Origin of the sequence: Treponema socranskii subsp. socranskii VPI DR56BR1116 = ATCC 35536 (genome assembly GCF_000468115.1) — a bacterium.
Classification (GTDB): Bacteria; Spirochaetota; Spirochaetia; order Treponematales; family Treponemataceae; genus Treponema_D; species Treponema_D socranskii.
The window spans coordinates 1-57,671 of record NZ_AVQI01000084.1; the positions used below are offsets into that span (position 1 = coordinate 1).

Genomic DNA, 57,671 nt, shown 5'->3' on the forward strand with positions numbered 1-57,671 from the left:
AAACGCTATAATTATTTTTATGGTACACAACGCGGGTGCGGCCGACCTTGTCGGTGCGGAGCCGGAGCGGGTGCTGAAAGCCGTTTTCGGTTACGATTCTTTTCGGCCCTTTCAAAAAGAGATTATCGCGTCGGTGCTCGCCGGAAAGGATACGCTTGCCGTTATGCCGACCGGCGGCGGAAAATCGCTGTGCTGCCAAATTCCCGCGCTCATCTTCGACGGACTGACGATCGTCGTTTCTCCGCTCATCGCGCTCATGCAGGATCAAGTGTCCGCCCTTGCCGAAAACGGTGTCAGCGCCGTGTTTTTAAACAGCACGCTCGAATGGGACGACTATCGAAAAGCTTCGGACGATATCCGTTCGGGAAAGATAAAGCTCGTTTACGTTTCACCCGAAGGTCTTGCGACGGAGCGCTTAAAAGATTTGTTTTGTTCCGACGGCGTCAAAGTGAGCTGCGTTACGATCGACGAAGCGCACTGTATCAGCGAGTGGGGGCACGATTTTCGTCCCGACTATCTCGCACTCGCTTCCGTGCGAAATCTTTTTTCCGATGCCGTGTGCCTTGCGCTGACGGCGACCGCGACGGCTTCCGTGCGAGCCGATATTATTAAAAATCTCGGCATGAAACGATGTCGGATTTTTGTCGCGAGTTTTAACCGCGAAAATATTTTTCTCGAAGTGCAGCCCAAGCGGAACGCGCTCGGTCAAGTCGTACATTTTATTAAAAATCATCCTGATGAAAGCGGTATCGTCTATTGTTTTTCGAGGCGTGAAGTCGACGATCTTACGCGTTCTCTTTGCGATATGGGATTTTCCGCGCTGAATTATCACGCGGGTTTGAGCGACGCCGAGCGCGCATCGCATCAACAATCGTTTATCCGCGATAAAGCGCTCATCATGGTTGCAACCGTCGCATTCGGTATGGGAATCGATAAGCCGAATGTGCGTTTTGTCATCCATTATTCCGTTCCGAAATCCGTCGAACAATATTATCAGGAGATCGGCAGGGCGGGGCGCGACGGACTTCCTGCTCACGCGCTGCTCTTATACGGCGCGGAAGACGTACGGAAAATCCGCTGGTTTTTCGACGAGAGCGCCGACCGCAAAAAATCGGAACGGCTTTTGCAAAGCATGATTTCTTATGCTTCGTCAAAGACATGTCTCCGACGGTCTTTGCTTTCCTATTTCGGCGAAGAAAGCGTAAGTCAGGACGCTTTTTCATGCTGCAGCGTCTGCGCGGCAGGAGAGCTTCCTACGTCATCGATGTGCTTACGGGTTCTCGTGCCAAGCGCATTGCGGAAAACGGACACGATTCGATTTCGACGTGGGGTATCGGAAAAGACTTTCCGAAGAGCGGTTGGTTTGCGCTTGCCGAAGCGCTTGTCGATGCGGGCTATCTTCATAAATCCGAAGACTACCGCGTGCTCTCGCTCTCGCAAAAGGCAAAGCGCGCTTTGGCTTTGCGTGAAAAAATCGAACTGCCGCTTTCTCTCGGAGCTTTCGAAGAAGAAGATCGGCTTCCGGCAGTAAAATCCGCAGCATCGCCTTTCGGATCCGCTTCATTCGGCTTTCCGCGTAAAGCTGCAAAAAAATCGCTTCCGTCAAAAATCGTCGATCAAAGCGACGGAGATGCGCTCCGCATCGCGCGGGAACTCAAAGCGTGGCGCAAAAAAATCGCCGAAAAAGAAAACGTGCCGCCGTACGTCATATTCGGAGATCGGACGATTGCCGACATTGCGGCCAAAAAGCCGGCAAACGACGCGGAACTTTCTCATGTATACGGCATCGGTTCGGTAAAAGCCGACCGCTTCGGAAGCGCGATTATACGCATCGTGAAAAATGAGTAAAAATCGGCATATTTGTTTGACAACCGATGTTCTTCATGTTACAATTCTCACGGTTTATACTTACAAAAGTAAGTATAATCGGTTTGAAATGCAAATCTTCGAATCGGTAATTAAAAAATCAGGAGGCATTATGAAGAAGTTGGTGTCAATTGCACTTGTGTCCATCATAGCTTTTGCGGCGTTTGCAACAGGCGGGAGCGATGCGGCCGCATCCGGCAAAAAGAGTACGGTGCGAATCATGGTGTGGTCGTCGACGTACGATCAAAAACTCGCTCCGAACAATATCGAAGCGGATTTTGAGGAGAAATATCCTCAATACGATTTGGTCATCGACAAAATCGATTACAACGATCTCGATAAGCAGACGCTTTTATCGCATTCGACGGGCAACGATTACGATGTCATCATGGTCAATCACTCTTCGCTTTCTTCTTTTGTAAAAGGCGGTGTCGTCGCTCCGCTCGACAAATATTTAAAAGACGGTTCGATAGACCTTTCATATTTTTCCGAAAGAGCGGTCAACGCGAGCAGGTTCGGCGGTAAAATGTACGGTATACCCTTCGATCCCGACTGCCGTATCCTTGCATATAACGTAAAGATTCTTCGCGAACTCGGAATGCAGCCTCCGAAAAATACGGACGATATGCTGAAAATCGCAAAAGCGGGTTATAAAAAAGGATATTATGCGATGGCAGGCGGACTCAATCGCTCGACATTTTGCGTATACGATCTCGGCGGCTTTATGCTCAACTGGGGTATCCATGTGTACGAACAGGATAAAAACGGCAAATACGTCGCACGGCTCGGTACTCCCGAAGCCGTCGATTATATGAAGTGGGCGCAGCAAATGTATGCGTGTATGCCGCAGGACGGAAACCTCGACAACACCGTCGCACGGAGTATGTTCGCTCAAGGCAAAGTCGTCATGATGTGGTGGACGCCGTCTCAGATCGCGAGCGTCATTCCGAAATTTGCCGACAGAGCCGATCTCGATTTTGTTCAGATGCCGGTCGGTCCGACGGGATATCGTTCATCCGCTATGGGCGGTTATATGTGGGGTATCGGTTCCGGAGCGAAAAATCCCGACGGCGCATGGGCATTTTTACGTTATGCGCTGCAGCCTGAAGTACAGGGAAAAATCGCCCGCGGTCTTCCCGCCGATTCGCGCGCTTTCGACTATCCTCCGTTTAATAAGCCCGATTACGCCGTATTCCGTGAACAGCTCGTCAAAGCCGAATATCCGTGTCCTCTCACGTCCGTTTTGCCGAAAGTATTCGAAACGTGGAACAGACGGTACAGCGAATGCATGATGAAGCTCATCACTCCTGAAGAAGCGTGCAGACTCGGTCAGCAGGAAGTTCAGGCAGTGCTCGATACGATAAAATAATTATTAAAATTGTATGGGGTTCCGTCGAGTTTTGACGGAGCCCGCATTTAATTTCAAAGTCGGTGCCGGCTGATCCGTATTCGGATTGATCGGCATCTTTTATATAAGGATTACAAAAATGAAGCATAACCGGCTGCATAAAGTCGTGCCCTATGTGCTCGTCGGGCCGCCTCTGGTCATGATAGCGATCTTTCTTTTTTACCCGATGCTGCGGAACATCATCCTCAGTTTTTTTAATTACAATTTAAGCGAGATCGATCGCCCTTTTGTCGGATTGCAAAATTATTTTGCCATGCTGCACGACAGGCGTTTATGGAATGCGCTCGGAAGAACGGGCATTTGGACAGCCGTCAATTTATTGTTCGCCGTCTTTATCGGAGTGGGTTCCGCGTTTCTCATGTTCAGCGGTTTTAAGGGAAGCGGCGCACTGAAATCGTTTATTTTGATTCCGTGGATTTTGCCGTCCGTTGTAACGGGCTATATCTTTTCGCTTATGCTGAACGAAGATGCGGGAATCATCACGTGGATTCTCAAAGCGACCGGCGTCGTCGGACAGCATTTTTCGTTTTTCAGCAGCGGGCCCTTGTCGATGACTGCGGCCGTTACGGCGAATATTTGGCGCGCGTTTCCGTTTTTTACGCTGATGATTTACGCGAAGCTCTGTACGGTTCCGAACGATCAGTTGGATGCGGCGCAGCTTGAAGGCGTGCAGGGTATAAAATTGTTTCGGTACGTGCTGCTGCCTTTTGTGCGCAACATACTCATGTCGTGTATTTTTCTGTGTTTTATTTGGACGTTTAACGCGTACGATATTATGAAAGTTATGACAAACGGCGGACCGGCGGAAATGACGACAACGATGTCGCTGCTCATCCAGCGCGAAGCGTTTACGTATTTTTCGCTCAGCAACGCGGCTACGATGAGCGTGTATATGTTTTGCGTTATGCTGATCGTTGTCGGCATCGGCGCGTTCTTGCGACTCCTGACCGGAGGTAAAAATTATGACTGATTTAAAACGGCGTTCTCTTTTTACGATAGAGATTGTCTATCTGTTTGCGGCGATCTTGTTCGTCATCGTTTTGTTTCCGTTTTATTGGATTTTCGTTACGTCGTTTAAAGAAACGCTTGCCGTATATGAACTGCCGCCGCGTCTTATTCCGCGCTCATTCGATTTAACCAATTACCTCCGCTCGTTTACGCAGTACAATGTCGGTATGTATTTTATCAACAGTTTAAAAGCGACGACGGCGACGGTCGTTTTTACGACGTTTTTTGCAAGCTGTGCCGCCTTTGCTCTGACGCGTCTCAACTTCAAAGGCAAAAAAACGATACGGCGATTCCTCGGCGTAACGCAAATGTTTCCCGTCGTCGTACTGTTGGTACCGCTCTTTCTCCTGTGCAACAGATTTCATCTTTACAATACGCTTCCGTCGATCGTCATCCCATACGTTGCGCTGCAGCTTCCCGTTTCGATTATCCTGCAGTCGAGCTATTACAACGATGTTCCCGACGCGCTCGAAGAAGCGGCTCGTCTCGATGGCTGCAATACGTTTCAAATACTGGCGCACGTTTTTTTTCCGCTCGTTACGCCGGGTATTGTCGCGACAAGCGTGTATACGTTTATTCAAGTGTGGCAGGAGTTTCTCATCGCATCGTCGTTTATTACGAGCAGAAATAAATTTACGCTTACCGTCGGCTTGACGACGTTTCGCGGAGACGAAATGACGGACTGGGGTGCGCTCATGGCGACGAGCGTCATCATCGCAGTCCCTGCGTTGATTTTGTTTAATCTCGCACAGGATTTCTTTATCAATAAAGTCGTCGGAAGCGTCAAAGAATGATAGACGACGAAAAACTGCTCGACATCGCGATCGATTATTACATCAGAAAAAAAACGCAGGCGGAAATCGCTCGGGTGTATAATGTATCGCATGTGCAGATCGGAAACTACCTGAAAGAGGCGCAGCGGAAAGGCATCGTCACGATTTCGGTAAACCTTCCGGTAAGTAAAGACGAAACGGATAACCTCAACGAGCTTTTTAAAACGATTTTTCATATAAAAAATGTCGTGCTCGTACAGGGCAGCGACAATTCGGATAAAGCGCTCGAGCGCGTTGCGGAAAAAGCCGCTTCGTATATGCTCGAAACGCTGCCGAATAACGTATCGCGCATCGGCATCGGCTGGGGTAAAACGATGCACGATGTGACGCTTGTAAAAAATCGGGGAGAGCGGAAAACGAACTGGATGTATTACCCCGCGTGCCTGCTCGAAGCCGACGGCGATAATCCGTATTTCGATACGGTGCGTCTTACCCGTAACCTTGCGAAAAATTGGGGCGGGCAAGTCGACGGCGGCTTTATCGACCGTTTGCTTATCGAACGGAAATTTCCCGGCGGGCGGATCGCGTCGAAAGAAAATGACGCATGGCGGGCGCTTCACGTGCTTGTCGCGGGCTTGGGATGCGCGACGAGCCGCTTTCCTTCGCAGCGCGAGGGGATGTTTACGAGCGAAGTGTTCAAGGAAATCAACACGAAAAATATCGTCGGCGACATCCTTCACAATTATTACGATATCGACGGCAATATGTATACGATCGCAGACGATGAAATACTTATCCCCGTCGACGATATCCGACGCGTTCCATGGGTCGTCGCGGTCGCGTGCGGTTTTACAAAAGTGGAAAGCATCATCGGCGGACTGCGTACCGGCCTTATCGATACGCTCGTGACGGATATTCAGACGGCGCATCACGTCATCGATTATTTAAAATGACCGCCGGGGAGCGCGGGTACATACGGGAGGATGCAGCCGATGGAAAGGTTTCTCATCGTCGTCGCAGGAAAGGCGGGAAGCGGAAAGACGACACTTTCGAAAAAACTCGCCGCTTTGCTCGGTCTGCCGTACTTCGATTACGATACGTTCGTGCAGCCCTTTCTCGAAGCGATAGAACAAAAGTACGGCATCGGAGACGACGGCAGAAATCGATTTTATCGATCGTGGCGAAGCGCGAGCTACCGCACGCTGTGGGATGTCGTTTTGGAAAATATCCGGCTCGGACGGAGCGCCGTCATGTCGGCGCCGCTTTCCGAAGAACTGCGCGACGCGGACTGGCCCGAAAAACTCTTTGCAAAATCGGAAACGCCGTTTTCTCTTTTGTTGTGCTATATGGCGCCTCCGCCCGATATGCATTATACTATGGTCGCCCGGCGTGCGTCGAAGCGGGATTCCGACGTGCTCGGCGATCGAAAAAAATTCGATGCGCAGTATGCGGCGCAAAAGCCTGCATGGGATAAAAACTGCGTGCTCCTGCTCGATTCCGGCGACATCGATACGAATATGAAGCTCGTATTGCAGGCGATCGAAGAGAGAAATTTTAAAATCGGAGAGAGCTGATCCGTATTTCGATTTTTCGGCGTCTGCGAAAGTCATCCGACGCAAAACTGCAGTCGGCATTTTTTCAGCGAAAGCTGTAAAGATTATTTTGAATATATTTTTTTGGAGGTATATATGGCATTGGTAACGATGAAGTATGAAATGACGAAAGCGGAAAAAGGAAATTACGCCGTTCCCGCGTTTAACTTTTTTTCGTTTTCGAATCTCGTCGGCATCGCGCAGGGAGCGAAAAATAAAAACAGTCCCGTCATCGCGATGGCAACGGTAAACGGTATGAAGATCATGGGCGAAAAAGCGACGGTGAAGATGTGCGAAGGCGTTTCCGAAGATTACGGGATCAATATGATACTGCACCTCGATCACTGTCAGGATTACGACATGATTCGCCGCTGCGTCGACAACGGATTTACGTCTGTTATGATCGATGCATCTTCGAAAAGCTATCAGGAAAACGTCGACATCACTTCCCGCGTCGTTGAATACGCTTCAAAGTACGGCGTAACGGTTGAAGCGGAACTCGGCCACGTAGGCGGAAAAGAAGACGACATCTCGGTTGATGAAATGTCCGCGCTTTTTACGCAGCCGGAAGAAGCGGTCAAATTCGTCAACGCGACGCACGTCGATTGCCTCGCCGTCGCAGTCGGAACCGTACACGGTTTTTACAAAGCGACGCCCAAACTCGATTTTCCGCGTATCGCAAAGATTCACGAACTGCTTCCGAACGTTCCGCTCGTGCTGCACGGCGGGACGGGTGTGCCCTATGACGACTTCCGCGAATCGATCAAACGCGGCGTGCGCAAAATCAATATCGGCACGGAATTTAAAGTGCACGGCGTTTTCGACGTTGCAAAAAAAGGATTTGCGGAATCGCAGAGCGAAGATCCGCGCGCCGTTGCAAAGCCGGTTATCGCAAAGTGCGCGTCCATCGCGGAAGAATTGATCGACGTGATGGGCAGCGCAAATAAAGCAGGCTGAGGCGAGATTGCCGCTTCAGGTCTTACGAGTATGTCGTATTTTAATAATTTAGAGGATACAATACTATGAGCGAAAAAAATGTACTTGTCGTCTGTTTGAATCCGACGTTTGAGCTGACCGTCATACTCGATTCGTTTTATGAAAACGAAGTGAACCGCAGCGGCAATTATTTTACCTTTCCTTCGGGAAAGGGTGTAAACGTCGTGCGCGTGCTGACGCAGCTCGGCACCGAAGCGACCGCGTTGACGCATCTCGGCGGAAACAGAGCGCAGGAATTTATCGAGCTCTGCGATGCGGAGCATATCAAGCTTGCGTATTTTACGGCGGAAAGTCCCATCCGCACGTGCATCAATATCGTCAACAGTGAAAAAAAGACGAGCACGGAAATCGTGGAGGAGCCGCTGCCTGTAGAAGAGGGCGCAGGCGCGCACGCGTTCGATGTATTCGATTCGCTGCTTCCGAAAACCGACGCCCTCGTCATTACCGGCACTCGCGCCCGAGGTTACGAAGCCGATCTCTATCCGCGCATGGTGCAGCGCGCAAAAGAGAAGGGAAAACTCGTCGTGCTCGATATGCGCGGCGAAGACTTGCGCCTCTCGCTCGCTTCGCGTCCCGATGTCATCAAGCCGAATCTTTCCGAATTGATGGCAACGGTGGAAAACGGCCGTGTCGTTTTGGAAAACGAAAATTCCGATACGCTCCGTGAAACCGTTCGCTCGGTTACGAAAAAGATATTCGATGACTACGGGGCTAAGAGCGTTATAAGCCGAGGCAAATTCGATACGTGGGTGTACGACGGAAACGAGTTTTTCGCTCTTCCGAATAAAGACGTACCCGTCGTCAATACGATAGGCTGCGGAGATGCACTCACCGCGGGTATGACGCATCGCCTGCTTTCGGGCGATGCTCTGAAAGACGCCGTGAGCTTCGGTATGGAGTGCGCGCTGAAAAATGCGCAGTCGCTTCGGCACGGATTGCAGTGACGGCCGGACATAAAAATAGAGGCTCCGAACAGCAACGCCACCCGGAGCCTCTACCGTCCAACATAGTTGGACATCGGAGAGAGTTTATCAGCTTATTTACAAGCTTGCCTAAAATATACTATAGTGGCGGCGTAATGTCAAGTATTTTTTTAAATTTCTTTCGAAAAATTAAATTGATCGATATCGTCGTCTTTGCCGTCTTTGCTGCCGTCACGGTGTATGCGTTTTCGTTTGCGTACAGCGGCGGCGTTGAACGCAGGGAACTCGTCGTGCATACGCCTCGCGGTGTTTTTGCGTACGATATGTCGAAAGACAGAATTATCGATGTCGAAGGTGCTATCGGCATATCCCGCATCGAAATCTCCGGCGACACCGCGAGTTTTCTCGATTCACCGTGTCCGAATAAAACCTGCGTGCAGTCGATGCCGATACGTGAAACGGGCGAATGGTCTGCGTGCCTTCCGAACCAAGTGTTCCTCAGAATAGAAGGAGGCAGGGCAGGGGCGGTCGACGCGACGGTTCGGTAAGCGCAAAACGCCGCATTTGTTTTTAATAATCGGACACTTCAAAAAACTCGGTTGGATTTTAGAGGTTTTTATTTTTGCGTTTTTGCTTTTTATTTTCCATCCGGTTCGCGAATCAACTGAATGTTGCGTTTCGAACACACATAACAGTGTGCGGGGCGACCTTCCGGTTGCGTGACAAAACGGTCGGAAAAGTGCGCGATATACGTGTTTCCGCCGATTTACAAAACTCGGCGTTCGCTCTACAATATATGAGTCGATCGGCGAAAGCCGATTTTTCCGGCCGGTCGCTTATAGGAGATGTCGCATGAAACACGTTGGAAAAGGTATTGTCGTTTTTGCAATTTTTGCCGCACTCGGCGTTTTCGCTTCGTGCAAATCGACAAAGCGGGGCGGCGCCATTGCGGAATACCGCTACGGCATGACTGTCGGCGATAAAACCGGTTATACGTTTTACCGGTTTTACGGAAACGATACGTTTTCTCGGGGTGCGTACGGCAGGGACGGTTCGAAATCGGGAGAGATCGAAACGGAGCGGGGGACGTATTCGGGCGATCTGTCCGCCGACGGAGCACTGACGCTTACCGTTACGTCGACGTTTAATGCGCTCGGCGGCACGTGGCTCGGCGTATCCGCGCCGGAAGCTGAAAGCGGAAAAATTGTCGGCGATACGTTTGAATTCAACGGCATCCGCTACGTGCGCTCCGGCGGCAAAAGCGCCGGCGAGCGTTGATGTGATTGCGTGCCGGCACCGTATACGTTTCGAACGAATGTCTTTTCATATAGTTGACACAAACGCCTCGCTTCTATATACTTACAAAACGCGTTTGCCCTTGTAGCTCAGTCGGTAGAGCGCAACCATGGTAAGGTTGAGGTCTGCAGTTCGATTCTGCACGGGGGCTCGAACAGTCGAAATTGCTGTTTAAGTCAGAGGATATCATTATGGCGAGTAAAAAGAAAGGTGCTGTTGAAATCATTGCGCTGCAGTGTACGGAATGCAAACGGAAAAATTATACGACGATGAAAAACCGCAAGAATACGCAGGGAAAGCTTGAATTGAGCAAATACTGTCCGTTCGATCGGAAACACACCGTTCATAAGGAAACAAAAGTAAAATAGCGCGCAGCCGGTGAAACGCGGCTTTTCGTTTTGCGTTTAATCGGTGCGTTCTGTCCGTTTTCGTAAAATCATGTTTTACGAGTGCGGTTTTATATACTCGATGTTTGCCGTACCTGTGTGCAAACATCATTTTTTAGGCCAGTAGCTCAGCTGGTAGAGTTGCGGTCTCCAAAACCGCCTGTCGTGGGTTCGAATCCTGCCTGGCCTGTCATTTTTAGCGGGGGTACTATGTCAAAGGTTATTCAATTTTTTCGAGAAAGCAAAGCCGAACTTAAAAAAGTCGTTTGGCCGTCCCGTGACGACGTCGTCTCTTCCGTAATCGTAGTTATCATTTCGACGTTTATCGTCGCCGTCATACTCGGTTTGCTCGATTTGGGATTTACCGCTGCGTTCCGCGCGATTATGAAATAGGAAAGCGCTGCATGGCAAAGAATTGGTATATTCTGCATACCTATACGGGGTATGAGCAGAAGATCGAGCGGACGATCAGGCTGCTGCTCGAGTCGAAAGATATAGATCCCACGGTCGTTACCGATGTAAAAGTTCCCGTCGAAGAGATCATCGAAGTAAAAGACGGTAAACAACGTTCGCGCAAAAATAAATTTTTGCCGGGCTACATCATGCTTGAAATGGATTTGCCCGAACTCGATTGGAAAAAGACGTGTACGGCGATCCGCCGCATTCAGGGCGTGACGGGTTTTGTCGGTACGAATCCGAGCGATCGGCCGCGTCCTATTTCCGTTGACGAAGCGAAAAACCTGCTGCAAAAATCCGGCGCGATAAAGGGTGAAAAAACCGTGCGCGTCAAGCAGTCGTACGCCGTCGGCGACAAAGTGAAGATCATCGACGGTCCTTTTGCGACGTTCAGCGGGGACATCGACGAAGTGAATACGGAAAAAGACAGGCTTCGCGTTACGGTGCAGATTTTCGGCCGTGCGACGCCCGTCGAAGTCAGCCTCATGCAGGTTGAAAAGATCTAGATATAACAAAGTTCGGAATCAGGATCCGCGTCTGAAAAAGTGCGGACAAAATCTTTCCGCCGCACGTGCGGCAGGAGAGTATACCTGTTTTGGGAGAAGCGCCGGTCCGTCGGACATACGCGCTTCGCTAGGGATGCCGCATGCGGTATACCCGCACCAATTAAGGAGTTCATTATGGCTGGAAAAAAGGTTACGGCTGTCATTAAACTGCAGTGCCCTGCAGGAGCTGCGACGCCGGCGCCCCCGATCGGTCCCGCATTGGGCCCGCACGGAGTGAGCGCGCCGAAATTTGTCCAAGAATTCAACGACAGAACGAAAAAGATGGAAAAGGGACTCGTCATCCCCGTCGTTCTCACCGTCTATCAGGACAAATCCTACACGTTTATCTTAAAGACCCCGCCTGCCGCCGTCCTCATCAAAAAGGCGCTCAAGCTGGAAAAGGGTTCGGGAAATCCGCTTCGCGACAAAGTCGGAAAGCTTTCTCAAAAGGATCTCGAAGAGATCGCCAAGACGAAGATGCCCGACGTCAACGCGAACGATCTCGACGCGGCAAAAAAAATTATCGCCGGTACTGCACGCAGTATGGGCGTCGATGTGGAGGCATGATATGAAGCGTGGAAAAAAATATCGCGCGTCTGCAGCAAAATACGATCTTACGAAAAAATACCTCGTCGCCGACGCGTGCAAAATGGTGCAGGATATGAAATACGCCGCTTTCGATGAAACGGTCGAAGCGCATATTTCCCTCAAACTCGGTAAAAACGCAAGCGTCCGCGATACGCTCGTATTCCCGAATCAGTTTACCGCCGAAAAGAAAGTGCTCGTCTTTTGCAAAGACGACCGCGCAAAAGAAGCGCTCGACGCGGGTGCGACTTACGCCGGAGCGGACGAATACATTCAAAAGGTAAAAGACGGCTGGCTCGATTTCGACATCGCCGTCGCCACTCCCGATATGATGAAAGACGTCGGCCGCCTCGGTATGGTGCTCGGACGCAAAGGCCTTATGCCGAACCCGAAGACGGGAACGGTTACGAACGACATCGTTCACGCGATCGGCGAACTCAAAAAAGGACGCACCGAATTCCGCGCGGATAAAGGCGGCGTCATCCATATTGCGGTCGGCAAAGTATCGATGGATCCCGGCAAAGTCGCGGAAAACATCGACGTGCTCTTAAGCGAAGTGCGCCGCCGCAAACCGGTCGACGCGAAATCGGGCTATATTTCGACCGTTTCCGTGAGCTCTACGATGGGACCCGGCGTATGGATCGACTATAAGGAAGGAGAATAATTATGGCCGTCAAAGCAAAAAAAATACAACCTGCAAAAACGGCTGCGATCGAAGCAGCGAAAAAGACATTTGCCGATTACAACGACTTCATTTTCGCCGATTACCGCGGTATGACGGTCGAGCAGATTACGCAGCTTCGCAGAAAGCTCCGCGAGCAGAGCGCCGTCCTCAAAGTCGTCAAAAACAATTTTGCGCGCATCGCCTTTGCGGATATGAAAATCGACAACGTTGCCGATTACCTTAAAGGGCCGACCGTCGTCGCGATGGTAAAAGAAGATTCGAACGAAGTTGCAAAGACGCTGTTCGACTTTACGAAAGACGCGCCGACTTTAAACGTCAAAGGCGGCTTTATCGGCAAAGAGATCTACGATGCGGCGAAGATTTCGGAGTTTTCGAAGATTCCGGGCAAAAAGACCCTCATCGCGATGCTCATGTCCGCGATCAACGGACCTGCCCGCCAGCTCGCAGCGACGCTGCAGGCGTACGTCGACAAAAAAGCGGCCGGCGGAGACGTTTCACCGGATGCTCCGAAATCCGCCGCGGCAGCCGAAACTCCGAAAGCGGAAGAAGCGCCCGCTGCTGCAGCGGAGGCTCCGAAGGCTGACGCGGCACCTGCATCCGAAGCGCCGAAAGCCGATGCGGCTCCCGCCGAAAAACCGGCAGAGGGCACAGCCGAAGCTCCGAAAGCGGATGCCGCTCCCGAAGCGTAACGATTTTCCGGTATGCGCCGGATTTCGATGTGCTCGCTTTGCGGGTAAAAGCGCATACGGGGTTTTGCAGTGCTTTGTAAAATCCCCGCACTGTGTGTATAAACTGCGGTCAGGCTTCATTGCTGTCGACTGTCCGCATAAAACCGGTCGTCTTTTTAAGAAGACAAATCCGGAATCGCTCCGTACGGGGCGAATAATTATTATTTTTTAGGAGAAGATAATATGGCAGCACTTACGAATGAAGAGATTCTCGACGCGATTGCGAACATGACGGTTCAGCAGGCAGCCGATCTCGTTAAAGCGATGGAAGAAAAATTCGGCGTCACGGCGGCGGCACCCGTAGCAGTTGCGGCAGCACCCGGCGCGGCCGGAGGAGCGGCAGCCGAAGAGCAGAGCGACTTTACGATCACGCTCGAAAAATTCGATCCGGCGAAAAAGATTCCGGTTATCAAAGCGATCCGCGAAATCACGGGACTGGGCTTGGGAGAAGCGAAGACGCTCGTCGAAGGCGCTCCGAAAGTCGTCAAAGAAGGCGTCAGCAAAGCGGATGCCGACAAAATCATCGCCCAGCTCACGGAAGCCGGCGGTACCGCAAGCAAAAAATAAGCAATTTGCATCTGACGGAAGCTTTGGAAGAGTGAAGTTTTTCGATGCTTCCGTACGGAAACGAAGCCGTTCGAAGATTTCGGTTTTCGGACGGTTTTCTCGATTTTCCGAACGATTGAAACGCCTGCGAAAAAAGGCGGAATCGAAGCGCGCTTGAATGTATCCTGTGCGCTTTTCCGCCGTTTCGCGGCACACCCGCCGTTTCCGAGTCAACACGGAAACACGAGGCGCCTTTCGTGCTGAGGAGAGTTTCTCCTTGTAGCGAAAGAACGCTCGACTGCACATAGAGGAACCAGATGTTCGCAAAAACCCGAACGATCGACCGCCGCTACATCGGCAAAGACATCCGCAATTTCATGGACGTGCCCGATCTCATTTCGATCCAGACTTCGTCGTATGAAAGTTTTCTTCAAGCAAATAAAATTAAAAATCGCGAAAAGCCGCTCGAACAGGGACTGCAGGAAGTGTTTACGTCCGTGTTTCCGATCGAAAGTCCGAACGGCGATATGAACCTCGAATTCGATTCGTACGAACTCGATTTCGACAATATTAAATTTTCCGAACTCGAATGCAAGCAAAAGGGTTTAACCTATGCCGTGCCGCTGAAAGCGGTTATCAAGCTCGTGTTTCTCCAAACGGGAACCATTTTGCAAAAAGACATATACATGGGCGACATCCCGCTCATGACGGACAGGGGCACCTTTATCATAAACGGAGCCGAGCGCGTCGTCGTCTCACAGATTCACCGATCGCCGGGCGTCATCTTTTGCCACGATAAGGGCGTCTATTCGAGCCGCATCATCCCGTATCGCGGTTCGTGGCTCGAATTCGAAATCGATCAAAAGAAAGAATTGATCTTTGCGAAAATCGACCGCAAAAAGAAAATCCTCGGTACGATTTTGCTGCGCGCGCTCGGCTACAATACGCGCGAGCAGATCATCCGCTGTTTTTATACGACGGAAGAAGTACCGGTAAAGAGCGATAACGCTTCCCGTGAAAAGCTCGTCGATAAAGTGCTCGCGAGCGCGGTTATCCTGCGCGACAAAGATACGAACGAAGAAAAGCGCCTGTTCAATGCCGGTATCCGGTTGCACCCGCATGAAATCGACGACCTCATCGCAAACGGCGTGAGCAAAATCGTCGTCATCAAATTCGATACGAGGGGCAAGGGCGCCGACGAAAAAAACGAATCGCTCAATTCGCAGATGATCATTAACTGTTTTGAGCGCGAAGAAGTGCGCTACGTCAAAGAAGGTTCCGTCGATATGGAACCGACTAAAGAAGATGTGCTTTCCGCCGTTTACCAGATACTCATGCCGGGAGAACCGATCACCGTCGAAGCCGCCGAAAAAGATTTGGCGTCCATGTTCTTTTCCGAACGCCGCTACGATTTGGGAAGAGTCGGCCGCTATAAGCTCAACAAAAAATTCGACTACAAAGACGATGTTGAGGACTTTACGCTTATCCGCGAAGACGTCATCCAGACGATGAAATACCTCATCAAAGTATACATCGGCGACGAACAGATAGACGATATCGATCACCTCGGCAACCGGCGTATCCGTTCCGTCGGCGAACTCATGACGAATCAGCTGAAGACGGCGTTCAATCGCATGGAACGCATAGCAAAAGAACGCATGAGCTTAAAAGAAACGGAAACGATGAAGCCTCAGGATTTGATTTCGATCAAACCGATCGTCGCATCCATCAAAGAATTTTTCGGCTCGTCGCAGCTTTCGCAGTTTATGGATCAAGTCAATCCGCTTGCCGAACTTACGCACAAGAGACGCTTGAACGCGCTCGGGCCCGGCGGTCTTTCCCGCGAGAGGGCGGGCTTTGAAGTGCGCGACGTTCACTATTCGCATTACGGGCGCATGTGTCCGATCGAAACGCCTGAAGGACCGAACATCGGGCTCATCGTTTCGCTTGCGATTTTTACGCGCATCAACGATTACGGCTTTCTCGAAGCGCCGTACCGTAAAGTCGAAAACGGCAAAGTGACGAGCAAAGTCGAATACCTTTCCGCGATGGACGAAGACAAATACTACATCGGACAGGTCGTCGAAGGTATCGGCAAGGACGGTTCGTTTTCGGCCGATATGATTTCGTGCCGCAACCGCGGAAACTATACGCAGCGCTCGCCGAAAGACGTGCAGTACATAGACGTTTCGCCTCGGCAAGTCATCTCCGTTTCCGCATCCCTCGTTCCGTTCCTCGAACACGACGACGCGAACCGCGCGCTCATGGGCTGCAATATGCAGCGCCAGGCGGTACCGCTCCTGTTCCCCGAACCGCCGATCGTCGGCACCGGCATGGAGGAAAAGACGGCCTACGATTCGGGTGTTCTCATCAAAGCGAAACATGCGGGTGAAGTTGTGTCAGTGACGAGCGACTGTATCAAGGTAAAACCGGAAGGTGCAAAAAAGACCGACCCGCTCGACGAATACATCCTGCTCAAATACCAACGCACGAATCAGGATACCTGCTATCACCAGCGGCCGACCGTTTCCGTCGGAGAAACGGTAAAAGAAGGCGACGTGCTTGCCGACGGACCTGCGACGTTCAACGGAGAGCTTGCGCTCGGACGCAATATCCTCGTCGGTTTTGTGCCGTGGAACGGATACAATTACGAAGACGCCGTCCTTATCTCGCAGCGGGTCGTTCGCGAAGATATGTATACGTCGATCCACATAAAAGAATTTACGATCGAAATCCGCGAAACGAAACTCGGTCCCGAAAAGATTACGCGCGACGTTCCGAACACCGCTTCGAAAACGCTCGACAATCTCGACGTGGAAGGCATCATCAGAGTCGGCGCTAAAGTGAGAAGCGGCGACATTTTGGTCGGAAAGGTTACGCCGAAAAGCGAAACCGAAACGACGCCCGAATTCAAATTATTAAATTCGATATTCGGTGAAAAAGCGAAAGAAGTGCGCGATTCGTCGCTTCGCGTTCCGTACGGCGTCGAAGGCGTCGTCATCGACATACAGCGGCTGCGGAGGACTCAGGGAGACGATTTGAATCCCGGCGTCGACGAAGTCGTCAAAGTGCTTATCGCAAACAAGCGCAAGCTCTGCGAAGGCGACAAGATGGCCGGACGCCACGGAAACAAGGGCGTCGTCGCGCGCATCCTTCCGATCGAAGATATGCCGTACCTCGAAGACGGTACACCTCTCGACGTCTGCTTGAATCCGCTCGGCGTTCCGTCCCGCATGAATATCGGACAGATCATGGAAAGCGAACTCGGTATGGCCGGCCGCTATTTGAGCCAATACTACGAGTGCCCCGCATTCCAAACGCCGAGTCAGGAACAGATCGCGGAAAAACTCAAAGAAGCAGGCCTTTCTCCCGACTGCAAACAGATCGTGCACGACGGACGCACGGGAGTTCCTTTCGTCAATCCGATCTTCGTCGGCGTCATCTACTTTATGAAGCTGCATCACCTCGTCGACGACAAAATGCACGCCCGTTCGACCGGTCCCTATTCGCTCGTTACGCAACAGCCGCTCGGAGGCAAAGCGCAGTTCGGCGGTCAACGTTTGGGCGAAATGGAAGTGTGGGCGCTCGAAGCCTACGGTGCGGCGAACACATTGCAGGAGATGATGACGATCAAGTCGGACGACATGAACGGCCGTTCGAAGATTTACGAGTCGATCGTCAAAGGCGACCCGTCGTCTCCTGCCGGAGTGCCGGAATCGTTCAACGTACTCGTACAGGAGCTGCGCGGTCTTGCGCTCGACTTTACGATTTATGATGCGAAGGGCAAGCAGATCGCCCTGACGGAACGCGATCAGGAATTGATCGATAAAGCCGCTTCCGGTTTTGACAAGGAGAATGCCAATGCGTGATATTCAGGATTTCGACAGCCTTAAAATAAAACTCGCTTCTCCCGATACGATCCGCGCGTGGTCGTACGGCGAAGTGAAAAAACCCGAAACGATAAATTACCGCACGCTGCGTCCGGAAAAAGACGGACTCTTTTGCGAGCGCATTTTCGGTACGACAAAAGAATGGGAATGCTATTGCGGAAAATTCAAATCGATCCGCTATAAGGGCGTTATCTGCGACCGCTGCGGCGTCGAAGTAACCGATTTTAAAGTGCGCCGCGAACGCACGGGACACATCGAGCTTGCAGCTCCGGTGAGCCATATCTGGTATTACCGCTCGGTACCGAGCCGCATGGGGCTCCTGCTCGACCTGCAGGTTGCGGCTTTGCGCTCGGTGCTCTATTACGAAAAGTATATCGTCATAGAGCCGGGCGATACCGATTTGAAAAAGATGCAGCTTTTGACCGAAGAGGAATATAACGAAGCACGCGAACGCTACGGCGAAACCTTTACTGCAGACATGGGCGCCGAAGCGATTAAAACGCTGCTCGAAGGACTCGACCTCGACGCGCTCGCCGCAGAACTCCGCGTAAAGATGATCGAAAAGGGCGAAAAGAGCGACAAGCGGCTTTTAAAGCGCATCGAAATCGTCGAACATTTCCGCGAATCCGGCAACAAAGCGAGCTGGATGATTTTGGACGTCGTTCCCGTCATCCCGCCGGATCTGCGCCCCATGGTGCAGCTCGACGGCGGCCGTTTTGCGACGTCCGACTTAAACGATCTCTACCGCCGCGTCATCAACCGCAACAATCGCTTAAAGAGACTTCAGCAGCTTTCGGCTCCCGATATCATTATCAGAAACGAAAAGCGTATGCTGCAGGAAGCCGTCGATGCGCTCTTCGACAACAGCAAACGAAAGCGCGTCGTAAAAGGCGCGTCGAACCGTCCGCTCAAATCGATCAGCGATATGCTGAAGGGAAAACAGGGACGATTCCGCCAAAACCTGCTCGGAAAGCGCGTCGATTATTCGGGACGTTCGGTCATCGTCGTCGGGCCGGAACTGCATTTGTGGCAGTGCGGACTTCCGACAAAGATGGCGCTCGAACTCTTCAAGCCCTTTATCATGAAAAAACTCGTCGATAAAGACGTCGTGTTCAATATCAAAAAAGCGAAAACGCTTGTCGAACAGGAATCGCCGGAAGTGTACGCGATCCTCGATGAAGTCGTTCGCGAACATCCGGTTATGCTGAACCGCGCGCCGACGCTGCACCGGCTCGGCATCCTCGCATTTGAACCGATACTCGTCGAAGGTAAAGCGATCAAACTGCACCCGCTCGCGTGCAAATCGTTCAACGCAGACTTCGACGGCGACCAGATGGCGATCCACGTGCCGCTGACGCAGGCGGCGCAGATGGAGTGCTGGACGCTCATGCTTTCGGCACGCAACCTGCTCGATCCCGCTAACGGCAATACGATCGTCTATCCGTCTCAGGACATGGTGCTCGGCATCTACTATATGACGTCGGTCAAGCCGAACGCGAAGGGTACCGGCAGGCGCTTCAGTTCGAGCGACGAAGCGCGTATGGCCGCCGAATACGGCAGTATCGAATGGCAGGCGGCGATCAAAGCGCCCGTCCAAAAGGCTCCGTACAACGGCAAAGTGATCGAAACGACGGCGGGCATCCTCGCGTTCAACGAAGAGATGCCGGACGAAGTCGACTACGTGAACGAGCAGATGGACGACAAAAAGCTGCGCAAAATGATTGAGCACGTGTATCACACGAAGGGTCCCTGGCTCACGATAAAGATGCTCGACGCGATCAAAGCGTGCGGCTATAAAAATGCGACCTTCTACGGCGCGACGCTCTCCATGGACGATATCCTTGTCCCCGATGAAAAGAAAAAGATGGTCGACAAAGCGAACAAAGAAGTCGAAGAGATCGTCGGACAGTATTCGAAAGGCATTATCACCGCCGAAGAGCGCTATCAAAAAGTTACCGACTTGTGGGCGAGAACGAACGACGAACTTTCAAAGATAATGATGGACAACCTCGCCAAAGACAAAGACGGCTTCAACACGATCTATATGATGGCAAAGTCGGGCGCGCGCGGTTCTCCGAAACAGATTTCGCAGCTTGCGGCGATGCGCGGTCTTATGGCAAAACCGAACGGCGATATCATCGAACTGCCGATCCGCTCGAACTTTAAAGAAGGCTTGTCCGTTATCGAATTCTTTATTTCGACGAACGGTGCTCGAAAAGGTTTGTCCGATACCGCGCTCAAAACCGCGGATGCCGGTTATATGACGCGGCGGCTCGTCGACGTTGCGCAGGACGTCGTCGTCAACGAAGACGACTGCGGTACGATCAACGGTATCGATTATGCGGCGATCGAAGACGGAGACGAAGTGATCGTCCCGCTTGCCGAGCGCATCGTCGGTCACTATACGATAGAGCGCGTCATCCATCCGATTACCGGAGAACTCTTGTGCGACGTCAACCGCTATATCGACGGCGATTTGGCAAAAAAGATCGATGAAGCGGGCGTCGAAAAGGTAAAGCTGCGCACCGTACTCACGTGCGAAGCGCATCACGGTATCTGCGTGCACTGCTACGGACAAAATCTCGCGCGGAATAAAATCGTCGAAATCGGAGAAGCGGTCGGCATCATCGCGGCGCAGTCGATCGGACAGCCGGGTACGCAGCTTACGCTCAGAACCTTCCATTCGGGAGGGGCTGCCGAAAAGACGACGGAAGAAAATCACATCGTTCTCAAATTCAACGCCTTTATCAAAGACATCACGGGTACGCACGTAGAAGTAAAAGGCGGTAAGTGGCTCTTTACGCGCAAAGGCTTTATGACCGTCATCCGCATCATCGACGAAATCAAAATCGGCAAAGACGCGTCCGTCAAAGTAAAAAACGGCGGCCGCATCTTGAAAGGCAGCGTTGTCATGACGACGAAAAGCGGAGAAGTGAAAGCGTCCGCCGATGCGAAGATTATGATCATCGGCGATACGGTCTATTTGACGAGCAGCGAAGTAAAAGTTGAAATTGCGAACGGCTCGACGATCTACGTCAAATCGGGCGACATCGTCGCTGCGGGAAAACCGATCGGAGAATTCGATCCGTTCAGCGAACCGATCATCGCCGAAAGCGACGGCTACGTGCACTTCGAAGACATCATCGTCGGATCGACGCTCGAAGAGCGGCACGATATGCAGACGGGAAACATCGAACGCATCATCACCGACTTGCACTTGGACGTAAAACAGCCGCGCATCCTCATCACCGACGAAGCGGGCAATGAACTCGGAAGCTACTATCTGCCGGCGGGCGCTATCCTCAATGTCGACGACAAAAAGCAGATCGCTGCGGGTGTTACGCTTGCAAGGCTGCCGAAAGTCGCCGCAAAATCGAGCGATATTACCGGCGGTCTCCCGCGCGTTTCCGAACTCTTCGAAGCGCGCAAACCGAAAAATCCGTGCGTGCTCGCAAAGATTTCGGGCCTTGTCAAATTCGACGGAATCAGCAAGGGCAAGCGCATGGTGACGGTCGAAGACGAATTCGGCAAACAGGAAGCTCACGCCGTTCCGATGAATAAGCGCATGCTCGTGCGCGACGGCGACCGTGTGGAAGCGGGTGAGCCGCTGTGCGACGGTTCTCCGAGCCCGCACGACATTCTCGCCATACTCGGTGAAAATGCACTGCAGAACTACCTCATGGACGAAATCCAACAGGTGTACCGCGCGCAGGGCGTCGATATCAACGACAAGCACATCGGTATCATCGTACGGCAGATGCTGCGTAAAGTGAAAATCGTCACGGTCGGCGATACGAACTTTATCTACGGCCAGCAAGTTGACAAATACAAATTCCACGAAGAGAACAAGCGGGTCAAAGACGAAGGCGGAGAGCCCGCTACCGGCCGGCCGATGTTCCAAGGGATTACCAAAGCGTCGCTCGGCGTCGATTCCTTTATTTCGGCGGCATCGTTTCAGGATACGACGCGCGTGCTCACGAACGCAGCGATTTCCGGTTCGACCGATTATCTGCACGGCATCAAAGAAAACGTCGCGATCGGTCACATGATTCCCGCGGGAACCGGCATCAGAAACTACCGCAATATCAAACTCTTCGACGGAAGCGACAAAGATTTGGATATCCAAATGGCTGAAATTCTCGAACGCCGACGCATTGAAAAGGAGCAGGAAGCGCTGCGCATGACCGAAGAAGACGCCGCGCTCGATGCGGAAGAGCAGGAAGCCGATTGAGCTATTGACGAGAGACGGGGGAATGAAGTAAAATATAAGAACACTTCTAAAAATCACCTGAGGTTTTAGCGGTGTTCGCAATTCCTCCGTTTTTTCGGAAATGATGACGGATTATATTCCGGGGTGCTGACCGGAATTTTGTTTAAAAATTATTAATTATTAGGAATAGGAGATAGGCGATGCCTACAATTAATCAGTTGATTCATCAGGGACGCAAGTCGAGCGCAAACAGGACGAAAGCGCCCGCCCTCGATTCGTGTCCGCAAAAACGCGGCGTATGTACACGTGTTATGACGATGACGCCGAAAAAACCGAACTCCGCGCTTCGGAAAATTGCGCGTGTACGGCTCAGCAACGGTATGGAAGTGACCGCGTACATTCCGGGCATCGGACATAATTTGCAGGAACACTCGGTTGTGCTCGTGCGCGGCGGACGCGTAAAAGATTTGCCGGGTGTGCGCTATCACATCATCCGCGGCACAAAAGATACGCTCGGTGTCGACGGACGCAAACGCGGCCGCTCGAAATACGGTGCAAAACGCGCTAAAGCATAACGGGGGATCAGAAAATGGGAAGACATAAAAAATCGATCGATCGTCCCGTTATGCCGGACGTAAAATACAACAGCAAAGTCGTTTCGAAATTCATCACGCGTATGATGCTGCAGGGCAAAAAAGAAACGTGTAAGCGCCTCATGTACACGGCGATGGACAATTTAAAAGCTAAAACCGACAAAGATCCGCTCGAAGTGTTTTTGAAAGCGCTCGAAAACGTCAAACCGATGGTGGAAGTAAAATCCCGCCGCGTCGGAGGTGCGACCTATCAGGTTCCGGTGGAAATCCGCGACGTGCGCAAAGAAGCGCTTGCGATGCGCTGGATCATCACCGCCGCTCGCAACCGGAACGGACACGGCATGGCTGAAACGCTCGCCGCCGAACTGCTCGATGCGTATAACAGCACGGGTACGGCCTTTAAGAAAAAAGAAGATACGCACAAAATGGCCGAAGCGAACAAAGCGTTCGCGCACTACCGCTGGTAGTTTTCGACGATCCGAAAATCGGTCAAAGAGCGCCGTTCACATCTGTGGGCGGCGTTTTTTTATTACGTTTTGCAGGAAAAAACTTATTAATAAAAGCTGACGGCAGATCGATTGTGCGGAATGCAGCCGTTTTTACGGCATTTTTTCGCAAAATCCGCGTAAAAATACAAAGCGTTGACGATTATAAGGTGAAATCGAAATCGACGCACGGAGAAGCTGCCATGAAAAAAATAACGATCACATATTTTTTTCCGCTCCTGTTGATCGGCGCAGGCTGTACGCTGGCCGCCGAAGGTTCGAAAGACAGGGACACCGAACGGCAAATGCGCGTGCAGACGATCCGCATCGTAAACTGGAACGTGCAGACGTTTTTTGATGCGAATGCGGACGGATGCGAATACGCCGAATTCAAATCACCGAAATCGAAGTGGGGCAGGGACGAATACGCCGCCCGGCTCGGCCGACTCTGCGACGCGATTAAAAAGCTCAACGCCGATGTATACGTTTTCGAAGAGATAGAAAACGAAGGCGTTATGTACGATATCGCAAACCTCCTCGCAGGCGGCGCGTGGAACGGCAAAAAAAATTGGAACTACGCGTGCTTTGTAAAATCGCCCGGCGACGCGCTCGGCTGTGCCGTGCTTTCGCGCTATCCCCTCGGTGCGATGACCGTTCACGCTCTCGATATCCGCACCTATGCGGAGCAGCCGCGCATGCGGCCCGTCATCGACGTATCCGTATTCGCAGATTCGCACCGGCTTACGCTCTGCGTCAATCACTGGAAATCCAAATTGGGAGGCGGTAAGGAGACGGAACTGTGGCGAAGCTGGCAGGAGTCCGTCCTCGCCCGATTGCTGCTGCAGACAAACGGAAGCGCTGCCGTCGCCTGCGGAGATTTTAACCGCGATATCGAAGAGTTTACTAAGGGGACGGAAAGCGGCGCGGTTTTTTTGCGCGGAGCGGGTTTCGGGGAAGTATCGGAAATCCTTGTCAAATCGCCGTGGCTTTCGGAAAATGCGCATGCAATGTACAGCTATTATTACGGCGGAAAAGGAGAACGCATCGATCACTTTTTTCTGTCGGGAAGAGCCGAAGCCGTTTCATTTGCTGCGGAAACCGACGGACCGTGGGCGGACGAAAAAGGCATACCCGTTCGATATGCAATGCACACGGGCAAAGGCTATTCCGACCACTTGCCTATTGCGGCGAGCATACGCTATTGATTGCTGCCGCTGACAGCCGATCGAGCTTAGCGCGGTGCCTTATTGTTCGTAGCTCGGCTTTACCCTGCTTGCAATGCGCGACGGTAAATCGGCGACGGGTGTATCGCCGGTATTTTGTACTTCGTCTCTGAGATACGGAACGATTATCTGCTCTTTTATGAGCTCCCAGTCTGACGGAAGTTTTTCCGGTACGCTCAGCATATTGGTCGGCGGTGTATTTGTTAAGAGCATCGTTTTATACAGCGGAAGGATGTGTTCGTTTACTTCTCTGATTGAAGAAAAACCGCCTGCGATGCCGAATTGGTGTATGTCGAGATTTTGTTTCGCTTTGCGTTCGAGGACGGCGCGCTGCGTTTCCGCGTTTAAAAACCATTCGATAAAGTCGTATGCGCCGTTCGGATGTTTTGCGTGCTTGGGGATACCGAGCGTGACAAAGGAATCTTCGATCGGTATTTTATTGCCGTCGTAAATCCAGCGGTAGTCGAGCATTTCGGATTGTTCGGCCGTAAGGCTGAACAGCGCGTCGCTCGTGATGTAGGCGAACAGCGTGCGCCCTGATGTGACGCGTTTGAAGTTCGGCATGGAAAGATATTTATACGCGAAATCCTGTTCCGCCTCCGAAGACGTGTTGACGGTTTTCGACCAGTTTTTGAGGTAGGCGATCGCGTCGGAAAGTTTGTCGGCATTCCATGTAAACGACGATTTCGATTCGCGAAACTGCGCGCCTTTCGCTTTTGCCGTAAAATAGAGAAAGCTGTTTCCCGCCTGCGGCACGAATCCGATGCGCGAGTATGTGCCGTTTTGTTGCCGTACGTTGAAAGCTCTTCCCGCTTCTTTTAGCTGTTCGATCGACAGCGTGTAATTGTCTTCGACTGCTGCCGCGTTTTCTTTTGAAAAGATGACGGCCGGCAGATTGAAGCTCACCGGCAAGAGATAGTACGATTGCCTGATTTTTCCCGCTTCGAGCAACTGCGGATAGAAAATCGACTGCGTTATACCGCTCCCGTCGAATATCGTATCGATCGATCGGAAAAAACGGCTCGTTTTATCGGTGCGGAGCCACGGACCGACAACGATGTCGGGCGGATTTTTTTCGTTTTTCGAAGCGAGCGCTTCCGACGGATTTTTTTTGTAGACGAGGATGACTTTTTTTTTGCCGTGCGTATCGTTGAAGAGCTCTCCGTATTCGGTAAATTCGGGGATATTCGTCCATATCGTGATGAGCGTTTCGCGCTTAAACGAACAGCCGAAAAAAAAGAACGCACATAAAAACAGAATGCAAATACGCTGCACGTTTTTTTTGAGAATGTATCGAGCACGTCTTTCGGCCGCCGGCGGTCTTGTGCGAGAAAGGACGGTATGCCCTTGGAGCGGCAGTGCACGGGGGACGGTCGGTTTAGAGGGCACGGTACATCCCGTCGGCTGCCGCGTAGATGTCGGCATATACCGATTCGATTTTGTCTTCGTCTATACTGCTGAATGCGACGCGCAGCGTGCGGCTGTCGATCGATATCGTACCGATACCTTTTTCGGAAAGCAGCTTTTTACGCAGCGTTTCCGCATCGATTCCGTTGAGGCGGAAACTCATAAAATAACCCGAATTGAAAGGCATCGCTTCGATCGCGCTCGATGTGTGTGAATCGACGAAGTTCCGTACGGCGCGATAGCGCGCTTGGAGAATGTTTCGGAACGCAGCCTTTTGCGCTTCGTTGTCGGGATCGGTATAGGAACGCATAAGGATGGACTGCGAAGGAGTTGCGCTGCACGAAACGGACGAGCGTATGATGCCCATGAGTTTTTTGATAAGGGCGTCGTAGTGTTCATCAGTATAATTTTTCGAAGCGAAGGTAACGAAGCCGCAGCGGAATCCCCACACAAAATCTTCTTTTGTCGGCCCGTCGATTTTTACGGCGAGCACGTTTTTGTGGATGTCGGCGATGTGAGCAAAGAGAGATTGCTCTTCGATATCGTCTTCGTAGTTGAGACCGAAGTATGCGTCGTCGCATATAATTAATAATTTTGTGCCGCCGGAAGCCGCCTCCCCTATGATGCGGCAGATTTCAATAACTTCGCGTTTTGTGGGGCTGTAACCCGACGGATTTTGCGGAAAATTGAGCAGGAGCCGCACGGAAGAGCAGGCGGCCGCTTCTTTTTTGATTGCGTTTTCAAGCGAAGCCGTGTCTATTTTTCCGTTGTCAAAAAAATTGAATCGATGCAGTTCCGCTCCTCGCCGCGCTTCCGTGATGAGCGCATAGTTGTCCCACGACGGATCGGGGGCGAGCAGCGGTTTTGTTTCGTCTATAAAGAGGTCTGCGATATACGAAATGCCTGCGGTAAGCCCCGGTACGACGACGGGCAGCGATATTTTTTTTGTTTTTAAAAGCGGATTTTTATCGATTATCTGTTTTTGCCAAACCGTGCGAAACTCTTTTTGCCCCGCCGTCGGCGCGTATGCGACAAGAGAGCGTGCATCGAATGAGGGAACGCTTTTTTGAATCGACGGAAGAATTGCCGGTTTTCCTTCGATGATCGTCATGCCGATCGTCCCGTTCGCTTTGGACGCGCCCTGTTTCGCTTCTTCACTCTGCGCGATTATCCCTTTCGGAAAATACATCCGCAAGCCTTCGTCCGAAAGCAGCTCTCCTGCGACAGTGTCTTTTAATCGTTCGTTTAATTCTTGTGCTAAAGGGTTCAACATGATAAAATAGATTATTCTGAAATACGGTGAGATTGTCAATTATAATAATGCATGCAGGCTTGAGGTTGTGAGATGGAAAAATACAGTGCGGGCGAAGCGGAACTTGCAGCGTGCCGTAACCTTATCGAAGCATGCCGTACGGAAGCGCATAAGCGTCTTATCGGTCAGGATGTGCTGTTTGACGGTATCATGACGGCGTTTATCGCAGGCGGACACGTGCTGCTCGAAGGCGTGCCGGGGCTTGCAAAGACGCTCGCGGTTAAAACCTTTGCCGAAATCTCCGGGCTCGATTTTAAACGCATTCAATTTACGCCCGATCTGCTTCCCGCCGATGTTTCCGGTACGCTTATATATGAGCAAGGCAAGGGGACCTTTTCCGTGCGTAAAGGGCCGGTGTTTGCGAACGTCGTGCTCGCCGACGAGATAAACCGTGCGAGTGCGAAAGTGCAGTCCGCCATGCTTGAAGCTATGGAAGAGCGGCAGGTGACGATCGGTGAAACATCCTATGCGCTGCCCGAACCTTTTTTCGTGCTCGCGACGCAAAACCCGATCGAGCAGGAAGGGACGTACAATTTGCCCGAAGCGGAGCTCGACCGTTTTTTGCTGAAGATCATCGTACCCTATCCGAAAGCCGAAGAGGAGTTCGCCGTCGTAAAGACGGGGGGAGCGGCCGCTTCCGTTCCCGTTCGGAAAATTTTAAGTGCGGGCGATATCGCTCTGCTTCGAAAATTGCTTTCGAAGATTGTGTGCGACGATGCGCTTATCGAATACATCGTTTCTCTCATAGCGGTAACGCGCCCCGATCCCGATAAAAAAGCGTCCGTACACGACATTACGCGCTATATCGCTTTCGGCGCTTCTCCGCGTGCGGGTATCGCGCTTTTACAGTGTGCGAAAGCGGCCGCGCTCTTTCAAGGACGATCGTTTGTGCTGCCCGAAGACGTTAAGCTTGCGGCTCCCGCCGTCATGCGTCATCGCCTCGTGCTCTCCTATGAAGCCGCTGCGGATTCCGTCACCGCCGATGAAATCATTTCCCGTATCCTCGATTTCGTGCCGGTCCCCTAGCGATGAAACATCTGCTCGCCGTCAACAGGGAAACGCTCGCAAAACAGGCGGCGCTGCTCCGTCTCACTGCCGCGTCTCTCGCCGACAGTTTTAAAACGGGTTCTTTTCGTTCGCTCTTCCGCGGGCAGGGCATCGAATTCAGCGGTGTGCGCGAATACCTTCGCGGCGACGACGTGCGCGCCATCGATTGGAACGTTACTGCACGCATGGGAAAACCCTATGTAAAGCTTTTCGAAGAAGAGCGCGAGCTCCAGATCTTTATCGTCGTAGATCGTTCGTTTTCGATGTTTAGCGGTACGGGGCGCAGAACGCGCTATCGTACGGCAGCAGAAGCGGCCGCTCTCGTCGCGATGGCGGCCGAGATAAACGCGAGCAGCATCGGAGCCGTTTTTTTCGACGGTGAAATACAGTTTTCATGTGCGCCCGAAAGCGGACGAAAGCGCACGATGCTTTTACTTGCGCGCCTCGATGAAGTCGACGGATACGGTGTTTCCGGTTCTGCGCTCCGAAGCGCGCTGACGGGTGCGGGAAAATTATTAAAAAAGCGATCGCTTGTCTTTGTCTTTTCCGATTTTCGAACGGTCGGATGGATTACGTCCCTCGCTTCCCTTGCGCAAAAAAACGACGTCGTTGCGGTGCGCATCGTCGATGAGATCGACAATGAACTGCCGGAAATAGGGACGGTGCCCTTTATCGACAGCGAAACGACTGTGCGCCTCGTACTGCCGTCTTCATCATCAGCTTTTCGGAACGCATGGCGAGACGATAACCGCCGGCGATTCCTCCACTGGCAGGAGTCGTGCGTCCGTCACGGAGCCGTTCCGCTTGCGCTTTCAACCGACGATGAAGTCGTCCGCGTCCTTTCGCATTTTTTTTCCTACAAGGGCCGGACACAATGAAAACATTATTGATTTTTTTGTGCATTGCGATATGCGCGAACGCTGCATCCTTTACGGAGTCCGATACGATGCAGATCGTCATGCCGAAAACGATTTATGTCGGCGATACGGCCGAGCTTCGCTACACGTTCCGTTCTGCAGTCGATTTTTTTGCCGATATGAGCGATGCTTCACTTTCCCGAGAAATTGCGCTCGAATCGCTTCCGTTTCAAACGGATACCGACGATTATACGATATTGGACGCATCGCTCGATAGAAACGGTCTCCTCTATACGCTTCGCTTTACGTTTATCCCGTGGAATACCGGCGCGATCGATTTTCCGATGTTCGATATTTCCGCTGCCGTATACGGCGGCGGCGCACATCCCTTTATCGTCGATGTGCAGAGCGTAGAAGTTTCATCGATTTTGCAGGATCAGGATGATGCCGATCTGCGCGCAAGCATGGGACCGCTTTTGCTTCCCGGAACGATGTACGTGCTCTATGCGGCGGCTGTCCTTTCGATCGTCCTTTTTATCTTATTGATCAGACTTGTCGTAACGTGGCAGTCAGTGTACGAAGCCTATGCGACGCGGAAACTGCTTCGTTCGTATGCGAAAAACGCAAAAGAATTGTACCGGCGTTTAAAACGGCTCGATCGGGCGGGAGGTAAAACGAACGACGCGGAATTTTGTACGGAACTGCAGCAGCTTATCAGGCACTACCTCGATTTTCGTTTCGGCTATCGTTTCAGCGCCGTGTCGAGCTCCGCGATTATGGATACGTTTGACAAAATCATGGCGGGTACAATGTCGGAAAAAAGCCAATCCGGCGCTATGTCGCTTGCGGCGGTTTTGCGGCGTACCGATTACGTGCGCTATGCCCGCGGTTCGATCGATTCGAAAAAGGAGCCTGCCGAGCAGTTTGCGGCGGATCTCAAAACGGATGAACGCGCATCTCTCATCAGAATCGTGCGCGATGCCGTCGAACGCTTTGAGGGCGCCGCCCGCAGAGATTGAAATGCGTACGGATTTTATGGAAGAGATCGGCGAATGACAGGGAATAAAATGAATAGCGGAAAATTAATAAATTTGATTTTACATTTTATTAAAATCGGATTGATGAGCGATTGTTTTTTCGGAGGCGTATCCTATGCTTGATTTCCGAAATCCCGCGGCGTTTTTTTTGCTTTTCCTCGTTCCCGCTCTCTTTATAGTGAGAGCGCTCGGCTTGTTTACGCGCATCGCGTTTCCGGCAACGCTTTCGGATTGGGGCGGCAAAACTTTCGAATGGAAAGGCAGGCTGCGCAGCGCCGCATCCTTTATTTCCCGTATCTTTATCATAGCTGCGTTTGTACTCACGGTTGCCGCCCTCGCCGATCCCGTCGTTTATCATCAGGAGCGCGTGTATACGTCACGCGGCGCCGACATCCTTTTTGTTGTAGACACGAGTCCGTCGATGGCGGTAAAGGATATCGCAAATATGACGAGGCTTGACGCAGCTCGGCGCGCGATACGCACGCTGTCTTTGGATACCGGCGGCATATCGTTCGGTCTTGTCGCGATGGCGACGGAAGCTGCGATCGTCGTGCCTCCGACGACCGATCGAACAGTCTTTTTTTCTCGCCTTGACGCTCTTATGATCGGAAGCCTCGGCGACGGAACTGCGATCGGTACGGGGCTGAGCACGGCTGTCTATCACCTCTCTTCTTCGGCTGCTCCGAAAAAATGCATCGTTCTCGTTACCGACGGCGAAAACAACGCCGGATCGATTCATCCCGAAACGGCTGCCGAACTCGCTGAAAAAAATCGCATCGCCGTCTATACGCTCGGCATCGGTACGAAGGGGGCGGTTCCGCTCGATTACGTCGATCCGAAAACGGGACGCGTGTATTCCGGTTATCTGCAGTCCGATTTCGATCCCGCACCGCTCGAACGCATCGCCTCCCTTTCCGGCGGAAAATATTACGGCGTGCAGACGACCGGCGATTTGGCAAACGTGCTTTCGTCGATCGCGAGGGAAATGAACGTCGTGCAGACCTATCACTTGCACACCGAAAGCGTCCGCTATTACGACAGGTTGATCGTCGCGGCGGTAATCTTATTTGCACTTGGATTGTTTATACGCAGGGTTTATCTGCAGGAGCTGATTTAATATGGTGATTTCCTGTGAACGTCCCTATGCTTTTTACGGTTTTATATTAATTATTCCGGCGCTGGTCGCCGCATTTCACCGCTACCGCGGCATTATCGCCTATTCGAAGCGGGCTGCCGTCATCGATACGAATCTTCCGGAATCGAAACGCATGCCGAATCTTTCGCGTACGCTCGTCGTGCGGACGCTGTTCAGATGCTTTGCGTGGATTATGCTGATTTTCGCCTATGCCGGATTTTCGTGGGGTACCTATGAAGTCCCCGTTCAGAGAAGCGGGAGCGCAGTTTCATTCGTGTTCGATATTTCATACAGCATGACGGCGGACGATGCACCCGGCGGATTGACGAGGCTCAGAGCGGCATCCCGCTATGGGGATATGCTTTTGTCGCGCATGGGCGGCGTATCCGTTTCCGTCGTTTTGGCAAAAGGCGAGGGTGTTATCGTTGTTCCGCTTACGGAAGATACGGCGATCGTGCGCTCTCTTTTGGAAACCCTTTCACCGACTCTCATGAGCGCCGCCGGCACGTCGCTCGGCAAAGGTATCGAAGCTGCGCTCCGCTCGTTTCCGTCCGACTCGGCGCAGGCTCGGCGCATTTGGGTTTTTACCGACGGAGATGAAACCGATGGGCAGCTTATATCTTCTATTGAAGCCTGTGTAAAAGAAGGTGTATCCGTTTCGCTTATCGGGTTCGGAACGGAACAGGAAGTCGAAATAATCGCCGGAGACGGAAAAACGAAAGTGATGACAGCGCTTCGTTCGGAACGGATGAAAAAAGCGGTCGAGCAGGTGTCGCTTTATGCCGAGCGGTATAATTTTTCTGCGGCGGCGCGGTACATCGATGCGACGGAAGCGGGCTCGGCGATAGAATTGTTAAAACCGCTGAAAAACGAAACCGCGATCACCGTTTCGTATGAGGTAAAACCCGTCGAACGGTATGCGCTGTTTTTGATTGCGGCGATTGCAGCGTTTGTGCTGAGTTTTGTCGTCGCCGAGTTCGATTTTGAAAATTATCGAAGGCTCTTTCACAAAAGCCGGGCGGCTGCCGTTGTGCTTTGCGCTGCGACGCTTTTGCTTTCGTCGTGTAGTGCCCGAATTGCAAACGCGCAGGAGATAGCGTCGAGTTCGTGGGCGTGGTATCGGAAAAAATATCGAAGCGCGATTGCGGGCTTTTTGCGAGTCGAAGAAAGGGCGCGGCAAAACGGAGACGCGCTTTCCGAACAGTACGCCGAATACAATCTCGCGGCGACCTATATCATGCAGAGCGAATATGCGGCTTCTCTTGCGTGTTTGAAAAATATCGATCCTGCTTCGCCCGAGCAGGTGCGCTTTGCAGCGTATTACAATAGGGGGATTATCGCATACCGGAGCGGCAATTACACGGAAGCGGCCGCATGCTTTCGGGATGCGCTGAGGATCGACGGTACGAAGACGGCGGCAAAAGAAAATCTCGAAATCGCGCGTCGGCAACAAGCCGTCAAAGAAGCGCACGAAAAGGAAATCGAACTCGTGCCTCTCGCGCAGGATACGAATGCGATCAGTGCCGTCGAAAGCGCTATATACCAACGGATACGGGAGAACGATCAAAAACAATGGAAAAACAGCGAACGGACGGCGGAATCGAATTCTTCCGTCGATTATTAATTTTATTGCCGTATCGGATAAAGATCGAAACGATCGGCAAATTTCGACTTTTGAAAAACGCAATATTCGATCCGCCGTTTCGAATGAGGCGCGGGACGATTTTTGCGATAGCCTCTCTATCGATCTTACTCGGCGGCGGGTCGCTGTATGCCGAGTGGTCGTCCGATCTGCAAAAGCTCCGCGTAACGCCTCCCGTCGGCGCGCTGTATTCAGGAAACGACTATATGTTTTCTCTTATCATTCCCGACGTAAAGCCTTCCGACGTACAAGCCGACAGCCCCGAAATGCCGCCCGGCGTCAGCGTCGTATCGATGCGGCGGACGGACTATGCGCAGATCGGCATTCAGTCCGGCACCGAAATCGATATTTGGCTTTCGTTCAGGGATGCCCGCATTTATACGCTTCCCCCGCTTCGCGTGCGCATCAAAGGGCGTCCGTATGAGATTCCGTTTTCCGATGTCAATATCGAACAAAATCCCGCATCGACTTTTCCACACTTGATTGTTAAATTTGAAAACGGTACGGAGCTGACAGACGGTACGGCGAACGATGAGCCGCTGTTTACCTTGCCCGCCGGTGAAAAGATTTTATTTACGCTGTACGTACAATACGCCGTACAGGCGATACGCTTTTCGTGGCAGGCTCCGAAAGACGCGCTTTTGACGGAACTGTGGCGCTATGAGATTGCCGAAGGTACTCCGCGCGCGTCGCTTTTTACCGCCGATCCGATTCCTGTAGCTCTTTTCGAGTGGCAGCCCCTTGTCGGCGGAAATACCCCCATTCCCGATATGCAGCTTACCGTAAGCGCATACAGCGGCGCACGCGTAAAGCTTTCGCCGCCCGCAGGGACGATCCTCGTCGTACCTTCTCTTTCCGTTCCTTCCGATGAAGGCGACAGCAACGAAAGCTATTTTTCCTATGCTTTTTCCGAAGTCGGCCATTCCGAAAGCGAACATAGGGTACGTACACTTTCCGAATCCGATTGCGAAACGCTTGCCGTGCTGCACAGCGCCGAACGGCACGCTTTTTTCCCGTGGAAAGCGGCATCCGCCCGTCGCGCATTTGAAGCAAAGCTGGGCATTGCATCCGGTAAAGCCGAGCCGAGCGTTGCAGCGTGTATGCTTTTCGCCGCCGCTACGCTTGTGCTTGCGCTTTTGTGCGCCGTATTGTTTGCACTGAAAAAACGTGCGGGAGTATATGCGGTTTTAGGCTGCGTTTTGGTCGTTTTTTCGTTTGCCGTCGCCTCCGCTATACGCCTTTCGAGGACATACGGTATTTTTAAAGGCGGCGACATACGGTTCGTGCCCGACGAATCGTCCGGATTAGTTTCTCCGATCGCAAGCGGCGAGCGGGTGAGCGTCGAAGAGACTGCGGGAAAATGGGTGTATATCCAATACGGTACGACAGGCGGCTGGGTAGCGTCTTCGTCCGTTGTGCCGATACGGTAATTCTATAATTGATAATCGGTAATGCGGGGGGCTTATGGATTTCGGTGCGGTACTCGATGAGTGGGACAGATTGCAAAAAGAATCGAAGCGGAAGGTTTGCGGAGGAAATCCCGTTTCGGGCAAAAAAGCGAACGCGCCCGAAAAAAGCAAAACGCCGTCGAATTATTCCGAAGCGGGAAACGGTTTTGCAAAGCGGATCGATCCGCAGGAAGCGTGGCTTCGCCGCTACGGCATCGTCGATAAAGATAAAATCGCCGCTGAAGAAGCCGAGCGCGATCGCGAACGCTCGCAGCGCTATGTAAAAGACATGCCGATCGAAGCTCGCATCGATCTGCACGGGCTCACACAGGACGAAGCGCGGAGCAGGCTTGTCGTTTTTGTCGGCGACTGCGCAAAGCGTGGACTTCGGAAAATCCTCATCGTGCACGGCAAGGGAATCCACACGACCGGAAGTGAGAGCGTACTCGGAGAAGTTGTGCGAAAATTTATCGAACAAGATAAACGCTGCGGCCGCTCCGGTCATCCCGACCGACGTATGGGCGGACGCGGTGCCACGTGGGTATGCTTGAAAAATTAAATGTACGGAGGCATATATGCAATACGAAATTTCAAACGGCGTTATTTCCATGGTTGCAGTTTTACAAGGGGCGGAACTCGTATCGCTCGCAAAGGGCGGAATCGAATATCTGTGGCAGGCGGATCCCGCCGTATGGAATCGATCGGCGCCGAACCTTTTTCCGTTCGTCGGGAAATTGAACGGCGGCGTCTACCGCTATAAAGGAACAACCTATCCGATGACGCCGCACGGGTTTGCGCGCGATATGCCGTTTACGCTTTCAAAGCGGACGGACACCTATCTGCAGTTTGCGCTTTCCGATACGGACGAGACGCGAAAAGTTTATCCGTTTCCTTTTTTATTCGAAATCACGTATACGATTACGGGAAGCACGCTGACGCAGACGTGGCGCGTGACGAATACCGGAACATCGACGATGTATTTTTCGCTCGGTGCGCATCCGGGCTTTGTGTGTCCGCCGCAGGGCGGAAATTTTACCGACTGTTGGATCCGGTTTTCAGGCAGCAAAAAAATCGAGCGGGTTACCGCTCATACGATAAATACCGACGGACTTGTGCAGGAAAGGACGGATTCCTATACGCTTTCCGACGGAGGAGTGCAGATTACCGACGATATGTTTTCGCACGATGCGCTCATCTTCGAAAACAGCGGTATTCGTGCAGTTACATTGCTCGACAAATCGAAAAAGGAATTCGTGCGCGTGGACTTCGACACGGATATTTTCGGCTTGTGGTCACCGCAGGAAAAGCGCGCTCCGTTTTTGTGCATCGAACCGTGGTACGGCCGCTGCGACCGCGCAGGCTTTTCGGGTGAACTGCAAGCGCGCGAGTGGGGCAACGCGCTTTTCGCTTCCGGCGTCTTCGAAAAGTCGTTTTCGATTACGCTGTTTTAGAGAAGTAGCGATTAAAGCAAAGCGCCCCTGATGCAGTTGTATCGGATTCGCTTCGATAAAAGGTATGAAAGCCGATTATAATGAAAGCCACTGTAATTGCTACAATCGATTTTTTTTGGTAAAATCGCCGTCATAGCGAACGAATGTTTTGAACGGGACGCTTAATAATTTTTTGTGACGGGAACTTCTAAAGACTGCGGTTTTCGGAAGCAGCCCGGTACGTACGGGAGACGGCTATGGCGGAAACGAATCACGAATGCACGCTTGATAAAATCATCAGTTTGTGCAAGCGGCGCGGTTTTGTATATCAATCGAGTGAAATTTACGGCGGACAGGCGGGCGCGTGGGATTACGGTCCGCTCGGTATCGAACTTAAACGCAATATCCAAAACGCGTGGTGGAAAGAGATGACGCAGCTCCACGACGATGTCGTAGGTCTCGACTCTTCTATCTTTATGCATCACACGACGTGGGAAGCGAGCGGACACGTTGCGCATTTTTCCGATCCGATGATCGACTGCACCGAATGCAAAGCGCGTTTTCGCGCGGATCAGCTCATCGAAGATTTTTGCGCTTCTCACGACGTAAAGCCCGAAAAGGCGGTAGACGCGATGTCGCACGAAGAGATGAAAGCGTTTATCGACGAACACGGAGTGAATTGCCCCGTATGCGGCAAGCACAGCTATACCGCCGTGCGCGAATTCAATTTGATGTTTAAAACGCATCTCGGCCCCGTCGAAAGCGACACGTCCATCGTATACCTGCGCCCGGAAACCTGTCAGGGCATCTTCGTCGATTTTAAAAATATCGTTCAATCGAACCGAATGAAGATTCCGTTCGGCGTCGCGCAGGTCGGAAAATCGTTCCGCAACGAAATCATCTTTAAGAATTTTATCTTCCGCACCTGCGAATTCGAACAGATGGAAATGGAATACTTTTGCAAACCCGGTGTCGACGACGATGCGTTCGCGTATTGGCGGGAACAACGCTGGAACTTTTACAAGCGCTACGGTATTGCCGAAAAAAATCTTCACTGGAAACACCACGATAAACTCGCGCACTATGCAAAGGACGCATACGATATCCAATACCGCTTTCCGATCGGCTTCGAAGAGATCGAAGGCGTTCACAACCGTACGGATTTCGATCTGTCTCAGCACACGAAGTACAGCGGCAAAGATATGAGCTATATCGATCAGGACGACGGCAACAAACGCTACACTCCGTACGTCATCGAAACGTCCGCAGGATTGAACCGCAACTTTCTCATGTTTTTGTGCGAAGCGTACGAAGAGCAAAACGTCGCATCCGACGGCGGAGAAGATTACCGTACGGTGCTGCATCTCCATCCGCGTCTCGCGCCGGTTACGGTCGCCGTACTCCCGATGATGAAAAAAGACGGGCTCGCGGAGATAGCGGCGGACATCCGCAAAGCGCTCAAAGAAGATTTCGTCACCGATTACGATACGAGCGGTACGATCGGCAAGCGCTACCGCCGGCAGGATGAAATCGGCACGCCGTTTTGCGTTACGGTCGATTATCAAACAAAAGACGACGATACCGTGACGATTCGCTTTCGCGATTCGATGGAACAAACGCGCGTCAAGCGAAGCGATTTGGTTTCCGAAATTCACAAAGCGATCGCGTCGTACACGCCCGTCGTCAAAAATTAATAATTATGTAAGCCGGAGGCGCGCGGGCGTTTTCCGCTTGCGTTTACGGCGTCTCCGTTATTCGGATAAAGTATGGAATACGTTCGGCTCGGTAAAACGAATCTTCTCGCAAGCAGGACGGCGTTCGGCGCCATGTCGCTGAAGCATACGGGAGATGTCGAAAAGGCTTCAACGCTTATCCGAAAAGCGTACGAAGCGGGAATCAATTTTTTCGATACGTCGCGCAGCAACGGTGCAAGCGAAAAGCTGCTCGGAGACGCGCTGTACGAAGTGCGGGAAAACGTCATCATCGCGACGAAATCGAAAGCCTCTTCGGGGCAGGAACTCCTTCGCGACTTGGACGAAAGCCTGGGCGCGCTGCACTGCGATGCGATCGATCTGTATCAATACGAAACCGACGGCTTTATCCCGACGGCCGACGGCAAAGACGGCATCTATCAAACGCTTCTTACGATGAAAGCTTCCGGTAAAATCAAACACATAGGAGCCGTAACCGAAGATTTCGATACCGCTTCGGAAATTATTAAAACGGAACTTTACGAAACGATTCAATTTCCGTTCAGCATGATAAGCCCGATTGACACAGCATCCCTCGTCGGCTTGTGCGCGGAGCGCGATATGGGCTTTATCGCGATGCAGCCCTTGTGCGGGGGCGTGCTTTCGAATATTCCGCTCGCCTTCGGCTTTCTCCATCAATACGAAAACGTTTTTCCGCTGTGGGGTGCGGAAACGCCCGAAGAGCTTTCGCAGATTTTGTATTTCAACGACCGGCCTCCGGTCATCGACGAAGCGTTTCAAAGAGATGTCGAAAAGCTGCGTACGTTTTTTAATTAGCGGGAAAGGCGGTTTTCCGGTTGACGATTTTTTTGTTATGTCGACAGATACGATTCTATCATCGCTTTGATCTCCGTGAGCAGTTTGCGATCGTTTTGAATTTCAGCGTAATCTACCGCAGGATTTTCGGAAAACAGCAGCGCCGGATGGATTTGAAAAATTTCCGCCATTTTTATAATTAAATCGAACGAAGGTTTTGCGATGCCGCATTCGATGTTGCCGATCGTACCGGTTGCGACGCCGCACAGTTCCGCAAAATGCGCCTGTGAAAATCCGTTTTTTATTCTGTTCTTTTTTACATTTGCGATAAACTCTTGCTGATATTCATACATCATTACCAGTATAAAATGATTTCTTGTGTTGACAATAATGTTTAATTGGTATTATACTCCGACTATCAATTAAATTGAGTAAAGCTCGGTTTAATTAAGGAGTCAGACATGAATATGTACAAAAAATTCTTTTCCTTGTTCGGCGCAGCGCTCGTCATAGCCGCTGCAGTATGCACGTTTACAAGCTGCAAAAGCGGTGACGATTCGGATCCGGCGCCCGTCGCGACGATCACATCCGAAGACGGAAGCGCGACGCTTGCGATTTTAACCCTTGACAAAGCAACGGGTACCGGCACGTACAAAGTTACCGGCAAGGTCGGTCCCGCTGATTTTACCGCTAAAGGAGACTTTGTGCTCGATGCTTCGGGAACAAAGATCACGTTGAAAAATACTAAAGTTACTCCGGATGCATTTGCAGCAATGGCAGCTTCATTTAACGGGGAACATTCTATTGATGCTTCGAAAAAAGTAACGGTCTTAGCGTATACCTTTAACCTTACGCCGTTGTTCGCGTAGTAACGAAGTTATTTCAAAATAAACGATCCGAGCCGAGAACGCGCAAAGCTTTTTCGGCTCGCTCGCGCACCCCTTTCTTTTACTTTAATCGATTTTATTTACCGGTTTGCGCCGGCTGCGCTTCACCGCTTTCCCGCTGCGTAAGACTCTTCATCACGTCTTCGAGTTCCTGCTTGTCGATCGGCCGCATGATCTTTATATCGTTGTCGTCGGTCTGCAGCGTTTTCGGAGCGCCGTCTGCGTCTTTTTCGCCGAGCAGCTGCACGATCGGATTTTTCGGATTGTCGGGATTGACGTCGATAACCTGCGCCGTCTCTCCGTTTGAAAGGTACACATAGGTGCCGATCGGAAAGAGCGATATACTGTACAACAGCGCTTTAATGACGGTTTCGTCGTATTGCCGGTTTTCGTTTTTGAGCATTTCGACCATTGCGGCGAAGGTACTGCGTTCGTTTTTATATCCTCGAGGCGCAATAATCGATTCGAACGAACACACGACTGCGATTATCTTCGCATAAAGCGAAATTTTATCGCCCGTGATGCCCCTCGGGTAGCCCGTGCCGTTTTCGCGTTCGTGATGTTCGAAAATGCCGAATTGTACCGGCACCGGAAACTGCAACTTTTTAGCGATTTCGAATCCGATGAGCGGGTGTTTCGATATTTCATCCCGCTCGGTGGGTGACAATTGTTTGTTCGAAAGATAGAGCTGCGGCGGCAGGCGCAACATACCGATTTCGTGCAACATACACGAAGCGCCGAGTTCGACGAGCTTTGATAAGCTCATGTGCAGCTGTAAGCCGATTGCAAGCGCGAGCACCGTCGAACGCATCGAATGCGTAACGATAAAATTTTTTTTGATTGTATCGTCGGACGATGCGATCCTGAGCACATAGCCGCGGTTTTCCCGGATAAAGACGCACAAGCTCCGCACCGTTTCTTCCAGACTTTCGTAATCGATTTCTTTGTGTGTCGCGTAGTGCGTATATATGTGATCGATGTAACGCATGTATTCGTCGTATACGTTTTGTACGGCAGCGAGGCGAGCTTGGTCACTGTTTTCGAGCGTCCGCGTGCGTTCCGCATCTTCGAGCGAGCGTTTTATGCCGCTGCTGAGCGCCGGTACGGGCCTTTCGCGCATCGGTGTATCTGCTTCAGATTTTGCGCGTTCTGCCATCAGGGCATCGACGTTTACATTACCTTCGCTGATAACTTCATTGAACTCCCAATCCGCAAGCGCTGCAATCACCGCTTTGGGAATGGAAACTCCGGCCGGCTCGACGACAAACAGCATATCGAGGAGCACATCTTTATTAAAACAAATACCGTCTCTTATGGCGCTCAATTCAAATGTATTCATACTACTCTCTATCCGTATATTGTAACGCGTTCCGCCCGTTTTGCAAGTCAAAAAAATCGAAATAGGCAAAAAAAAAGTTGAAAAACCTCACACGTTTTTCAACTTTTATAAACACGAAAATCGGTATTGTGCAGGCGTCCGGATGTCGAACCGTCCGCGTTATCCGACATTTTTATTATCGGGAAAAAAAGGAAAAACTTTAATGTTTAATTACGGTACATATTTTGCACATTCCGATGCGGCGCGAGCGAGTTCTTCGTAGATGCGGCGCGAGTGCAAAAGACTTTTTCGAAACGCATCTCCCGTTTTATCGCCGTTTCCGGCAAGATCGGCAAAGCGTTTCCCGCTCGGCAAAGCAAGCGATACGGCGTCTTTTACGCTGCTTTTGAGAATCGCCTCGTCTATATCGGCGAGGGCGCGAAGCGTTACGGAGTGTTCCGCATTGCCGTCTGAAATCGTATACATATCGCTTATATGCGCCGCACATCCGGTCGGTGCTCGACTTTTCGCCGCACCGCCGTCCGCGAGCGCATTTTCGCATATCCTCTTTCCGTCTTCCGCGATTTTTCGAAGAGAGGCGATTTCGTGCAAAAATTCGGCGCGGACGGCATCGAAGCGCTCTTTCGCCGGAGGAGAGGCTTTTTCCGATGCTTCGCTTTTTTTAATAAATTCGTTTTTTCGCGCCGTGATGTCGGGCTTTTTCAAAAACGATCGTATGTCGACGGGTTCTATGCCGGGGACCGCGATTCCGCTTCGGGAAAACGTATGCGTTTTTACATCGGGACAGGAAGCAAGTCTGCTTTCAAACCACCATGCGAACATCTTCATGCGCGAATCGGTCGGCACGGGTTTTCCGTCGTAATCGGATGCGGTCTCCGCGCCTGCCGAAAAAAGGAGCGGGAGATTTTGCGTTTCCGCAGGGAGAGTTCGCACCGAAGTCTCATGCGTTCCCTCTTCGAACATGCTGCCTCTGATGTGTGTCCTTTTTTCGGGAAAAGCGAAGTCAAGCCCGCAGCAATGGATTTCGGACGCACCCGCTGCATACGCGAAATTCCACGCTGCCGATGCGACCGAACCGCCCGCACCCAAATCGCCTTTTTTTCCGAGACGCCGTTCAAACCATTTTCCGATCGGAAAGAGGGATGACGAAAGTGCAAAACCTCTGCATGAAAACGAAAATACGGCGGGGTACACTGCGACTTCCGCGATGAGCACGCTCGACTTCGACGTTAAGCCTGCTATGTGGCGGTACGCGTAATACTGCGGATCTCCGACGACGATAAAATCCGGCTCGACGCCCGCTCTGAGGCACGCGCGGAGAGCCGTTTCAACGCACACGACGACGCTGCGTTTTTTGATTTCCGACAGATACGGCAGCACGCGCTCAAGCGAAGGACCTGCCGCGACGATCGTAAACGGAATGCCGTGCGCGTTTCCGGCGTAGGCTGATACTCCGCGCATCAATGCATAATTGTTAATATTTTTACAGCTGTTTTTGAGCCAGCGTTTGGCAAAGCGTTCGAGGGTTGCGGCATTGATATCGTCTTTGCGCCTGTTCCGTTCGACGAGGGTTCGAAGCGTATCGAAATAATCGGATGAGTGAGCGGTTTGCGAAGGTACCGAAAAAAACGCACAGTGTGACGCACCGTACTGTTCGATAAACGAAACGACCGTGTGCGGCGGACAGGCGATGGCTGCGATGCAGTCTTTACTCGCAAAAACCGCCGTCCAATCGGTAAGCGCGAGGGACGCGAAAAAGCGGGCGGCATCGGGCTCGACGACGATGATCGCCCTGTCCGGAAAGCGAAGGGCATAAGCTTCGACCGCATAGCCGAGTCCGAAACCGAAAAAGACTGCGGCGCGGCATCCGGCAAAATCCGAATTTGCAACCGTCTGTTCGGCCTCCCGTTTCGGATTGTATGCCGAGTGGAGCAGCGCGCCGCCTTCGTATGCGCTTACGCTTCCGTCTTTTGCCGAAACGATATTCCAAAACGGAAAGGGCTGTCCGATTGCCGGAGGGTTGTCATTTGAAGTATCGTGCGGGATTGAGCTGCCGCTGCAAATCGCGTCGACTGCGGCGATTTCGGATGCAAACATTTTCACGAGCGAAGGAAAACGAAAAGCAAACGCGCTGCGGTTTTTATTCCAGATTGAGTTCAATGACCATATTCTCCGTGACCGGTGTTCCCGCAGGCGGCGTTTGACTCGTAACCCAGCCGTTTCCGTGTATCGTTACGCGGAATTTTCCGCTCTCGAACAGCGGCAAAAGATCGCGCTTGGACATATTCGTAAAATCGGGAAGGAGGCTTCCGACGGTGAGCGTTTTGCCGGCGGGAATCACGATGCGTCCCGAATGCAAAAGCGATTCCGCGCCTCCGCGGCTCATACCGAGGTGATTGATGATCGCGTCGGCGGCTTCGGCGATAACCGGAGCGACGATGCGCCCCGCATAGGTTTCGCCCTTCGCCTTTTCGATGACGATGTAGAGAATGATTTCGGGATCTTCGATCGGAAAGATCGCGATGCAGTTCGATAAAAAATCGGTACTGCTGTATCCGCCGGATTTGTCCGCCATCTGCGCGGTTCCGGTTTTTACGCCGATGGAGATGTCGCCGAGCCGCGCGCGCGAGCCGGTTCCGGTCGTCGCCGTCGTTTCCATGCAGCTCAAAAGATATCGTGCCGTTGCTTCGCTCAATGTCCGCTCGCCGCGTTCGGCTTTGTGTTCGTAGTACGTCGATCCGTCTTTATTCGTAATCCGCTTGATCGTCGCAAGCTTTACGGGAATGCCGCCCGACGCAAGGGAAGTCGCCGCGTACATCATCTGCAGCGCGGAAACGCTTATCTCCTGTCCGATCGCAATCGTCGGTTTCGAACGCGCCGACCACGAGCGCGAATTCGGATCTTTGACCGATCCCGCCGTTTCGCCGGGCAGATCTATGCCGGTGCGTCTTCCGAATCCGAGAACGCGTATCTTTTCGATAAATTCATCTTCGTCGATGCGGTCGCTCATCTGTCCGAGCGCGGCGTTGCATGAAAGACGGAGCGCATCGCGCGGCGTCACCCAGCCGTGTGTGCCGAGACATTTGATGCGAAGCGTCTCTCCGCTGCGTGTTTTTCTTTCGTACATACCGTTACAAAAAAAGCTGTCGCCGCTGTGTATGAGTCCTGCATCGTGCAGGATCGCAACCGTAAATATTTTAAAAACGGAACCCGGCTCGTACGCCGTCATCGCAGGTCTGTCTATCGTTTCGTCGACGGTCGCTTTGTAGTATTCGTTTAAATTGACGGACGGAAGACTGATGTACGATAGGATTTCCCCCGTCTTCGCTTCGGCCGCGACGAGCATCATGCTTTCGGCCTGCGTGTTTTTCATGGCGCTTAAAGCGATCTGTTCGAGTTTGTATTGGAGATTCGCGTCGATCGTCAAATACACATTTTTGCCCGGCTCTATCTGCGCTGAGTCGGCGCCGACCGAAGGGGCGAGCACGGACTGCATCGAATACTCGGTTCCGGAAAGTCCGTTTCCGTCGTCCCCCATGTAGCCGACGAGCTGAGATGCGAGAGAGTTTTCGGGATAGACGCGTCCGGGAATCCTGTCGCAGCGCACGAAACTGTAACCCTTCGTATCGATGATCTGCTTGAGTTCATCGTATGCGGTCTGCGCTATCTTTTTTTTAAGGTAGACAAAGTGCGCACCCCTTGCGTTTTCGATAAGCGATGCGACCTCACTTTCTTTCATGCCGAGAATCGATGCGACATCTTTTGCAAAAGACGCGACGTCAGCGATCATTTTCGGCGTTACGCCGACGTGATAAAAATTCGTCTGCACGGCAAGCGGTTTTCCCGAACGGTCGACAATCGCGCCGCGTTCCATGACGGGCGTACGCGCAGTGATTTCGGCGACGGGCGTGAGCGCGAGGCGGACGTAGCGCAGCGTGATATAGGCGGCTGCTATAAAAACGAAAACGGCAAGTACGACGATCCGTTTCATGTGAAAAAAATCGTTCATTTATTAATAATCCTGCCGACGACGTTTTTGACGGAAACGAAACCGTAATTCCTCGAATCGATCGATTCGGCATAGTTGTCGCCGAGAGCGAGGATGTATCCGTCGGGTACGCGGGAAGAAGCGCGCATCAATTCATACTGTTCTTTTGTCAGCTCGATTTTCAAATCTCCCACAAAAAGACTATATCCCGAATTCGACGAATATTCCAGATGCGCTCCTGCGACGGCGGCGCAGCGCTTTATGACGATGCGGTTCGCGTGCAGATAGATGACGATATCGCCCGCTTTCGGCTCCGCCCACGAGACAAAAAATCCCGCGCTTCCGGGCTTTACGAGGCCGTAGGCGAGTTTGTTGACGAACACCGTTTCTCCGTCTTTGATCGCCGGTTCCATCGAGCGGCCGGAAATATGCAAAAAATCGATGACGAAAAGTTTAACGACGATGCCGATACACAAGCCGATGAGTACCGGAACGATGAAGTGCTGCGCTTTTTTTCCATCTTTTTGCATAGCTTTATTCTAATATGTGTGCGTTTTTATGTCGATAGAAATGATATGGAAATAATCAGTTATGTCGGTTTTGAGGGAAGGCGGATGAAGTCGCCCTTAAAATTGCCGTTCCGCTTCGGAGAACGCAAAAACAATCTCTCCTTCGCTTTTACGCACTCTCCGCTGACACATTCGTTTACCGCGGCCGCCGTGCGCTCCGATTTTTCGCTGCGCTCGTTTTTGATTTCGCTCGGCCGCTCGGCCGAAAGCGTACTTTCGCATTGGAAAGCGGGAATTGCAGTGATCGCCGTATTCGCTTTTCTTTCGGGCGCCAAAGCGGCTCTTTCGTATGCGGCAAGCCACACCGGTCCGCTTGCGCTTAAAGACAGCGGAAAAGCCGAACTCGAAACGCTCGATAAAGTGATGGCGGCCTTTGTCGCCGATGCGTCGATAAACTATACCGACAGCGGCGATATCGTCGGAAGCGGAAAATCGCAAGCGGAACTCGCAGCTTTGTTTAAAAAACCCGTTTCGTATCAAACCTATACGGTCAGATCCGGCGATACGCTCGGCGGCATCACAAAGCGCTTCGGCTTGACGAACCTTTCGACGCTCATCGATTTGAACGGCATTACAAACGCGCGCTCTCTGCACGAAGGGCAAAAGCTCCGCATTCCGTCGGTCGACGGCGTCATGTATACGGTGGAAAAGGGCAATTCGCTTGCAGGCCTTTCCGCGAAATTCAACGTACCGCTTGAAGATCTCCTCGACGTAAACGACCTTTCAAGTCAAACCCTCGCCGTCGGACAAAAATTGTTTATCCCCGGCGCGAAGATGGATGCGGCGAAATTGCACGAAGTGCTCGGCGATCTGTTTAAAATTCCGATTTCCGCGGCGTACCGCATTTCATCGAAATTCGGCTGGCGGCCCGATCCCTTTACCGGCGTGCGCTCTTATCACACGGGAATCGATTTGGCCTGTCCCGAAGGCACCCCGATCCGTGCGGCGATGAACGGCAAAGTCGCTTTTGTCGGCTGGTCGAACGTGTTTGGAAACTACGTCATCGTAAATCACCCGAACGGATATCAAACGCTCTACGGTCACATGGCTTCTTCGCGCGTAAAAAAAGGACAGAACGTAACGCAGGCGACGGTCATAGGGCTCGTCGGCTCGACCGGTTATTCGACGGGGTCGCATTTGCATTTTACCGTGTATAAAAACGGCCGGCTCATAAACCCGTCTTCCGTGCTGAAATAATCGGTTCTGCGGAGAATTATCCGAAACGGTTTTGCAAAATATTACGATATGGTTTATACTTACAATAGACGGAGGTCACCGTATGAAGCCGGTAACTGTGTGCCGCGGATGCGGACGCACGATCGATAACGATTTTATCTATTGCCCGTGGTGCGGCTATTCGCGCGTCGCTTCCGACGACAGCGCATCGCTCGAAGCGGTGTTCAATCAGCTCGAACAGCTGCAAAACGATTCGCGCAACCGGCAGATAAGCGAAATGGAAAAGCAGCTCGACGATCTCGTACACGAACTCGATGCGATCGTCTTGAGCGCGGAGCTGCATAAATGACGAAGCTCGGCGCCCTGTGCTGCCTCGTCGTTTCTCTTACCGTGCTGCCGCTCGCTGCGGGCGTTTCGTTCGGCAGTGCCGATCTGAACGACAAGGACGAAATCCTTTTTACGGTGCGCCGCGATTTTCCCGGAACTCCGTCCTACCGCTCGCTTTTTTACGCAAAGCTTGTAAACGGCGCTCCCGCAGAAAGCCCTCGAGCGCTTACCTGCTATCCCGAGCGGATGGAACTGCTTTCGGGCGGAAGCGTATTGCAAGTACGGAACCGCTGCGGTACGGCGCGCTATTCCTTCGAAACGGAGAGCCTCGAATGGACCGAACAGGCCGATACGATGCCCCTCGATTCGATGCCGCTTTTTCCCCGTGCGGTAAGTCCCGACGGAGCATGGAGCTGCTTTGTCGTCAAAACGGGATTCGCCGAAGGCACTTTGATGTTCGAAAATTCCGCGACGGGCAGGCAGACCGCGCTCGATCCGCACGCATCCGTCAGTTACGATTCTCTTCCGGTTAAGTGGGCGCCCGACAGCTCCCTCGTACTCTATGCTAAAGACGGCACGGTATGTTTTTGCAGTCCCGACGCGCTTTTCCGCGGCGTCGAAATCGACGAAGCCTACCGCGAAATCGGACCGGGTTCGATCGATTCGGTGTGCTGGGCGGGTGGCAGCGTTTTTTACATCGACGGCGACATGCTCTATAAAATCAACGTAAAGGAATTGTATACGACGGGTTTGTATTCTGCCGTCATCGGCAGAGGAACGCCTGTCGGTCGTCTGCCCGAGGCCTTCGATCCTTCGCGCGATGTGTTCAGCGTCGACAAAAACGGCACCTCTCTCTTTTTAATAAAATCGGGAAAGATATTTTCGCGCTATCTCCTGAGAGGCAATTCGGCGGACTATCTTCCCGTCGTGTTTTCCCGCCCTTACGTGAGTGCAATAGGCTCCCTTGTCGATGCGGTCGTCCTTTGGGATTCCGACGGAACGCCCTATGCGTGGATGCGCGTCATGCCGTATTCGGGATGTAAACCGATGGCCGCCGTATATCGCGCGTCCGATTCCCTTTCGCCCATTCTCTCTGCAGAAAATTCTTGTCGTCCGGTGATTTCGCCCGACGGAAGCCGCGCGGCTTTTTTTTCCGGCAGCACCGTCTACGTGTACGACATTTCGTCGTGGAAGCGCATCGGCGAACTTGCAGGGGAAAATACGACGAGCGCGGTTTGGAACGGAAACGACACGCTCTATGTCGGAGGAGACCGATCGGTGCGCCGCTGGAACGTCGTTTCGGGTACGAGCAGCGCTCTCTTCCTTTCATCCGCTTCATCCTGTTCGTGGGACGATAAAACCGGGCGCGCGACGGTAACGGCGGGAAACAAAACTTTTTCACTCGACGCATCGCTGAAAAAGTGGACGGAACTGTCCTCTCCTCGCGAAAACAGCATTTCGATGCAAAACGGCCGCTACCGCGTATTTTTCGGAACGACGCCGCACGCGAGCTATGAAAACGCGCTGTACGTGCGCACGCTTTCGGGCAAAGCGGTTACGCGCGCGGTGTTTCCCGAAAGCGCACAAAAAACTCCCGCTCGGAAAAAAGCCGCGCTCGCATTCGACGCATACGACAGTGCGGACGGGCTTCTGCTCATCCTCTCGGCTCTCGACACGTACAACATACGCGGAACCTTCTTTTTCAACGGCGAATTTATCAGGCGCTATCCGAAAGAGACGAAACAGATTTCGCTCACCGGTAATACCTGCGCCTCTCTGTTTTTTTCCGAACTCGACTTTACGCAGAGCCCCTTCGTCATCGATGAAGATTTTATCCGGCGCGGCCTTGCGCGAAACGAAGACGAGTTTTTCCGATGTACGGGAAAAGAGCTTTCGCTTTTGTGGCATGCGCCGTTTTACCGTGCAACCGCCGCTGCACGGAAAGCGGGGAAAAAAGCGGGTTATGCTTACGCCGAATCCGTAATCGGCGCTGCGGAAAAAAAGACAAACACCGAGGGATATTCGAACGTACGAGTTCGCAAACCGTTCGCTTCTGCCGAATACTCGAGCGCTTATACCGGATACCGGAACGCGACCGATTTTATCGAAAGCTGTCTTGCATCTCTGAGTGAAAACGGAGGCGGCATCGTGCCTGTGAGCGTCGGCTTTTCGCGCGATTTGACAAACGAGCGCGTTTATCAAAAACTCGATTTGCTCATAAGCGCAATCCTCGATGCAGGTTTCGATATCGTCGGTGCGGATGAACTCGCCGAATAACGCTGAAAGAATCCGCGCTCGTGCGCAAACGCATATAGGGAACCGCTAAAAACCGAAGTTTTTAAAGATTCCCTATACTAAAAACGGGAGTTGCTATGGCAATAATCGGCGCATTTATGGTTCCGCATCCTCCGCTCATCGTACATGAAGTCGGGCGCGGCAGGGAAAATGAAATCGCGGCGACAATTGCCGCGTATGTGCAGGTCGCAAAAAAAATTGCGAACCTCAACCCCGAAACGATCGTTGTCACGTCTCCGCACGTACCGCTTTACCGCGATTATTTTCATATTTCTCCCGGTACCGAAGCCTTCGGGGATTTTTCCGATTTCGGTGCGCCGGAAGTGCGCTTTCACCTTTTTTACGATGCCGATTTTGTTAAGGCACTTTGCAGCGAAGCCGATAAAGCGGATATCGCGGCGGGCACGAAAGGGGAGCGGCGTGCGTCGCTCGACCACGGTACGGCAGTACCGCTGTATTTTATTAATAAATATTATACCGATTATAAACTCGTGCGCATCGGCCTTTCGGGGCAGTCGTACAAAGCGCATTATGCGCTCGGCGAATGCATTCGGCGGGCAGCTGAAAGGACGGGAAGAAAAATTGCCGTCGTCGCAAGCGGCGATCTCTCGCACGTGCTGAAATCTGACGGACCCTACGGGTATCGCGCGGAAGGGGCGGTATACGATGAGCGCATTATGGACGTTATGGGATGTGCCGATTTCGGAAAGCTTTTTTCGTTCAGCCCCGATTTTTGTGAAAACGCCGCGGAGTGCGGGCACCGTTCGTTTATCATTATGGCGGGCAGCCTCGACCGCACGGCAGTCCGAGCGGAAAAGCTTTCTTACGAAGGACCCTTCGGCGTCGGCTACGGGATATGCGCCTATGATGTGACGGGGTACGACGAAACGCGTAATTTTTTGGAGCGGTACGAAGCGGAGGAGAGGCGCTCTCTCGATGCGCGGAAAAAAAACGAAGACGAATACGTCCGCCTCGCAAGGCTTGCGGTCGAAAACTATGTGCGAACAAAAGGCAGGCTTCGCATCGAAGGCGGTGCGGCTCTGTGCTCAAGCGGCTCCGAGCGTATGGAGCTTTCGGGCGACTTGCTCAAAAACCGCGCAGGAGTTTTCGTATCGTTGAAAAAAGACGGCATGCTCCGCGGCTGTATCGGAACGATCGTACCGGTACGGGAAAGCATTGCCCACGAGATCGCGCACAATGCCGTAAGCGCCGCTTCTTCCGATCCGCGCTTTTCCGAAGTGACGGAAGACGAACTTTCATCTCTCGTCTACAGCGTCGACGTCCTTTCGAGCCCTGAAAAAATTTCGTCGAAAGAAGCGCTCGACGTAAAACGCTACGGCGTCATCGTGACAAAGGGAAACAGGCGCGGCTTGCTTTTGCCGAATCTCGAAACGGTAAACACGGTCGACGAACAGATCGAAATCGCGTGTAAAAAAGGCGGCATCGACAAAAGTGAAAATCCCGAACTCGAACGCTTTGAAGTCGTACGCCATTATTAAATTCCGGGTATTGCGATGGAACACGATGCAGGTACAAAAAATGTTTCGCCGAGAAATCATACGACAGTCCTTACGGCGGACGACAGAAAATCGTTAAAGCCGCTCATCCGCCGCGCGGCAGCCCCGCTTTCGAAAGATGAAATCGTCGATTCGATATTCAACGGCGACTTGCTCAAGACGATCGATTTTTTTCCGTCGGAATCGGTCGATCTCATGATAATCGATCCGCCGTACAATATCACGAAAAATTTCGGCGGCGTAAAATTCGCGTCTCGCGGAGACGAAGCGTATGCGGACTACCTTGCCTCGTGGTTTCCTCAAGTCGTGCGGCTGCTTAAAAAAAACGCGAGCGTTTATATTTGCGGCGATTGGAAGAGCGCGGCATCTGTGTACACGGCGGCAAGCGGTCTTTTGACGGTGCGGAACCGCATTACGTGGCAGCGGGAAAAGGGACGGGGTGCGAAAGCGAATTGGAAAAATTGTTCGGAAGATATTTTTTTTGCGACGGTAAGCGGTGATTATTATTTCGATGCGGATGCGGTTAAGCAAAAGCGGCGCGTCATAGCGCCCTACCGCAAAGACGGAAAACCGAAAGATTGGGAAGAGGGCGACGGCGGAAAATTCCGCTTGACGGGCGCGTCGAATTTTTGGGATGACATCACGGTGCCTTATTGGTCGATGAGCGAAAACACCGAGCATCCGACGCAAAAGCCCGAAAAGCTTATCGCAAAATTGATATTGGCGAGTTCGAAAAAAGGCTCGCTCGTCTTCGATCCTTTCCTCGGTTCGGGTACAACAGCCGTCGTCGCAAAAAAGCTCGGGCGCAGGTATTGCGGCATCGAAATCAACGAAGACTACTGTCTCCTTGCATTGAAGCGCCTTGCGCGGGCGGAGCGCGATACGTCGATTCAAGGGTATACGGACGGCGTGTTTTGGGAACGCAATACGGGAAGGGAGCAGGGAGAGCTTCGTGGAAAGCGTTGAGTCCGAAATGCGTGTGACGTGCGACACGTGTTTTTACCGCTGCTCTCTCGCCGAAGGTCGAACGGGAAAATGCCGCGCCCGGATCAACAGCGGCGGAAACATCGTTCCGCTCAATTACGGACGGCTTACCGCGCTCGCCCTCGATCCGATCGAAAAAAAGCCGCTCTATCGATTTTTTCCCGGAAGCATGATTTTGTCGGCGGGAAGTTTCGGCTGCAATATGCACTGCCCGTTTTGCCAAAATGCGGAGATTTCGCAAAGCGGCGGAGACATCGAAACGGCGTATATTTCACCCGAATCCCTTGCCGAAAAAGCTTTATCGCTTGTTCCTCGCGGCAATATCGGCGTCGCATACACGTACAACGAACCGCTCGTGTCGTGGGAATATGTGCGCGATGCATCGCGCTGTGTACGCTCTCTCGGTATGAAAAACGTCGTCGTCACAAACGGCTGTGTCAGTACCGGCGTGATCGAAAAAGTGCTGCCGTACATCGATGCGATGAACATCGATCTGAAAGGTTTTACGCGCGAGTGGTACGAAAGCTTGGGCGGCGATTTGGATGTCGTCAAAGATACGATTGCGCGCTCGGCGAAGAAGACGCACGTCGAACTTACGACGCTCATCGTTCCCGGAAAAAACGACGGGGAAGAGGAGATACGCTCGCTCGCGCAGTGGGTTTCGAGCATCGATAAAAAGATTCCGCTGCACATTACGCGCTTTTTTCCGCACTGGCGCATGCCGGATGGTAACGCGACGCCGGTCGACACGGTGTACCGTTCTGTTTCCGCCGCGCGCGAATATCTCGAATACGTGTACCCCGGCAACTGCTGAACATGAGAGACGCAGCTATAGACGGCAAGTTGGGACTTACCGTCTACGGCAAATCCCGCGATTAGGGTTTAAGCTGCTCTTGCCGTTTCTGCACGTAAAGTTTCATAATCACTTGGTGGCGGTGTCATACCGTTAAAACCGATGGGTTTTGTTGCACCGCTTGCAGAATTCAAATTGGTTAAATAAACGTCGCATAGTAAATTAAAGAAACAATCCAAAAACATCAGTTTTTGGATAGCCCCAACTCCGAGGGGAAGCTTCTCCCCTTGAAGAAAACAGAGCCGAAAACGCGTGCATAAGAGTATTTTTTTTGCTATACTGATTTTGCCATGATCAAGATTCAATATGCATCGGAAGTTGAAAAGGATTTTTTTACGCCCCGCGATTTTAGCGATTCGGCGGAAACGGTGCGGGCGGTTATCGACGATGTAAAAAAACGGGGCGATGCGGCGCTCCGCGATTACGGGAAAAAATTCGACGCTGCGTCTCCCGCGTCTTTTTCGGTGCCGGAGGATGAATTGCGCGCGGCTGCAGAAAAGTTCAAACGCGAACGTCCTGCACTGTACGATGCGCTTTCGTATTCCTATGATTTGGCGCTGCGTTTTGCGAAAAAGCAAAAAGAATCATTTTCGGATTTTGAAGTCGAGCTTGAGCAGGGCGTATTTACGGGGCAAAAGACAATCCCCGTGGAGAGCGCGGGCGCGTATATTCCGGCGGGCAGATTTCCCCTTATTTCGACGGTTGTTATGACGTCGGCTCCCGCAGTCGCTGCAGGCGTAAAAAAACTTGTCATCTGTACGCCGCCGAGAGTTCATCCGAACGACAAGTGTGAAGCGGAAAAGTCGGGTACGGGCATTGCCGGAAAGCCTTTTGTCGGAGGGGCGCCGTATGCGGACGAAGGCATTATGGCGGCGGCTTTTATCTGCGGAGTCAAAACGGTCTTTGCCTGCGGCGGCGCTCAAGCGATTGCCGCGATGGCGTTCGGTACAGAATCGATCCCTGCTCTCGATGTGATTGTCGGTCCCGGCAATAAATTTGTCGCGGCCGCCAAAAAAGAAGTGTACGGTACGGTCGGCATCGATATGCTTGCAGGCCCGACGGAAGTGTTTATCATTGCCGACGGCTCGGCAAATCCCGCGTGGCTTGCAGCCGATCTTTTGGCGCAGGCCGAACACGATCCGGTCGCTCAACCCGTTCTTGCGACGCCGGACGAAGCGCTTGCACGGAGAGTTGCCTCCGAAATCGAAGCGCAGCTTGTATCCCTTCCGACGAGAGCGACGGCCGAAGCGAGCATCTCCTCGTATGGAAGGATTATCATCACGTCTTCGCTCGAAGAAGCTGCGGAATTGTCAAACCGCAAAGCGCCCGAACACTTGGAGCTTGCGCTTACCGAAGGGGCCGAATGCGATAAGCTCGTCTCTCTCGTTCACAATTACGGTTCTCTTTTTATCGGGCACTATGCGGCCGAAGTGTTCGGCGATTACGCGGCCGGCTTGAATCACACGCTGCCGACGTCGACTTCGGCACGCTTTACCGGCGGTTTGAGCGTGCGTACGTTTTTAAAAACGGTGACGACGCTGCGATGCGAAAAAGGGAAGACCGGTGTGAAAAGGAGTGCCGAAGCTGCCGCCTGTTTGGGAGACGCCGAAGGGCTTGCCGCTCACGCGAGAGCCGCTCGTCTGCGTTTAGAGAATTAATAATTATTAAAAATGGCGGAGCTGTTTCAAAAGGCGGTTGCTTTTTCGACGGCTTCGAAGATATATCGATTTCCGGAGTGCGATGTGATACGGATTTGTAAACTCGGAGAAAAAGTGCTGCGCGAAAAAGCGGAACCGATCGAAAAACTTACCGATGAGATTAAAATGCTCATCGACGATATGTTTGAAGCGATGATCGATGCGAACGGCGTCGGGCTTGCGGCACCGCAAGTCGGAAAAAAACTGCGGCTCTTTGTCGCTGTTGCGGACGATGACGTAAAGCGCGTGTTTATCAACCCGCAGATCGTTTCGACGTCGGAAGAAGTCGGCGACTATGAAGAGGGCTGTCTTTCGATTCCCGGCGTGTATGAGACGATCCGCCGTCCCGTGCGCGTTACGGTGCAGGCGCTCGATGAAAACGCAAAGCCCTTTACGCTCGAAGCGGACGGTCTTCTTGCGCGGATCATCCAGCACGAAACGGATCACTTGAACGGCGTTTTGTTTATCGACAGAGGAGATCCCGAATTCGCCGAAAAGACAAAAGCGCAGTTTAAGCAGCGTGAAGAAAAAGCTGCAAAGCGCCGTGCGGAAAAAGAATTGAAAAAAAAGCGCATCACGGCGAAGATCGCTGCAAAAGAAGCGAAAAAATCGGCGTTTCATTGATAGTCGGCCGGCTCTGAAAATCGAAGACTTCAGCGCTTTCTTTTTTATTAATTAGTAATTTTTTAGGAGCGAATGATGATTCGAGTGCTGTATGCGGGAAGTCCCGAAGCGTCCGCAAAAACGCTTTCGCTGCTTTTTGACGGTGCGGACGGTTATGAAATCGCAGGTGTTTTGACAAATCCGCCGAGCGCTCAAGGGAGACATAAAACGCCCGTTCCGACACCCGTTGCGCGTTTTGCCGAAGAGCACGGCATTCCGCTTTTTACGCCTGAACATTTGGATGCCGCTTCGCGCGAAAAGATTATCGGCATACGGCCCGACATCCTCGTGTGCTTTGCCTACGGCCATATTTTCGGTCCGAAATTTCTTTCGCTCTTTCCTTTCGGCGCCGTCAATCTGCATCCTTCACTGCTTCCGAAATACCGAGGGCCTGCTCCCGTAAACGCCGCGATTTTAAACCGCGACGTCGAAACGGCCGTCACCGTGCAGACGATTTCGCTTGCAATGGACGAAGGCGATATCCTCGCGCAGGAGGCCGTCGAACTGGACGGCAGCGAAACGGCGGGCGCTCTTCTCGATCACTGCGCGATTCTCGGTGCAGGCAGTATTAAAAAACTGCTCGGTGAATGCGCTGCGAACGGTAAACTTCCCGATGGGAAAAAACAGACGGGGGAAGCGTCGTATACGAAAATCATCACAAAGGACGATTGCCGCATCGACTGGATGAAAACTGCGGCGGAAATCGACGCGAAGATCCGTGCGTATTTTCCGGAACCCGGAGCGTGGACGGAAGAAAACGGTGCCCCGCTTAAAATTCTTTCCGCCCGCACCGTCGAAGACGAAAAGCCGCCTATGACGAAAGCTGCCGCTTCGGAAGGCAATGCAGCCGCTGTGCTTCCGGGCACCGTGCTTTCCTTCAATAAAGAGCGGGGGATCTTCATTCAAACGGGGAGCGGTATCCTCGCCGTGACGGAACTGCAGCGGCAGGGGAAAAAAGCGCTCGACGCTCCGTCCTTTATAAACGGCGCGCGGAACTTTATCGGTACCGTGCTGCGCTGATTTTCTGCGGAGGCGTTTACATGGAGATGCAAGCGTTGAAACGGTGCGGAGAGTAGACGAAATTTTGTATTTCATTCATGATGTAACAAATCGCCGCCTATCGGCCGATTCCGGGAGAAATTATGCGTAAATCGATTATCGCGCTTGCAGTGTTTTGCTCGGTGTTTTCAGCGTTCGCTCAAAAAACCTTTACGGTTTCGGAATTCAAATCTTATGTCGAAAATTATAAAATCGCATCCGGTGCCGAGAGCGAAACCGTTCCAATAAAAATAAAAGACGTGCTCTCTTCCGAAACGCAAAACAATTTGGTGACGCTGACGTGGAAAACCGAAAATTCCCAAAACCTGTATTTCGATTTGGATCTGTCGGAATGCACTTACGCAGACGACGATTGCATACTCGAGCTTTTTCACATCAAAAATGTGCGCAGATGCGTGCTGCCGATGAGCACAAAATTTCTCCGTTATTTTGACTGTATGCAGCTTGAAGAGATAACGCTTCCCGACGGGCTTGAGGAAATTAACTATAACGCATTTTTTGACGTGCCTTCATTAAAGCGCATCGAAATTCCTGCAAGCGTGCGCTATGTCGGCGCTTGTGCTTTCGGCGATTGCCTTTCGCTCGAATACATACTAATCGATAAAACTGCGAATACGAAAGACTGGTCGCTTGCGTGGAACGCGTGGAACGACGCAAAAATCGTTTATTCGGACGAAAAAGATTTTTCCGATAAAAAGACCGATAAAAAAAACGATGAGCCGCCTGCAGGGAAAAGAGGTACCGTCGCTTTTGACCATGCCAATTATCACATGTGGGACGATATCGCTTATACGATAACGCTTGCAGAAAAGCCTGCGAAAACGCAAAAGGCGAACATATTCGTATACGATGTGCATAACGGCGGCGAGCTTATGGGTACGCTTCCTATCAAAATCAAAAAAAATAAAACGGTCTATACTTTTACCGGCGTTCCGACACAACACTTCGAACTTCCGGAAACCGATTTGATTTATACGATATTGAAAGAATGTCATGAGTATTGGGCAAAAATGAAATTCATCCTCGTATTAAAAAACGGCGACAGAATCGATTTGGCGGGTTCGGCAAGGTGTTATGTAACTCTGCCGTAGATTTTTTAAGTGATATTTTTTCTACAGATATTTTTTTCGAACGTTTCCAAAATCTGCGATACGTGATAGAATACGCGCTATGGCACAAAATGGACGCACGCGCGGGCGGAAAACCGTTTCGCGATCTTCGACTCGAACAAAGTCCGCCCCTCGTCGGATTCAGGGCAAAAAACATAAAATCGTATTTTCTTCCATGCAGACGGCGATCCTGTGTGTTTTGATCGTCGCCGCCTGTTTTGCAGTCCTCATCGTCAATTCGGGGCGCAATCCGAAAAACACCGCCGTCGAACATCAGATCGCCTCACAAAATGCGGATAGTGCGGGCGATGCGTCGCGCACGGCGGAGGCTCGGCAAAACGGCGATCGGCAAAGTTCACAAAAGCCGCAGCAAAGCGCGGGAAATTCCGTTGCGCGGCAAAGCTCCGGGCGGGAAGCGCCGCGGAGCGATGTGCCGGGTAAAACCGCATCTGCGGGAACTTCAACCGAGCGGGAGCGCGTGGTCGAAGCGCAGGTTCATCGAAGCGCGGACAACAAATCCTCCGGCAGCGCAAAGCCCTCGTCTTCCGCACCCAAGGGGCAGCCGGTAAATCCCGCATCCGTAAAGCCGCTTTCGTCGGTAAAGCCGTCGTCTTCCGCGCCCCTGTCTCCCGCAGTACCCGCATCTCCGCTTCCCGACATTCCGCAGGCGGTAAACGGCGCGAAGCTCGTTTTCGTATTCGACGATGCGGGTCAAAGCCTTTCGCAGCTTGAAAAATTCCTCTCGCTCCCCTTTCCGATCACCGTGTCCATTTTGCCCAAGCTCGTACATTCGAAAGCCTGCGCCGACAAAGTGCGCGCGTCGGGCAACGAAGTGATGCTGCACCAGCCCATGCAGGCGGTGAATTTGAACGTCAATCCCGGCCCCGGCGCGGTTACGGCGGATATGCAGACGTCTTCGATCGAAGCGCTTATAAAAGAGAATATCGCCGAAATCGGCCCGGTCGCCGGAATCAACAATCACGAAGGCTCTCTCATCAGCGAAGACGAAATGAAAATCGGAGCTGCGATGCTTGCGGCAAAGGAGAGCGGCGTTTTTTTTCTCGATTCGCGAACGACGAGCCAAACGCGCGTACCGCAGGCTGCTATGGCGCTCGGCATACCCTACTATTCGCGGAACGTGTTTCTCGACAATATCAAAGACCGCGAAAAAATCATCCGTGAAATCATGCGC

The 57,671-nt window shown here is 52.1% G+C and carries 51 protein-coding genes, 2 tRNA genes and 3 pseudogenes (1 of these 56 running past the window's edge); 48 read left to right on the forward strand and 8 right to left on the reverse strand.

The window, feature by feature from the left end:
- Positions 1-19: 19 nt before the first annotated feature.
- The 26 genes and pseudogenes from HMPREF0860_RS14305 to HMPREF0860_RS12330 form a co-directional block, all read left to right on the forward strand.
- Positions 20-1,177 (forward strand): annotated as a pseudogene (locus HMPREF0860_RS14305) (RecQ family ATP-dependent DNA helicase); the annotation flags it as partial.
- Between the two features lie 44 nt (positions 1,178-1,221).
- Positions 1,222-1,425 (forward strand): annotated as a pseudogene (locus HMPREF0860_RS14310) (RQC domain-containing protein); the annotation flags it as partial.
- 30 nt (positions 1,426-1,455) lie between these two features.
- Complete coding sequence (locus HMPREF0860_RS14315; RefSeq protein ID WP_425314980.1) at positions 1,456-1,848, forward strand: HRDC domain-containing protein; 393 nt, start codon at positions 1,456-1,458, stop codon at positions 1,846-1,848.
- Between the two features lie 130 nt (positions 1,849-1,978).
- A complete protein-coding gene (locus HMPREF0860_RS12210) occupies positions 1,979-3,235 on the forward strand; it encodes an ABC transporter substrate-binding protein (RefSeq protein ID WP_038081283.1) in 1,257 nt (418 codons plus the stop codon).
- Between the two features lie 118 nt (positions 3,236-3,353).
- Positions 3,354-4,244: a carbohydrate ABC transporter permease gene (locus tag HMPREF0860_RS12215; RefSeq protein WP_021330781.1), complete on the forward strand. Its 891-nt coding sequence runs from the start codon at positions 3,354-3,356 to the stop codon at positions 4,242-4,244.
- On the forward strand, positions 4,237-5,076 hold the full coding sequence (locus HMPREF0860_RS12220; RefSeq protein WP_021330747.1) for a carbohydrate ABC transporter permease: 840 nt from the start codon (positions 4,237-4,239) through the stop codon (positions 5,074-5,076). The genes HMPREF0860_RS12215 and HMPREF0860_RS12220 overlap by 8 nt, the downstream gene beginning before the upstream one ends.
- Positions 5,073-6,008: a sugar-binding transcriptional regulator gene (locus HMPREF0860_RS12225; protein WP_021330677.1), complete on the forward strand. Its 936-nt coding sequence runs from the start codon at positions 5,073-5,075 to the stop codon at positions 6,006-6,008. Before HMPREF0860_RS12220 ends, HMPREF0860_RS12225 begins: the two co-directional genes overlap by 4 nt.
- Before the next feature lie 39 nt (positions 6,009-6,047).
- Positions 6,048-6,629 carry a P-loop nucleotide/nucleoside kinase family protein gene (locus HMPREF0860_RS12230; RefSeq protein ID WP_021330845.1) on the forward strand — a complete coding sequence of 194 codons (582 nt, stop codon included), beginning with the start codon at positions 6,048-6,050 and terminating at the stop codon, positions 6,627-6,629.
- A 114-nt stretch (positions 6,630-6,743) separates the two neighbouring features.
- The gene (locus HMPREF0860_RS12235) at positions 6,744-7,604 is read left to right on the forward strand and encodes a class II fructose-bisphosphate aldolase (RefSeq protein ID WP_021330599.1); all 861 of its coding nucleotides are present in this window, start codon (positions 6,744-6,746) and stop codon (positions 7,602-7,604) included.
- A gap of 65 nt (positions 7,605-7,669) precedes the next feature.
- Complete coding sequence (locus HMPREF0860_RS12240; protein WP_021330841.1) at positions 7,670-8,587, forward strand: 1-phosphofructokinase family hexose kinase; 918 nt, start codon at positions 7,670-7,672, stop codon at positions 8,585-8,587.
- A gap of 134 nt (positions 8,588-8,721) precedes the next feature.
- Positions 8,722-9,114, forward strand: coding sequence for a NusG domain II-containing protein (locus tag HMPREF0860_RS12245; RefSeq protein WP_021495859.1), 393 nt, complete (start codon positions 8,722-8,724; stop codon positions 9,112-9,114).
- A 304-nt stretch (positions 9,115-9,418) separates the two neighbouring features.
- On the forward strand, positions 9,419-9,844 hold the full coding sequence (locus HMPREF0860_RS12250) for a hypothetical protein (RefSeq protein ID WP_021330689.1): 426 nt from the start codon (positions 9,419-9,421) through the stop codon (positions 9,842-9,844).
- A gap of 96 nt (positions 9,845-9,940) precedes the next feature.
- A tRNA-Thr gene (locus tag HMPREF0860_RS12255) sits at positions 9,941-10,013 on the forward strand.
- 40 nt (positions 10,014-10,053) lie between these two features.
- Positions 10,054-10,230, forward strand: coding sequence for a 50S ribosomal protein L33 (rpmG, locus tag HMPREF0860_RS12260; protein ID WP_021330783.1), 177 nt, complete (start codon positions 10,054-10,056; stop codon positions 10,228-10,230).
- A 135-nt stretch (positions 10,231-10,365) separates the two neighbouring features.
- Positions 10,366-10,438 (forward strand) — tRNA-Trp (locus HMPREF0860_RS12265).
- A 20-nt stretch (positions 10,439-10,458) separates the two neighbouring features.
- Positions 10,459-10,641 carry a preprotein translocase subunit SecE gene (gene secE, locus HMPREF0860_RS12270; protein ID WP_021330800.1) on the forward strand — a complete coding sequence of 61 codons (183 nt, stop codon included), beginning with the start codon at positions 10,459-10,461 and terminating at the stop codon, positions 10,639-10,641.
- Between the two features lie 11 nt (positions 10,642-10,652).
- Entirely contained in the window at positions 10,653-11,210 is a 558-nt protein-coding gene (gene nusG, locus HMPREF0860_RS12275) for a transcription termination/antitermination protein NusG (protein ID WP_021495846.1), read from the forward strand.
- A 174-nt stretch (positions 11,211-11,384) separates the two neighbouring features.
- Entirely contained in the window at positions 11,385-11,816 is a 432-nt protein-coding gene (rplK, locus tag HMPREF0860_RS12280) for a 50S ribosomal protein L11 (RefSeq protein ID WP_021330624.1), read from the forward strand.
- A 1-nt stretch (position 11,817) separates the two neighbouring features.
- Positions 11,818-12,498, forward strand: coding sequence for a 50S ribosomal protein L1 (gene rplA / locus HMPREF0860_RS12285; protein ID WP_021330738.1), 681 nt, complete (start codon positions 11,818-11,820; stop codon positions 12,496-12,498).
- A gap of 2 nt (positions 12,499-12,500) precedes the next feature.
- A complete protein-coding gene (gene rplJ, locus HMPREF0860_RS12290) occupies positions 12,501-13,208 on the forward strand; it encodes a 50S ribosomal protein L10 (protein ID WP_021330719.1) in 708 nt (235 codons plus the stop codon).
- 222 nt (positions 13,209-13,430) lie between these two features.
- Positions 13,431-13,814 (forward strand): 50S ribosomal protein L7/L12, encoded by a 384-nt coding sequence (rplL, locus tag HMPREF0860_RS12300; protein WP_021330637.1) that lies wholly within the window; start codon positions 13,431-13,433, stop codon positions 13,812-13,814.
- A 296-nt stretch (positions 13,815-14,110) separates the two neighbouring features.
- Complete coding sequence (gene rpoB, locus HMPREF0860_RS12310) at positions 14,111-17,662, forward strand: DNA-directed RNA polymerase subunit beta (RefSeq protein ID WP_021330711.1); 3,552 nt, start codon at positions 14,111-14,113, stop codon at positions 17,660-17,662.
- Positions 17,655-21,914 carry a DNA-directed RNA polymerase subunit beta' gene (gene rpoC / locus HMPREF0860_RS12315; protein ID WP_021330702.1) on the forward strand — a complete coding sequence of 1,420 codons (4,260 nt, stop codon included), beginning with the start codon at positions 17,655-17,657 and terminating at the stop codon, positions 21,912-21,914. Before rpoB ends, rpoC begins: the two co-directional genes overlap by 8 nt.
- A 179-nt stretch (positions 21,915-22,093) precedes the next feature.
- Positions 22,094-22,468 (forward strand): 30S ribosomal protein S12, encoded by a 375-nt coding sequence (gene rpsL, locus HMPREF0860_RS12320; RefSeq protein ID WP_016521736.1) that lies wholly within the window; start codon positions 22,094-22,096, stop codon positions 22,466-22,468.
- Between the two features lie 14 nt (positions 22,469-22,482).
- Positions 22,483-22,953 carry a 30S ribosomal protein S7 gene (gene rpsG, locus HMPREF0860_RS12325; protein WP_021330590.1) on the forward strand — a complete coding sequence of 157 codons (471 nt, stop codon included), beginning with the start codon at positions 22,483-22,485 and terminating at the stop codon, positions 22,951-22,953.
- 221 nt (positions 22,954-23,174) lie between these two features.
- Positions 23,175-24,176 (forward strand): endonuclease/exonuclease/phosphatase family protein, encoded by a 1,002-nt coding sequence (locus HMPREF0860_RS12330; RefSeq protein ID WP_156002120.1) that lies wholly within the window; start codon positions 23,175-23,177, stop codon positions 24,174-24,176.
- A 39-nt stretch (positions 24,177-24,215) separates the two neighbouring features.
- Here the strand turns inward: HMPREF0860_RS12330 and HMPREF0860_RS12335 are convergent, their stop codons facing one another.
- Positions 24,216-25,469 (reverse strand): ABC transporter substrate-binding protein, encoded by a 1,254-nt coding sequence (locus HMPREF0860_RS12335; protein WP_021330716.1) that lies wholly within the window; start codon positions 25,467-25,469, stop codon positions 24,216-24,218.
- A 103-nt stretch (positions 25,470-25,572) separates the two neighbouring features.
- Positions 25,573-26,874: an aminotransferase class I/II-fold pyridoxal phosphate-dependent enzyme gene (locus HMPREF0860_RS12340; protein WP_038081290.1), complete on the reverse strand. Its 1,302-nt coding sequence runs from the start codon at positions 26,872-26,874 to the stop codon at positions 25,573-25,575.
- A 72-nt stretch (positions 26,875-26,946) separates the two neighbouring features.
- Here HMPREF0860_RS12340 and HMPREF0860_RS12345 point away from each other — a divergent pair, with 72 nt between their 5' ends.
- From HMPREF0860_RS12345 to HMPREF0860_RS12390, 10 genes are all read left to right on the forward strand, one after another.
- Entirely contained in the window at positions 26,947-27,939 is a 993-nt protein-coding gene (locus tag HMPREF0860_RS12345; RefSeq protein ID WP_021330746.1) for an AAA family ATPase, read from the forward strand.
- Between the two features lie 2 nt (positions 27,940-27,941).
- Positions 27,942-28,838 carry a DUF58 domain-containing protein gene (locus tag HMPREF0860_RS12350; protein WP_021330839.1) on the forward strand — a complete coding sequence of 299 codons (897 nt, stop codon included), beginning with the start codon at positions 27,942-27,944 and terminating at the stop codon, positions 28,836-28,838.
- The gene (locus tag HMPREF0860_RS12355) at positions 28,835-29,836 is read left to right on the forward strand and encodes a hypothetical protein (RefSeq protein WP_021330638.1); all 1,002 of its coding nucleotides are present in this window, start codon (positions 28,835-28,837) and stop codon (positions 29,834-29,836) included. The genes HMPREF0860_RS12350 and HMPREF0860_RS12355 overlap by 4 nt, the downstream gene beginning before the upstream one ends.
- Before the next feature lie 133 nt (positions 29,837-29,969).
- Positions 29,970-30,971 carry a VWA domain-containing protein gene (locus HMPREF0860_RS12360; RefSeq protein ID WP_021330698.1) on the forward strand — a complete coding sequence of 334 codons (1,002 nt, stop codon included), beginning with the start codon at positions 29,970-29,972 and terminating at the stop codon, positions 30,969-30,971.
- Between the two features lies 1 nt (position 30,972).
- Positions 30,973-32,613 carry a vWA domain-containing protein gene (locus tag HMPREF0860_RS12365; protein ID WP_021330751.1) on the forward strand — a complete coding sequence of 547 codons (1,641 nt, stop codon included), beginning with the start codon at positions 30,973-30,975 and terminating at the stop codon, positions 32,611-32,613.
- Complete coding sequence (locus HMPREF0860_RS12370; protein WP_038081292.1) at positions 32,562-34,061, forward strand: SH3 domain-containing protein; 1,500 nt, start codon at positions 32,562-32,564, stop codon at positions 34,059-34,061. Before HMPREF0860_RS12365 ends, HMPREF0860_RS12370 begins: the two co-directional genes overlap by 52 nt.
- Positions 34,062-34,095: 34 nt before the next feature.
- Complete coding sequence (locus tag HMPREF0860_RS12375) at positions 34,096-34,638, forward strand: Smr/MutS family protein (RefSeq protein WP_021330817.1); 543 nt, start codon at positions 34,096-34,098, stop codon at positions 34,636-34,638.
- Positions 34,639-34,654: 16 nt separating this feature from the next.
- Complete coding sequence (locus HMPREF0860_RS12380; RefSeq protein WP_021330595.1) at positions 34,655-35,530, forward strand: aldose 1-epimerase family protein; 876 nt, start codon at positions 34,655-34,657, stop codon at positions 35,528-35,530.
- Between the two features lie 236 nt (positions 35,531-35,766).
- Entirely contained in the window at positions 35,767-37,203 is a 1,437-nt protein-coding gene (locus HMPREF0860_RS12385; RefSeq protein WP_021330824.1) for a glycine--tRNA ligase, read from the forward strand.
- A 72-nt stretch (positions 37,204-37,275) separates the two neighbouring features.
- Positions 37,276-38,037 carry an aldo/keto reductase gene (locus tag HMPREF0860_RS12390; protein WP_021330794.1) on the forward strand — a complete coding sequence of 254 codons (762 nt, stop codon included), beginning with the start codon at positions 37,276-37,278 and terminating at the stop codon, positions 38,035-38,037.
- 35 nt (positions 38,038-38,072) lie between these two features.
- Here the strand turns inward: HMPREF0860_RS12390 and HMPREF0860_RS12395 are convergent, their stop codons facing one another.
- Positions 38,073-38,372: a helix-turn-helix domain-containing protein gene (locus HMPREF0860_RS12395; RefSeq protein WP_021330828.1), complete on the reverse strand. Its 300-nt coding sequence runs from the start codon at positions 38,370-38,372 to the stop codon at positions 38,073-38,075.
- 105 nt (positions 38,373-38,477) lie between these two features.
- On the opposite strand from HMPREF0860_RS12395, the gene HMPREF0860_RS12400 reads away from it, so the two are divergent.
- A complete protein-coding gene (locus HMPREF0860_RS12400) occupies positions 38,478-38,885 on the forward strand; it encodes a hypothetical protein (protein ID WP_021330623.1) in 408 nt (135 codons plus the stop codon).
- A gap of 94 nt (positions 38,886-38,979) precedes the next feature.
- Here the strand turns inward: HMPREF0860_RS12400 and HMPREF0860_RS12405 are convergent, their stop codons facing one another.
- From HMPREF0860_RS12405 to lepB, 4 genes are all read right to left on the reverse strand, one after another.
- Positions 38,980-40,242: an HD-GYP domain-containing protein gene (locus HMPREF0860_RS12405; RefSeq protein WP_038081295.1), complete on the reverse strand. Its 1,263-nt coding sequence runs from the start codon at positions 40,240-40,242 to the stop codon at positions 38,980-38,982.
- A gap of 210 nt (positions 40,243-40,452) precedes the next feature.
- Entirely contained in the window at positions 40,453-42,339 is a 1,887-nt protein-coding gene (locus HMPREF0860_RS13445; RefSeq protein ID WP_156002123.1) for a motility associated factor glycosyltransferase family protein, read from the reverse strand.
- 43 nt (positions 42,340-42,382) lie between these two features.
- The gene (locus HMPREF0860_RS12420; protein WP_021330741.1) at positions 42,383-44,251 is read right to left on the reverse strand and encodes a penicillin-binding protein; all 1,869 of its coding nucleotides are present in this window, start codon (positions 44,249-44,251) and stop codon (positions 42,383-42,385) included.
- Positions 44,248-44,760, reverse strand: a complete 513-nt coding sequence (gene lepB, locus HMPREF0860_RS12425; protein ID WP_021330779.1) for a signal peptidase I — start codon at positions 44,758-44,760, stop codon at positions 44,248-44,250. Before lepB ends, HMPREF0860_RS12420 begins: the two co-directional genes overlap by 4 nt.
- A 45-nt stretch (positions 44,761-44,805) precedes the next feature.
- On the opposite strand from lepB, the gene HMPREF0860_RS13450 reads away from it, so the two are divergent.
- From HMPREF0860_RS13450 to amrS, 6 genes are all read left to right on the forward strand, one after another.
- Positions 44,806-45,996: a M23 family metallopeptidase gene (locus tag HMPREF0860_RS13450; protein WP_021330806.1), complete on the forward strand. Its 1,191-nt coding sequence runs from the start codon at positions 44,806-44,808 to the stop codon at positions 45,994-45,996.
- Between the two features lie 82 nt (positions 45,997-46,078).
- Positions 46,079-46,324, forward strand: a complete 246-nt coding sequence (locus HMPREF0860_RS12435) for a zinc ribbon domain-containing protein (protein WP_021330688.1) — start codon at positions 46,079-46,081, stop codon at positions 46,322-46,324.
- Positions 46,321-48,579: a polysaccharide deacetylase family protein gene (locus HMPREF0860_RS12440; RefSeq protein WP_021330651.1), complete on the forward strand. Its 2,259-nt coding sequence runs from the start codon at positions 46,321-46,323 to the stop codon at positions 48,577-48,579. Before HMPREF0860_RS12435 ends, HMPREF0860_RS12440 begins: the two co-directional genes overlap by 4 nt.
- 95 nt (positions 48,580-48,674) lie before the next feature.
- On the forward strand, positions 48,675-50,096 hold the full coding sequence (gene amrA, locus HMPREF0860_RS12445; protein WP_021330795.1) for an AmmeMemoRadiSam system protein A: 1,422 nt from the start codon (positions 48,675-48,677) through the stop codon (positions 50,094-50,096).
- Between the two features lie 15 nt (positions 50,097-50,111).
- The gene (locus tag HMPREF0860_RS12450; RefSeq protein ID WP_021330826.1) at positions 50,112-51,080 is read left to right on the forward strand and encodes a DNA-methyltransferase; all 969 of its coding nucleotides are present in this window, start codon (positions 50,112-50,114) and stop codon (positions 51,078-51,080) included.
- Entirely contained in the window at positions 51,067-51,912 is an 846-nt protein-coding gene (gene amrS, locus HMPREF0860_RS12455) for an AmmeMemoRadiSam system radical SAM enzyme (RefSeq protein ID WP_021330687.1), read from the forward strand. Before HMPREF0860_RS12450 ends, amrS begins: the two co-directional genes overlap by 14 nt.
- Before the next feature lie 71 nt (positions 51,913-51,983).
- Here the strand turns inward: amrS and HMPREF0860_RS14320 are convergent.
- A pseudogene (locus HMPREF0860_RS14320) lies at positions 51,984-52,100 on the reverse strand (formylglycine-generating enzyme family protein); the annotation flags it as partial.
- A gap of 141 nt (positions 52,101-52,241) precedes the next feature.
- Between HMPREF0860_RS14320 and hisD the strand changes: the two are divergent.
- The 5 genes from hisD to HMPREF0860_RS13455 form a co-directional block, all read left to right on the forward strand.
- Positions 52,242-53,609: a histidinol dehydrogenase gene (gene hisD, locus HMPREF0860_RS12460; protein WP_021330626.1), complete on the forward strand. Its 1,368-nt coding sequence runs from the start codon at positions 52,242-52,244 to the stop codon at positions 53,607-53,609.
- Between the two features lie 87 nt (positions 53,610-53,696).
- On the forward strand, positions 53,697-54,272 hold the full coding sequence (gene def / locus HMPREF0860_RS12465) for a peptide deformylase (protein WP_038081372.1): 576 nt from the start codon (positions 53,697-53,699) through the stop codon (positions 54,270-54,272).
- 72 nt (positions 54,273-54,344) lie between these two features.
- Positions 54,345-55,331 (forward strand): methionyl-tRNA formyltransferase, encoded by a 987-nt coding sequence (fmt, locus tag HMPREF0860_RS12470; protein ID WP_231364400.1) that lies wholly within the window; start codon positions 54,345-54,347, stop codon positions 55,329-55,331.
- Between the two features lie 122 nt (positions 55,332-55,453).
- Positions 55,454-56,461 (forward strand): leucine-rich repeat protein, encoded by a 1,008-nt coding sequence (locus tag HMPREF0860_RS12475; RefSeq protein ID WP_021330673.1) that lies wholly within the window; start codon positions 55,454-55,456, stop codon positions 56,459-56,461.
- 79 nt (positions 56,462-56,540) lie between these two features.
- Positions 56,541-57,671: the 5' portion of a divergent polysaccharide deacetylase family protein gene (locus tag HMPREF0860_RS13455; RefSeq protein ID WP_021330809.1), read on the forward strand. Its footprint extends 162 nt past the window's final position; the window shows 1,131 of its 1,293 coding nt (coding positions 1-1,131); the start codon lies at positions 56,541-56,543; its stop codon lies off the right edge, out of view.

What these genes read in the sequence shown, in the direction of transcription:
- HMPREF0860_RS12225 (WP_021330677.1), top strand. Translation starts at nt 5,073, where the DNA reads ATGATAGACGACGAAAAACTGCTCGACATCGCGATCGATTATTACATC.
- HMPREF0860_RS12400 (WP_021330623.1), top strand. Translation starts at nt 38,478, where the DNA reads ATGAATATGTACAAAAAATTCTTTTCCTTGTTCGGCGCAGCGCTCGTC.
- rpsL (WP_016521736.1), top strand. Translation starts at nt 22,094, where the DNA reads ATGCCTACAATTAATCAGTTGATTCATCAGGGACGCAAGTCGAGCGCA.
- HMPREF0860_RS13450 (WP_021330806.1), top strand. Translation starts at nt 44,806, where the DNA reads ATGGAAATAATCAGTTATGTCGGTTTTGAGGGAAGGCGGATGAAGTCG.
- HMPREF0860_RS12370 (WP_038081292.1), top strand. Translation starts at nt 32,562, where the DNA reads ATGGAAAAACAGCGAACGGACGGCGGAATCGAATTCTTCCGTCGATTA.
- HMPREF0860_RS13445 (WP_156002123.1), bottom strand. Translation starts at nt 42,339, where the DNA reads ATGTTTGCATCCGAAATCGCCGCAGTCGACGCGATTTGCAGCGGCAGC.
- HMPREF0860_RS12245 (WP_021495859.1), top strand. Translation starts at nt 8,722, where the DNA reads ATGTCAAGTATTTTTTTAAATTTCTTTCGAAAAATTAAATTGATCGAT.
- HMPREF0860_RS12240 (WP_021330841.1), top strand. Translation starts at nt 7,670, where the DNA reads ATGAGCGAAAAAAATGTACTTGTCGTCTGTTTGAATCCGACGTTTGAG.
- HMPREF0860_RS12435 (WP_021330688.1), top strand. Translation starts at nt 46,079, where the DNA reads ATGAAGCCGGTAACTGTGTGCCGCGGATGCGGACGCACGATCGATAAC.
- HMPREF0860_RS12350 (WP_021330839.1), top strand. Translation starts at nt 27,942, where the DNA reads ATGAAACATCTGCTCGCCGTCAACAGGGAAACGCTCGCAAAACAGGCG.
- rpsG (WP_021330590.1), top strand. Translation starts at nt 22,483, where the DNA reads ATGGGAAGACATAAAAAATCGATCGATCGTCCCGTTATGCCGGACGTA.
- HMPREF0860_RS12210 (WP_038081283.1), top strand. Translation starts at nt 1,979, where the DNA reads ATGAAGAAGTTGGTGTCAATTGCACTTGTGTCCATCATAGCTTTTGCG.
- rplK (WP_021330624.1), top strand. Translation starts at nt 11,385, where the DNA reads ATGGCTGGAAAAAAGGTTACGGCTGTCATTAAACTGCAGTGCCCTGCA.
- rpmG (WP_021330783.1), top strand. Translation starts at nt 10,054, where the DNA reads ATGGCGAGTAAAAAGAAAGGTGCTGTTGAAATCATTGCGCTGCAGTGT.
- HMPREF0860_RS12230 (WP_021330845.1), top strand. Translation starts at nt 6,048, where the DNA reads ATGGAAAGGTTTCTCATCGTCGTCGCAGGAAAGGCGGGAAGCGGAAAG.
- rplA (WP_021330738.1), top strand. Translation starts at nt 11,818, where the DNA reads ATGAAGCGTGGAAAAAAATATCGCGCGTCTGCAGCAAAATACGATCTT.
- HMPREF0860_RS12375 (WP_021330817.1), top strand. Translation starts at nt 34,096, where the DNA reads ATGGATTTCGGTGCGGTACTCGATGAGTGGGACAGATTGCAAAAAGAA.
- HMPREF0860_RS12475 (WP_021330673.1), top strand. Translation starts at nt 55,454, where the DNA reads ATGCGTAAATCGATTATCGCGCTTGCAGTGTTTTGCTCGGTGTTTTCA.
- HMPREF0860_RS12420 (WP_021330741.1), bottom strand. Translation starts at nt 44,251, where the DNA reads ATGAACGATTTTTTTCACATGAAACGGATCGTCGTACTTGCCGTTTTC.
- HMPREF0860_RS12385 (WP_021330824.1), top strand. Translation starts at nt 35,767, where the DNA reads ATGGCGGAAACGAATCACGAATGCACGCTTGATAAAATCATCAGTTTG.
- secE (WP_021330800.1), top strand. Translation starts at nt 10,459, where the DNA reads ATGTCAAAGGTTATTCAATTTTTTCGAGAAAGCAAAGCCGAACTTAAA.
- lepB (WP_021330779.1), bottom strand. Translation starts at nt 44,760, where the DNA reads ATGCAAAAAGATGGAAAAAAAGCGCAGCACTTCATCGTTCCGGTACTC.
- rpoC (WP_021330702.1), top strand. Translation starts at nt 17,655, where the DNA reads ATGCGTGATATTCAGGATTTCGACAGCCTTAAAATAAAACTCGCTTCT.
- rpoB (WP_021330711.1), top strand. Translation starts at nt 14,111, where the DNA reads ATGTTCGCAAAAACCCGAACGATCGACCGCCGCTACATCGGCAAAGAC.
- HMPREF0860_RS12345 (WP_021330746.1), top strand. Translation starts at nt 26,947, where the DNA reads ATGGAAAAATACAGTGCGGGCGAAGCGGAACTTGCAGCGTGCCGTAAC.
- HMPREF0860_RS12450 (WP_021330826.1), top strand. Translation starts at nt 50,112, where the DNA reads ATGGAACACGATGCAGGTACAAAAAATGTTTCGCCGAGAAATCATACG.
- HMPREF0860_RS12405 (WP_038081295.1), bottom strand. Translation starts at nt 40,242, where the DNA reads ATGAATACATTTGAATTGAGCGCCATAAGAGACGGTATTTGTTTTAAT.
- rplJ (WP_021330719.1), top strand. Translation starts at nt 12,501, where the DNA reads ATGGCCGTCAAAGCAAAAAAAATACAACCTGCAAAAACGGCTGCGATC.
- HMPREF0860_RS12330 (WP_156002120.1), top strand. Translation starts at nt 23,175, where the DNA reads ATGAAAAAAATAACGATCACATATTTTTTTCCGCTCCTGTTGATCGGC.
- HMPREF0860_RS12215 (WP_021330781.1), top strand. Translation starts at nt 3,354, where the DNA reads ATGAAGCATAACCGGCTGCATAAAGTCGTGCCCTATGTGCTCGTCGGG.
- HMPREF0860_RS12250 (WP_021330689.1), top strand. Translation starts at nt 9,419, where the DNA reads ATGAAACACGTTGGAAAAGGTATTGTCGTTTTTGCAATTTTTGCCGCA.
- HMPREF0860_RS12355 (WP_021330638.1), top strand. Translation starts at nt 28,835, where the DNA reads ATGAAAACATTATTGATTTTTTTGTGCATTGCGATATGCGCGAACGCT.
- HMPREF0860_RS12390 (WP_021330794.1), top strand. Translation starts at nt 37,276, where the DNA reads ATGGAATACGTTCGGCTCGGTAAAACGAATCTTCTCGCAAGCAGGACG.
- amrA (WP_021330795.1), top strand. Translation starts at nt 48,675, where the DNA reads ATGGCAATAATCGGCGCATTTATGGTTCCGCATCCTCCGCTCATCGTA.
- HMPREF0860_RS12220 (WP_021330747.1), top strand. Translation starts at nt 4,237, where the DNA reads ATGACTGATTTAAAACGGCGTTCTCTTTTTACGATAGAGATTGTCTAT.
- HMPREF0860_RS12235 (WP_021330599.1), top strand. Translation starts at nt 6,744, where the DNA reads ATGGCATTGGTAACGATGAAGTATGAAATGACGAAAGCGGAAAAAGGA.
- HMPREF0860_RS12440 (WP_021330651.1), top strand. Translation starts at nt 46,321, where the DNA reads ATGACGAAGCTCGGCGCCCTGTGCTGCCTCGTCGTTTCTCTTACCGTG.
- HMPREF0860_RS12365 (WP_021330751.1), top strand. Translation starts at nt 30,973, where the DNA reads ATGGTGATTTCCTGTGAACGTCCCTATGCTTTTTACGGTTTTATATTA.
- HMPREF0860_RS12395 (WP_021330828.1), bottom strand. Translation starts at nt 38,372, where the DNA reads ATGATGTATGAATATCAGCAAGAGTTTATCGCAAATGTAAAAAAGAAC.
- HMPREF0860_RS12340 (WP_038081290.1), bottom strand. Translation starts at nt 26,874, where the DNA reads ATGTTGAACCCTTTAGCACAAGAATTAAACGAACGATTAAAAGACACT.
- hisD (WP_021330626.1), top strand. Translation starts at nt 52,242, where the DNA reads ATGATCAAGATTCAATATGCATCGGAAGTTGAAAAGGATTTTTTTACG.
- HMPREF0860_RS12360 (WP_021330698.1), top strand. Translation starts at nt 29,970, where the DNA reads ATGCTTGATTTCCGAAATCCCGCGGCGTTTTTTTTGCTTTTCCTCGTT.
- nusG (WP_021495846.1), top strand. Translation starts at nt 10,653, where the DNA reads ATGGCAAAGAATTGGTATATTCTGCATACCTATACGGGGTATGAGCAG.
- HMPREF0860_RS12380 (WP_021330595.1), top strand. Translation starts at nt 34,655, where the DNA reads ATGCAATACGAAATTTCAAACGGCGTTATTTCCATGGTTGCAGTTTTA.
- fmt (WP_231364400.1), top strand. Translation starts at nt 54,345, where the DNA reads ATGATGATTCGAGTGCTGTATGCGGGAAGTCCCGAAGCGTCCGCAAAA.
- rplL (WP_021330637.1), top strand. Translation starts at nt 13,431, where the DNA reads ATGGCAGCACTTACGAATGAAGAGATTCTCGACGCGATTGCGAACATG.